This window comes from Yersinia massiliensis, from assembly GCF_003048255.1.
Taxonomy (GTDB): Bacteria; Pseudomonadota; Gammaproteobacteria; order Enterobacterales; family Enterobacteriaceae; genus Yersinia; species Yersinia massiliensis_A.
Genome location: NZ_CP028487.1, coordinates 4,264,029 through 4,321,699, shown reverse-complemented (window position 1 = coordinate 4,321,699; position 57,671 = coordinate 4,264,029). Strand labels below are relative to the sequence as shown.

Sequence of the window (57,671 nt, the reverse complement as noted above, 5' to 3'; positions counted from 1 at the left end):
TTAACGATATTCGTAAGAGTGATTTCAAAACAGGTGCCGGTGTCGGCGTGCGCTGGGCTTCTCCTGTTGGTCCGATCAAGCTGGATATCGCCAAACCTATTGGCGACAACACCGCACATGGCGTGCAATTTTACATCGGTTTGGGGCCTGAACTATGAGGTGGGTAAAGAGACTCAGTATCGCATTTTTGCTCATTATCCTACTGCTGGTGGGGACGTTGGCGGGTCTGCTTGGTACCACCAGTGGCTTGCACTTCTTGATCAACAGCGCCGTACGTTGGGTGCCTGGGTTGGATATTGCCAGTGTCACTGGTGGGTGGCGTGACCTGACTTTGAAGGGTATTCAGTACCAAATGCCGGGCGTTACCGTGAAAGCAGGCCAATTTCATCTGTCATTACAGCTTTCTTGCCTTAAGCGCAGTGAGTTATGTGTCAATGCGTTGACCGCACAAGATGTGGATGTGGTAGTGGATACCAAAGCCTTGCCGCCTGCGGCAGAAACACCCGCCAGTACCGAGCCGATGGGGGAGTTGAGTACCCCATACCCCATCACGTTACGTATGCTGACGCTGAATAATGTCAAAGTCACCATTGATGATACTGCGATTTCGTTAGACGAATTCCGTACGGGCGCACATTGGCAGCAACGTGCATTGAACTTAATGCCAACGAAAATCAATGGGTTATTAATTGCATTACCCAAAACTGTACCTGCTATTGTCCCTGATGCTGCCAAACCAGCAGTTGAAACAGCCATCGCCGTAAAAGAAGCGGTTGAGCAGCAAGCTGTGGCTCCCATCCCCATAGAGCCGGAACTCCCGCTCGGTGAGCGCTTAAAAGCGTTGTTTGCCGAACCTTTACTGCCTGAATTACCGGATTTCCGCTTACCGCTGGATTTGCAGATTAATGCGATCTCAGGGCAACAGCTTAGGCTGACAGGCGATACTGATGTGCTGATCAGTAGTCTCTTGTTGCAAGCTAGCACTCAAGATCAACGCATCACACTGGATACGCTGGAAATTAAGTCGCCACAAGGCGGGTTGTCGGCTCAGGGGGAGGCGACATTGAATGAAACATGGCCGCTGAGTCTGGTCGTCAACAGCACATTGAATGTGGAGCCGCTAAAAGGCGAGAAAGTGAAGCTCACCGTGGGTGGTGCACTACGTGAGCAGCTCAAGGTGGCACTGAACTTATCTGGCCCAGTCAGTGCGCAATTGGATGCAGAAACCTCGCTGGCACAAGCCGGTTTACCTTTAGCCTTAACCTTACAAAGTAAGCAACTACGTTGGCCACTGGCGGGTGACTCCACATACCAAATCGACAATCTTAGAATGCGCCTAAACGGGCAAGCGACCGATTATGCGCTCTCCCTTCGCTCTGATGTGAAAGGCACAGATTTACCGCCAGCGGTAGTGATGCTGGATGGTAAAGGCAATGTTGAGCAGTTCAATCTCACTCGTTTACGTCTGGCAGCGTTGCAAGGTAATACGGACTTAACTGGGGTGGTAGATTGGCGTCAGGCCATTAGTTGGAATTCGGTATTAACCCTGTCAGGGATTAACACGGCGAAGCAGTGGCCGGAGTGGCCGGCAAAACTGGATGGCAAGATTGTTACCCGAGGCAGTATCCACGGAGGGAGCTGGCAGTTACAGGTACCAGAGCTGACGCTGGATGGCAACGTTAAACAAAATCGCGTGACAGCCCGTGGTTCATTGACAGGGAATGCCGCAGGTCAGTGGCATATTCCTGGCATCAATCTGGCATTGGGGCGTAATAAGCTCGATGTAAAAGGTGACCTCAATGAGCAATGGCAGCTTGATGCCAATGTTGATGCGCCACAGCTTGATGGGGCGTTACCGGGGCTTGCCGGTGTTGTGAACGGCACACTGAGATTGCGCGGCAACCTTAAAGCACCACAACTGCTGGCTGACCTCACCGCCAACCGCCTGCAATGGCAAGAATTAAGCATTAATCGGGTCAGAATTGAGGGTGATGTTCGCTCGACGGATCAAATTCAGGGCCAGCTTGCCATTCGGGTAGAACAACTTAAGCAAGCCGATTTAGTGGTCAGTTTGCTGACGTTGGATGCCCGTGGCAGTGAAAAACAGCATCAGTTGCGCCTGAATATGCAGGGTGAACCCGTGTCTGGTCAGTTGGCGTTGGAGGGGAGTTTTGATAGGCAGCAAGAGCGTTGGCGTGGCACGCTCAATAATACCCGCTTCGACACTCCTGTTGGTGAATGGCGCTTAAGTCGTGCGATAGCGCTGGATTACCAAAATACGTTAGAACGGGTCACTATTGGGCCACATTGCTGGCTTAATCCGAATGCGGAGCTTTGTGTCCCTAGAGCCATTGAAGCGGGCCCCAGCGGGCAGGCGAGTGTCGTGCTCAATCGTTTTGATTTAGCAATGATAAAGCCGTTTCTTGGTCCAGAGACAACCTTAGATGGCGTGTTCACCGGCCGAGCCGATGTGAGTTGGAAAGCAGGGGGCAGCTTGCCAGATGTGCGGGTATCCCTTAGTGGTAATGGCGTTAAGGTGCAGCAGGTCGTGCAGGGTAATACGTTACCTATTGCATTCGAAACGCTGAATCTCAATGGTGGCCTCACCAATGGACAAGTACGTGCCGATTGGCTCATCAAACTGGTGAACAACGGCCAATTCTCAGGGCAGGTACAGGTTGCAGACCCGGAAGGGCGGCGCAATCTATCCGGTAACATCGCTATCAATAATATCTCCTTAGCGATGATTAACCCGATTCTCAGTGATGGCGAAAAAGCAGCGGGCCTATTAAATGCCAATCTACGTTTGGGTGGTAATGCCAAAAGTCCATTAGTGTTCGGTCGATTAGCGCTGGATAATGTGGATGTTGATGGCAGTTGGATGCCATTTGATATTACCGAAGGTCGGCTGGTGATGAATTTCGATGGCATGACCTCAACGCTGGATGGGTTAATTCGGACGTCTCAAGGGCAGCTCAATTTGTCTGGCGATGCTGATTGGCGTGATATCAATGCTTGGCGTGCCCGAATCGCAGCAAAAGGCAACAAGTTGCGTGTCACTGTCCCGCCGATGGTACGAATTGATGTTTCGCCAGACATAGTGTTTGAAGCTACACCGCAGTTGTTCACTCTTAACGGCTCGGTGGATATCCCTTGGGCGCGTATCACTGTGCAGGAAGTACCGGAAACTGCGGTTGGTGTGTCTTCCGACGAAGTGATGCTCAATAATGACCTAAAACCGATTTCACCACGGTCAAACAGTATTCCTATCAACAGTAATCTGGTGATCCGAGTCGGTAACGATGTTCGTCTCAATGCATTTGGCCTTAAAGCCCGTTTGCAGGGCGATTTGAAAATGGTTCAAGATCAGCGTGGGTTGGGCTTGAACGGGCAGATTAATATCCCGTCTGGTAGTTTCCGAGCTTATGGGCAGGATTTGATCGTCAATAAAGGGGTACTACTGTTCTCTGGACCACCAGATCAGCCGTTACTCAATATTGAAGCAATACGTAATCCTGATGCCACTGCTGATGGCGTGACTGCGGGTGTCCGAGTGACGGGAATGGCCGATGCACCACGGCTGGAAATATTCTCGGATCCGTCGATGTCGCAGCAAGAGGCGCTGTCGTACTTGTTACGTGGGCAGGGGTTAGGCAATTCAGGAGCAGACAGCGGCCTGATGACCTCAATGCTTGTCGGAATGGGGGTTGCACAAAGTGGCAAACTTGTGGGTAAAATTGGCGAGGCATTTGGTGTCACTAACCTAGCACTTGATACGCAAGGGGTTGGCGATAGCTCGCAAGTGGTTGTGAGTGGCTATGTCACCAAAGATCTGCAAGTAAAATACGGAGTAGGTATATTTGACTCGCTGGCAACGTTAACATTACGTTATCGGTTGATGCCAAGGTTGTATCTAGAAGCGGTGTCTGGTATTGATCAGGCATTAGATGTGCTTTATCAGTTTGAGTTCTAACAATGCGAATTATTGTCTACGGCAGTTTACGACGCAAGCAAGGTAATAGTCACTGGATGACGGACGCTCAGTTGCTGGGCGAACATGATCTGGAAGGCTATGAAATGTACAATTTAGGTCATTATCCGGCGGTCATTCCCGGAGAAGGCACTGTGCATTGTGAGGTTTATCGGATTAACTCTTCTATTATGAATGAGTTAGATGAGTTGAAAAGTAATACTAAAGATTATCGACGTGAATTAATTCAAACACCTTACGGTAGTGCGTGGATATATCTTTATCGTTTACCGATCGAAGGGGTGCCACGTATTTACAGTGGCGATTGGCTCAAACGCCATGAAGAAAATGATAAGCCGTTACCTTAGATTGCGATAAATTTGAAATTGTCATGAGTAAAAAAAAACACCGCTCAATGAGCGGTGTTTTTTTATCGGCAAAACAAAGAATTATTTCTTCGCACGCTCGAAAGAAGACAGGATCTCAGCTTTGGCCGCTGCGGCATCTTCCCAGCCGTCAACTTTCACCCATTTGCCCGTTTCCAGATCTTTATAATGCTCAAAGAAGTGTTTGATCTGTGCCTTCAGCAATTCAGGCAGGTCTTGCACGTCTTTAACGTGATCATATTCTTTGGTCAGTTTGCTGTGTGGAACAGCCACTAACTTAGCATCTTCGCCTGCTTCATCCGTCATTTTCAACACGCCAACTGGGCGGCAACGAATAACAGCACCAGGCTGTAACGGATACGGTGTTGGCACCAGCACATCAACCGGATCCCCGTCTAATGACAAGGTATTGTTGATGTAGCCGTAGTTACAAGGGTAGAACATCGCGGTAGACATGAAACGGTCTACGAACAGAGAACCAGTCTCTTTATCGATTTCATATTTGATCGGGTCAGCGTTAGCAGGGATTTCGATTACAACATAAATATCTTCTGGCAGGTCTTTACCTGCAGGTACGTCGTTCAAGCTCATGTCGGTTTCCTTTTATCAAACCAGAAATGGAGTGCTGGCTATTATAGCCAAGTCTTAGGTGAATTCCCGCCCTTTTCACTGCTTGATAGCGGTGAGATTGCCTGAATCAGGGCCATTTCATTGAGATAAAATCCCGTCATTAGATAAATGTATCTATTTTAAGCTGTTTTTCTTGCGATGGTTCAAGACGACCTATGCAGCGCCGATAACTAAATCAAATAATAAGATCGTCCGCTGTACTGCTAACACTTTGTAATCTTAACCATTTGCACACAACCGGAAAAAACCGATGTTAAAAAAGATTACCATTAAGAATGGGCTTATTGCTCAGCTAAGCCTTATGTCATTGATTTTATTAATTGTCAGTGTGATCGGAATCAATTCGATTCAGGAAAGCTCACGCTCATTACAAGTCATTAATCAGATCCAAGGGGAGGAATTGGGGTCTTTATCGAATAGTTTCAATGCGACCTTGAGTGCTCGAACAGAAGCCGCATTGGCAATCCATCAACTAGAGATCGGTCTGATTGATGAGTCGTTGCAAACAGCAAAGCAGGCTGAAGGTTCTTTGGCATTGTCACAAAAAGAGATGGCACGTTTTGTTAGTGCGGTATCTGCTCGGGGAGACGGGCAGGTATTGGCAGAAAATATTCAAAAAAGTTATAAAAATTATGTGGATAAAGGTGTAATCCCGATGCTTGCCGCTATCAAAGCGGGTTACGCAGATGAGTATTATGATGTGCTAGAAAAGAGTATCACGGAGATTAGCAAAGCCTTCAACGATGACGTTGCCACTTTTCGCAGTTATGCCTTGGATGCTGGTCAACAACAAATTGATAGGGCGAACAATGCCGCCAAAATTAAGTTAGCGATCATTGTTGCTGCGGGCGTGATCACCTTGATCTCTGCTGTGTTGGCATGGTTTGCGCTCAAATACATTATCTTGCAGCCTTTGGAGCAATCAATTCATCAATTAGAATATATCGCCTCTGGTGATTTAACCCGCAATATTAATAGTGAGGGAAATACAGAGCTGGCTCGGTTAGCAAAAGCGTTGCAAGTTATGCAGCAATCGTTAGTGGAATCGGTGAGCAACGTACGTGAAGTCGGCGGGCAAATTGGTGTCGGCTCGCGGGAGTTAGCGGCGGGTAACCATCATTTGGCCGAACGTACAGAGGAATCAGCGTCCTCACTGGAACAAACGGCCGCCAGCATGGAACAACTGACTTCAACGGTAAAAATGAATGCTGAGAACTCCGATCAAGCCAATCGCCTGGCGATGAGTGTTTCGGACATTGCCAATAAGGGCAGTGAGGCCGTCAGCCACGTTGTTGATAAAATGCAGGCTATTACCACCAGTTCGCGGCGAATCTCCGATATTATTACCGTGATTGACGGTATTGCATTCCAAACTAATATTCTGGCGCTCAATGCGGCGGTTGAAGCTGCCCGAGCGGGGGAGCAAGGGCGAGGCTTTGCTGTCGTCGCCGGTGAAGTCCGTAATCTGGCCCAGCGCAGTGCACAATCAGCTAAAGAGATTAAAGACCTGATCGTTGAATCACAGAGTCGTGTACGAGAAGGCGCAGATATGGCTGAATCTGCGGGGCAGACCATGCATGAGATCGCCAGTGAGGTGAGTCGAGTCACCGCGTTGATGCGTGAAATATCAGCTGCAACTTATGAGCAAAGCAGTGGTATTGAGCAAGTCAATGTGGCTATTGCTCAGATGGATCAGGTTGCCCAGCAGAATGCGACATTGGTTGAGCAGGCAGCGGCAGCAACGCGTTCATTAGAAGATCAAGCGAGCGCATTGTCAGCCAGTATGGCGGTTTTCAAATTGCAGGGGGATAAGCTGGCGCTAGAGGCATAAGAAAAACAGCGGCGCAATGGCCGCTGTTTTCAGTCGAAATCCGCTAATTACTTAGCTTCTTCGTCAGGGAACCTAGCAATAAAGCCTTCAGCGTCTTCAACCATAGACTTGGTACCCACGAAGAACGGTGCACGTTGATGCAGTTTCTCCGGCACGATATCCAGAATGCGGTTAACCCCATCCGTTGCTTTACCACCGGCTTGTTCTGCCAAGAAAGCCATTGGATTGCATTCATAGAGTAAACGTAGTTTTCCCTGTGGATGGCTAGCAGTACTTGGGTAGATATAAATACCACCTTTCAACAAATTACGATGGAAGTCGGCAACCAGCGAGCCAATATAGCGTGAGGTATAAGGCCGCTTAGTGGCTTCATCCTGCTCTTGGCAATACTTAATGTATTTCTTCACGCCTAATGGGAATTTAATGTAATTCCCTTCGTTGATGGAATACATGCAACCGGTTGCGGGATAGCGAACCTTTTCGTGGGACAAACAGAAAACACCCAGCGAAGGATCATAGGTAAAAGCATGCACACCGTAACCTGTGGTATAGACCAGCATGGTTGAAGAACCATAGACTACATAGCCTGCTGCAACTTGCTTGGTGCCCGGTTGCAAAAAGTCAGCTTCAGTAATAGGCACCCCAAATGGGGTAATACGACGATAAATAGAGAAAATTGTACCGACGGACACATTCACGTCGATATTTGAAGAGCCATCCAATGGATCCATCAGAACGACATATTTGGCATTTTCTGCCCGTCCACCGTCAAAGATAACAATGTCATCTTCTTCTTCTGACGCGATGCCGGCAACTTCACCACGTGCTTTCAGGGCCGCTTTCAATTTTTCATTGGCAAACAGGTCCAGTTTCATCTGGTCCTCGCCTTGAATATTGGAAACACCACTGGCACCTAAAATATCAACCAAACCAGCTTTGTTGATATCACGGTGAATAATTTTTGCGCCGAGTTTGATTGCTGAAAGTAATGCAGTTAATTCGCCGGTGGCGTGAGAGAAGTCTAGCTGTTTCTCAACGATGAATTCGCCTAACGTTTTCATGACACAATCCCTGAATCTACGGTTAAAAATCGATTTATTAACGAACAACTCATCTGATGGCAGCAGTGTAGCCCAAAGATAAGAATGATTCATAGGCAATTCCATTTCTTCTCTTTGATTCTGAGCGGTAGAATGGTGACAAATTCGAAGCTGATTAATACGGAAGATTTATGCGCATTCACATATTAGGTATCTGCGGCACTTTTATGGGCGGCTTAGCGATGCTGGCACGTTCATTAGGTCATGAAGTGACGGGAGCGGATGCTAACGTGTATCCGCCGATGAGCACACAGCTGGAAAATCAAGGGATCGACTTGATCCAAGGATATGATCCAGCTCAACTGGATCCAGCACCGGATTTGGTGATCATCGGCAATGCCATGACTCGTGGTAATCCTTGCGTCGAAGCTGTATTAGAACAAGGCATCCCTTATGTTTCAGGGCCGCAATGGCTGCACGACCATGTATTGCCGGAGCGCTGGGTATTGGCGATAGCCGGTACGCATGGCAAGACAACCACCGCGGGTATGGTCGCTTGGATATTGGAATCTTGCGGCTACGAGCCCGGTTTTGTTATTGGTGGTCTACCGGGTAATTTCGATGTCTCAGCCCGTTTAGGTAACAGCCCATTTTTTGTGATTGAAGCTGATGAATATGATTGTGCCTTCTTTGATAAACGCTCTAAATTTGTTCATTACAGCCCAAGAACGCTAGTGATGAATAATCTTGAGTTTGATCATGCGGATATCTTTGATGATCTGAAAGCCATTCAAAAGCAATTCCACCATCTGGTACGTTTAGTGCCGGGTACCGGTAAAATCATCCTGCCGGACAATGATAATCATCTGAAGCAGGTGATGGCGATGGGGTGCTGGAGCGAGCAAGAGCTTGTTGGTGAAACGGGGAGCTGGTTTGCGCGTAAAGTTTCAACTGATGCTAGCGTCTACGAAGTGCTTCTCGATAATGAATTAGTCGGTGAGGTTAACTGGTCACTGGTGGGCGAGCATAATATGCACAATGGGCTGATGGCCATCGCTGCTGCTCGCCATGTTGGGGTGCAACCTGCGGATGCTTGCCGTGCATTAGGTGGTTTTATTAATGCCCGACGTCGGCTGGAGTTACGCGGTGAAGCCCATGGTGTCACGGTTTATGATGATTTTGCGCACCACCCAACGGCCATTCTTGCGACCTTAGCGGCATTGCGCAGTAAAGTCGGTGGAACTGCACGTATTTTAGCTGTTTTAGAGCCACGTTCTAACACCATGAAATTGGGGCTATCCAAGAATGAGTTGGCACCTTCATTAGGCCGTGCAGATGAAGTATTCCTGTTCCAGCCTCAGCATATCCCTTGGCAAGTTGTTGAAGTCGCAGATGCTTGTATTCAACCTACGCATTGGAGTGCTGATATCGATACGTTAGTCGATATGGTTGTGAAAACGGCTCAACCCGGAGATCATATCTTGGTCATGAGTAATGGTGGTTTTGGCGGGATTCATGATAAGTTACTGAGTTCATTAGGTAAAAAATCAGCCTTAGAAGCGCAATCTCAAGATTAAGCCAGATAAAAAAAGCCCCCGCAGAGCGGGGGTAAAAGGGGTCGTCGGATAGACGACGAGGGATTATTCCTTTGCGGGCTCTACTGGCTTAGCTCACCACATCAATTCATACTCTATTCAATAAGCTGAAAAAGACTTTTTATGTCTATTTTCAACTGATTGAATAAACCATCAAGCTCGAAAGTATGCCCCTTATATCGGGGGCATATACTTTCATTTCTAGCAAAAAATCTTATTTATAAGCTTTCGCAGTGGCGTGCCAGTTATTCTCTTCGCGTACTTCAATGACTTTAAACGCTTTAGCGCCCATAGCATCAGCTTTATCAGACAGTGCCTGACGAATATCAGAAGGTGCGCCATTAAGACCACTCACTGTAATTGTACCTACTGCTTGCATATTGGCAGCTTGATTATCATTGATGGAATCAGCTGCAAAAACACCGAAAGACAGTGCAGATAGAACGCTCAGCGTTGCGATAGTTGTTTTAATTTTCATTTTATTGCCTCTATTTGTTCTTCTATTACTGGGGAATAAGTGTGATTTACATCACGAAAATGAGTATACATCTAGTAACGTAGGATATTAATAGCTGACTAATAATATTTAAGGTCACTTTCGCGGTGGTGACTAATTTTTAATAACGAAAAGGAATAAAAAATGATTAAAAAACAACACATCTTAGTTAAATTTTAATATTTTCAATTGGATAAGTGTTTTTGACTAAAAGTGCGAAATGGAGTGGTGATTTTGACCGATAATGTAGTTGTGGAAGAGATATATGATTGCTTTTTGTGTGAGTGGTAGTTAAATGCACTGTAAAAATAGTGCCAATACAGAGAGTGATAACAGAGAGCGAAGGAGCTAAAAGAAATAATGCGGCACAGAAAGGGCCGCATGATATACGCCGAAACTAGCGGAGGGATTAAAGCTCTTGCTCAAACAACCCGAGGATAGCTTCATGTAACTGCTTAACGGTAAATCCTCTGGCCGGCGTTGTAAATATTGTATCATCGCCAGCAATACTCCCTAGAATGCCTTCAGCCTTGCCTAATGAATCCAGCAGACGGGCAATCAGTTGGGCTGCACCAGGGCTCGTATTAATCACCACCACTGACTCATTGTAATCAACATCTAAGACCAAGTTCTTTAGCGGGCTACTGGTTGTTGGTACACCCAGTTCAGCAGGCAAGCAATAAACCATCTCCATTTTTGCATTACGCGTTCTGACGGCACCAAATTTAGTCAACATACGCGAAACTTTGGATTGGTTTATGTTTTCAAACCCTTCTTCCTGCAAGGCCAAAACGATCTCACCTTGAGAACTGAATTTCTCTTCTTTCAATAACGCTTTGAACGCCTTGATAAGATCTTCTTGTTTTGCGGGATTACGCATTTGTTATGCCCTGAGTAGTCAATAGTGAATAGGATTATTATGCATATAAATGAATTTTTATTCAACATGACTCTGTGGTATTGGCGATAAAAGCATTGATATCAAAGTATGGCGAAATTTTAACTCCATCATACTGTTACAGTTATGCTAAATCAGCATTTATGAGATTCTTCTTGAGTAACCAAAATGTTATTAAAATGATGTTGTTTTGGTGTTGCGGAAGGGTGTAATGTAACCGCGGATTAACCTGTCATGAATACGCCAGTAAATTTTAGAAGAATGTGCGCTATATCATTAACGAATAAGCGATTTAATCTAAAATACATAAGCCCTATGCGCCTTTTTAATGCGTGATATCTCAATCTGACTGTTAATAGATTGTGTTTAAAATTACAATAAATTAAGGTGCGTAACTAGATGAATTCACGGCAAATTTAAATTAAATATAATAAGGAGTATAGGATGAAAGTTGCAGTTCTCGGTGCCGCTGGTGGTATCGGCCAGGCCCTCGCTCTTCTACTCAAGACCCAGCTTCCTTCAGGTTCAGACCTTTCTTTATATGATATCGCGCCAGTGACGCCTGGTGTTGCGGTTGATCTGAGCCATATCCCGACCGCCGTTAATATTAAAGGCTTCAGCGGCGAAGATGCTACCCCAGCGCTGCAAGGGGCCGATATTGTTCTGATTTCTGCTGGTGTTGCTCGTAAACCAGGTATGGATCGCTCAGATTTGTTCAATGTTAATGCCGGTATTGTTCGTAATCTGGTTGAACAAATCGCACGTACTTGCCCTAACGCCTTAATTGGTATCATTACCAACCCAGTTAATACGACTGTTGCGATCGCGGCAGAAGTACTGAAAAAAGCGGGTGTATACGATAAGAATAAGTTATTCGGTATTACTACACTGGATACTATTCGCTCGAACACTTTCGTTGCTGAATTGAAAGGCAAACAGCCTCAGGATATCGAAGTTCCTGTTATCGGTGGCCACTCTGGCGTCACTATCCTGCCATTACTGTCACAAATTCCAGGCATTAGCTTTACAGAGCAGGAAGTTGCTTCTTTGACTAAGCGTATCCAAAATGCAGGGACTGAAGTTGTTGAAGCAAAAGCCGGTGGCGGATCCGCAACACTGTCCATGGGTCAAGCTGCGGCACGTTTTGGCCTTTCTTTAGTTCGTGCTCTGCAAGGCGAAAGCAATGTTGTTGAATGTTCTTACGTTGAGGGCGATGGCAAGTATGCCCGCTTCTTTGCTCAACCAATTTTGTTGGGTAAAAACGGTGTTGCTGAGCGTAAAGACATTGGCAAACTAAGTGCATTTGAGCAACAAGCGTTGGAAAGCATGCTTGATGTATTGCACCAAGATATTGAGTTAGGCGAGAAATTCGTTAACAACTAATTCTTTAGCAACTAAGATGTTACGACAATGGTGTTGCAGTCGCAGCTTTCTATTTGGCGGGCTTGTTTGAGTCAGTTGGTTGGGGAGCTGTAGTTTTACTACTGGCAGCAACGCCAATAGCTCTAGGTATAGTAATACGATGTAGAAATAGGGGAGTACACCCCCCCTAGAATGAGATGATCAACCGCCGAAGCTATTCATCGGCGGTTTTTTTATGCAGAAACATTGACCTGCCTTATCCTCACTTTTCGATCAAGAAGTGCGCCTGTTTTAGAATCAAAATAACGTGTTGGCCAGATTTCGGAAGGATGAATGCTCAGACATTCCGCAATTAACCATTCCCCCTTTGGCCAGGGGCGAGTCAATGCATTCGCAAGTGTGGATGAGCTTAATCCCGCTTTACGTGAAAGTGCCGCCAGAGTCGTCCCCTCCTTCCGTAGTGCAGCAATGATGTCCGCTGGGTGCCAATCCGATTTCCTTAAAATCATCTTTAATCCTTTTTTTTTCTAAGCAGCTGACGCGTTAGTGATATAAATAACGGTACATTGTTAATTGGAACGTGAACACAAAGTGAACATTTAGAAAGATCATAGCATTTATTTTCTTAAAAATTTCAAATGTTTTCTAAATATTCTTTTTTTGTGTCACAACGCATATTAGGAAGCAACGCCATGAAAAAAGAATGGTTTGCCGCTAAGGAATTGGCAGGTCTTGAGGGGTTACCGTCATCACCACAGGGAATAAACCTCATGGCTAAACGTGAGGGATGGGAACAGCGTCGCCGTCGAGGAGTACAAGGGAAGGCGGTCGAATATCATGTAGAAAGCTTACCTAGCAGTATAGTGAATTCATTGCAGCTACGGGAAGAACCAGCGCAATATATGCCGACGCGACAGGATCCCGTAAACATATGGATTGAAGCCTATTATCAACTTACTGAGGCTGAACGCGCACAAGTCATCGCATTCTTGTTGCGTGAAGGTGTGGGTACGCTGATGAAGCGTTTGGTTTGATGCCGGGAAGTGAATGAGATAGGGAAGGAGAAACTCGGGCAAGAAAGCCCGTAGTTTCTTTAAAGTTTCTTAAAATGAGCGTTGTACTGCAATGTGCGCTAATCCTTCAAGTGCCAGACGATACTCACTTTCAGGTAGAACTTGCAGTGCAGCGATAGCTTTATCCGCCTCTTCTTCAGCACGTTGACGGGTATATTCCAGTGAACCACATTGCTGCATAGCAGCCAATACGGGCTCAAGTAAATGACGGCCATTACCCTGTTCGATCGCTTGCCGAATCATTGCTTCTTGCTCTGGTGTACCGTTACGCATTGCGTGCAGCAAAGGTAACGTCGGCTTGCCCTCATTTAGGTCATCACCGGTATTTTTGCCCAGAGTGGTACCATCGGAACTGTAATCCAGTAAATCATCAATGAGCTGGAAAGCCGTCCCCAGATAGCGACCATAATTTTGTAGGGCGAGCTCTTGTTCCTCATTGGCATTCGCCAACACGGCAGCTGATTGTGAAGCGGCTTCGAACAAACGGGCTGTTTTGCTGTAAATCACCTGCATGTAGTTTTCTTCAGTGATATCAGGGTTATTGCAGTTCATTAACTGCAAGACTTCCCCTTCAGCAATGACATTTGTTGCTTCCGACATTAATGTCAGAACACGCAGCGATTCTAGGCCCGTCATCATCTGGAATGAGCGCGTATAGATATAATCGCCCACTAATACGCTGGCCGCGTTACCAAATGCTGCATTCGCCGTTGCCTTCCCACGGCGCATATCTGATTCATCAACCACATCATCATGCAACAGTGTTGCGGTATGGATGAATTCAATCAACGCTGCAACGGTGATATGCTTGTTGCCTGAGTATTGTAGCGCTCGAGCGACCAACACGGCTATCATGGGGCGGATTCGTTTCCCGCCACCACTGATGATGTAGTGGCCCAATTGATTGATGAGAACAACATCAGAGTTCAATTGCTCGAGAATTGTTGTGTTTACTGCTGCCATATCCGACGCGGTTAACGCGATAATCTTTTCTAGGTTCATTGTTATATTCAGCTGTTTTTCTCTTTAACTGCGATGAGATTACCGCCCACATTATTACATGACGTTCCCTGAGACTATGATTGTACTTGAAAAATCCAGCAAATAAACGAGATGTAAGAAACTGTGCTTTTTTTCTTCTCTTGTGCTGATTATATACTTGTCATTCACTATGTTTTTGCGTAGAATTCGCGCCCTATTGTGAATATTTATAGTGCGCTCTGGACTACAAAAGTGGAGTGCGCGGAAAGCGGAGTTTTATATGTACGCGGTTTTCCAAAGTGGTGGTAAACAACACCGAGTAAGCGAAGGTCAAACCATTCGCCTGGAAAAGCTGGACATCGCAACTGGTGAAACTGTTGAGTTTGACCAAGTTCTGATGATTGCTAACGGTGAAGAAATCAATATCGGCGCTCCTTTAGTCGATGGCGGCAAGATCAAGGCTGAAGTCGTTGCTCACGGTCGTGGCGAGAAGATTAAGATTGTTAAATTCCGTCGTCGTAAGCATTACCGTAAGCAGCAAGGTCATCGTCAGTGGTTCACTGATGTTAAAATTACCGGCATCAGCGCTTAAGATTTAGGAGAGCGGACAAATGGCACATAAAAAGGCTGGTGGCTCGACTCGTAACGGTCGTGACTCCGAAAGTAAACGTCTTGGCGTAAAACGTTTTGGCGGCGAATCAGTATTGGCAGGCAGCATCATCGTTCGTCAGCGTGGCACTAAGTTCCATGCAGGCAGCAACGTAGGTTGTGGCAAAGACCATACTCTGTTTGCTTTGTCAGACGGTAAAGTCAAGTTCGAAGTTAAAGGCCCGAATAACCGTAAGTTTATCAGCATCGAAGCTGAATAAGTTTTCGCGTCTTGTAAAAGATACAAGCCCTGCAATTTTGTTGCGGGGCTTTTTACATTTCAGGCTCCCCACTCGGTAAAAAATGGAAACAAAACAGCAGGCTGGTTTGGGTATTTTTCTGGCACTAACCACTGCCGTATTCTGGGGTGCGTTGCCAATTGCAATGAAACAAGTGCTTGAAGTTATGGAGCCTTTTACCATTGTCTGGTATCGCTTTACGATGGCGGCTGTTGGATTGGGAATTATCCTGGCCTCTCGTCGTCAATTACCTTCGCTGAAACTTTTTCGTCAACGTCGCTGGCTGTTATTACTGATTATTGCGACTTGTGGCCTTCTGGGGAACTTCATCTTCTTCAGCTCATCATTGCAGTACCTTAGTCCGACGACGTCTCAGGTCATTGGCCAACTTTCACCTGTTGGGATGATGGTGGCAAGCGTGCTGATTTTAAAAGAGCGGATGCGAGTTACCCAGGTTATTGGGGCGGTAATGTTAATTTGTGGTCTGCTGTTATTTTTTAATACCAGCCTGCATGAAATTTTTACCCGATTGACTGATTATACGCTTGGGGTGGTACTGGGTATCTGTGCCGCCGTGGTTTGGGTCAGCTATGGTGTTGCTCAGAAGGTGTTATTAAGGCGTATGGCATCACAGCAGATATTATTGTTACTGTATGTTCTATGTGCTATCACGCTATTCCCAATGGCGAAGCCAGCTGTCATTTTTCAGCTAAACGGGTGGCAGCTTGGCTGCTTACTGTTCTGCGGAGTGAATACCCTGGTCGGCTATGGCGCTTTAGCTGAAGCTATGGCGCGATGGCAGGCTGCGCAGGTGAGTGCACTTGTTACATTGACGCCTTTGTTTACCTTGTTTTTTTCTATTTTACTGTCGCTGGCATGGCCCGATTACTTTGCCGCGCCACCCCTCAATTTTGTCGGTTATGTCGGCGCATTTGTCGTCGTTGCAGGCGCTATGTTCTCAGCTATTGGGCACCGTTGGTGGCCACGTCGGGCTGAAACAAGCATAGCGGCTCCGCAAAAGTAACCGCCTAATAGCGGCGTAGTGCTTAGCCGTCATTTCATCCAAGGGACGCTTTTTTCGGATTGATTGTCTGTTTTTAATACAGATGAAATTTCTCCAAGAAGCGAGTATAATACGCGCCCTTGTTCGTGCCGGTTCTGGTGCGTTCGTGTTTTTTCGATATGCTGAATACGCTTGGTGTATCACGAGAGCTAGAAAATACGCCGAAAAGAACCGATAAAGTTAATGTAAAACAAGTAGATAAAATCTATTGGTTTTTTACGGAGAAAGTAAATGAAGTTTGTAGATGAAGCTACGATATTGGTTGTAGCCGGTGACGGCGGTAACGGTTGTGTGAGCTTCCGCCGTGAAAAATACATTCCTAACGGTGGCCCTGATGGTGGCGACGGTGGCGACGGTGGCGACATCTATTTGGTGGCGGATGAAAACCTCAACACGCTAATTGATTACCGTTTTGTGAAGTCTTTCCGCGCCGAACGTGGTGAGAATGGCCAGAGCCGTGATTGTACCGGCAAGCGTGGCAAAGATATCACTATCAAAGTTCCAGTCGGTACACGCGTGCTAGATCAAGGTACGGGCGAGGTTGTCGGTGATATGACTCGCCATGGTCAAGTTCTGATGGTGGCTAAAGGTGGTTTCCACGGATTGGGCAACACGCGCTTCAAATCTTCAGTTAACCGAGCACCACGCCAGAAAACCATGGGGACTGAAGGTGAAACCCGTGAGTTGATGCTGGAACTGCTGCTGTTAGCTGATGTTGGTATGCTGGGCTTACCAAATGCGGGTAAATCTACCTTTATCCGTGCTGTATCTGCGGCTAAACCTAAAGTTGCTGATTATCCATTTACCACTCTGATCCCAAGCTTAGGTGTCGTGAGAATGGACCATGAGCAGAGCTTTGTGGTCGCCGACATCCCAGGCTTGATTGAAGGGGCTTCAGATGGTGCTGGGCTGGGTATTCGTTTCCTAAAACATCTGGAACGCTGCCGTGTACTGCTGCATTTGGTCGATTTGGCACCCATTGATGAATCAGATCCGATTGAAAATGCCAAAATCATTATTAATGAGTTACAGCAATACAGCGAGAATCTTGCTGAGAAGCCACGCTGGCTTGTTTTCAATAAGATTGACCTAGTAGACCCTGAAGAGGCAGAAACCCGTGCTAAAGCCATTGTAGAGGCGTTAGGATGGGAAGATAAGTATTACATGATCTCCGCCGCGAATCGTGAAAACGTGAATGCGCTCTGCTGGGATGTGATGAACTTCCTTAACTCACAGCCAAAAGCGATGGCTATTGCTGAAAGTGCGCCAGAAAAAGTTGAATTCATGTGGGATGATTATCACCGTGAACAGCTGGCTGAAGTGGAAGCAGAAGCGGAAGCTGAGGACGACGACGATTGGGATGAAGAAGATGATGACGGCGTAGAGTTTATCTACGAACGTTAATCACCGTTTGGTGACTCGTTAATTTCATCAACTTAGAGCAAGGGCTACCATTTATTGGTGGCCCTTTTGTTTGAGTCAATATGGGGTTTGGTGTGAGTGGAGGTCAGTGTGATTGAGCTAAGACGGTACCGTGTGTGGTCGTGGGTATCCAGCATTGTGCTTGTAGCCCAGAACGGTCAGTACGATTCTTCAGCGTCAGTTTGCCTTGGTGCAATTGAACCGTGCGAACAACGATATTTAACCCTAAGCCACTGCCGCCATAACGTTGATCCATCCGGCGGAACGCTTGGGTGAGCTCACCTGCTTGCTCTTGCTTTATTCCCGGTCCTTCATCCACAATTTGTAATAATACACCCTGAGCTTCAACTGAAAGTTTAACCAAAATCTGGCTACCTACAGGGCTATAGCGATGCGCATTTTCAACCAAGTTACGCACCATCAAACGCAATAATGTGGCATCCCCCTGAGTTTGAGCTTCCGACGGTAACACCCACACAATAGATTGTTGACGGAGTGCGCACATTTCCTCTAACTCTTCTTGTAGGGGATGCACGACATTTTCAACCCAATCTAAGGTCTGATACTGACCGCTAGCAAAATTCTGCCCCGCTCTGGATAACATCAGCAGCTGCTCAATGGTATGCATTAGCAAGTCGATACGATTAATGAGTGACTTACTCTCTGTGATGCCCTGTTGCTCCATTAACTCAAGGTGCAGACGTATTCCGGCAAGTGGCGTGCGTAGCTCGTGGGCAGCATCCGCAGTAAATAACCGTTCTTGCTGAATCGTGTTCGAGAGTCGTGATAGCAGTTGATTGAGCGTCGATGTGACAGAGACAATCTCCTGCATATCACTGTGAACAACGACGGGGGTGAGATTATCCGCTGAACGTTCTGCTAATTTCTGCTGTAACTGATCGAGTGGACGGATAATCCAACTGATCGCCCAGAAAGAGAGTAATAGGCTAATTGCCATCATGACCAGTGAAGGGGCCAGCAGGGATGCGATCGCTTCAGCGATTTCGGTATTAACTCGCTCATTACGTACTTTGGCGCTCAGCGTTTCATCGACTAGGAAACTAATTTGCTCCTGGCTTTCATGCCAAAGCCAAAATGCGCTGATTAACTGGGTCACTAGTAATATTAACGCCAGCAGCAAGATGAGACGGCGGCGCATACTGATCATGCTTGTGCTTCCAAGCGATAACCAATGCCTCGCACGGTCCGGATACGGTCTTTCCCTAATTTACGGCGTAGATTATGAATATGAACTTCTAACGTATTAGAGCCGAGATCATCATTCCATGTGTAAAGATCCTGCTGTAACAATTCGCGATTGACAGTTTGTCCTGCTCGCATAATTAAGCGTGACAATATCGCAAATTCTTTAGGCGTGATTTCTAGAGGCTGGTCCTGCAAATACACTTGCTGAGTCGACAAATTAAGACTCAAGTCATCTTGTTGTATCAAATTGTCACTCTGGCCTTGATAGCGGCGGATCAATGCACGGACTCGAGCGAGTAATTCAGCCAGCGCAAAAGGTTTGATTAGGTAATCGTCCGCGCCTGCATCTAGCCCTTCAACTCGGTCTTCAAGGGCATCACGCGCGGTAAGTATCAGTACGGGCAGGGTAACAGTCTGACGACGCCATTGGCGTAGCAAAAGGGTACCATCTTGATCCGGTAAGCCGAGATCGAGAATGATCATGCTGTACTGACTGCTGAGTAACAAACCCTGTGCTTGTGCTGCCGTTCCGGCGCAGTCGCAGGCGTAACCTTCGTTGGTCAGTGCCATCGCGATGCCTCGTTGCAGCAGTTCATCATCTTCAACAATCAGTAGCTTCATAGTTTTCAGTTATTCTGATAAATGTCTTTATACAGGCGGCTTTCGAAACGAACTAATGGTGCCCGACGATTTTTTTGATCTTCAGGTGGAACAGCGTAGCCAGACAAAAATTGCACAAATGCCATACGTTGTCCGCTGGCCGTGGTGATAAAACCGGCCAAATTATATACGCCTTGCAGTGCACCTGTTTTCGCTGAAACCTTACCGTTAACGCCCGCTTCATGCAGCCCACCACGATAGCGTAATGTACCGTCATAGCCAGCCAGTGGTAGCATCGAAATAAAGTCAAGTTCCTGATCATGCTGAGCAATATATTGCAAAGCCTGCATCATGGTCGCCGGTGAAATCAGGTTATGACGTGATAAACCCGACCCATCTACGACAATACTGTTCCCGAGATCAACACCAGCTTTTTGGCGTAAAACCTGACGGACTGCATCAGCGCCTGCGCGCCATGTGCCCGGTACGCCAAAACGCTGATGACCAATCGTTCTAAAGACAGTATCGGCAATCATATTGTCAGATTTTTTTAACATAATTTTCAGCAAATCATGCAATGGTGCTGATTGAGTTTGCGCCAATACATTTCCTGCTGGACTCGGCGTTGATTGGCGACGTAGGTTGCCATCAATCTGAATATCGGCCTTTTTTAACTCATCTTTCAAAATGGCTCCAGCATAACTAGCCCCATTTTGTACGGCGAAGGCTAATGGCAGAGGTTCACTCCGCTGGGTAAGGCAACCAGTCAGTGTGAACCGATTTAACTCGCCAGGCACGACGTCTAATTCACAATATTGCGCATCAGGTGAACCTTTAGCTAAGGTTCGGACCTCGCTAAACATCTGCACTGGATAATAGGATGCGACTCGGATAAATGCCATGTCGCCAGGATTTGGCGCGCTATACAGCGAAACAGAAAAACAATTACGATCGACGATAGCTGCCGCTGGCGGCGCACTAAAGCATTGTGTCATATCGTTCCATGGCCAGCCTGGGGCCTTATCATGACTGGCAAATACGGAAGTATCGATGATCAAATCACCAGCCACTTGCTTGATACCTGCTTTTCTTAGCGTGGCGACCATATTGCGCAACTGCTGGCGAGTTAATGTTGGGTCACCATCAAAACGGGCGATAAGGTTACCCTGTAAAACACCATCACTCACAGTGCCGTGGCTTTCTAACGTCGTTATGAAGCGAAAGTCTGGGCCAAGTTGCAATAATGCGGCCAAGGCTGTCAGTACTTTCTGCGTACTGGCAGGTAACGCCATCTGCTGGGCGTGATAGTCTATCGTCGGCGTTGGAGCTCCGATTTTTTGTACGACTAGCGCAAGATTTGCCCCATCAGGCAGATACTGAGTGTAATTTTCGACCTGAGCCGCATTGGCGTGAGATATGCTGACATTAAGGGCAATCGCACAGGCCAATCCACTGACAATTCGTGAAAAATGCATAATTTCGGTATAACTGCTGGATAATGTGTTGCCATACTACGGTGCAACGAGGGCGAAAGTAAACGATGACCCTAAAGGAACTCTACGTTAAAATGCATATCAAAATGCAAAATTGATCCTGTCTTGGGTTTTTTGCTCCAAGGGTGGTTTTTTGTTTATTTATCACCTGGAGGCGGGAAGGATATCAAGCTAACCGTATTTTCATTCGATGACGTTAGGATGACGGTTTTTAAACAGGATAGATTTAGAGGTATTTAAAAGATGAAACAGATTCCGATGACGGTACGTGGCGCAGACAAATTGCGTGAAGAACTGGATTATTTAAAAGGCGTGCGTCGCCCTAAAATTATTTCTGATATTGCCACGGCTCGTGAACATGGTGATTTGAAAGAAAACGCAGAATATCATGCAGCCCGTGAGCAACAAGGGTTCTGTGAAGGCCGTATCCAGGAGATCGAAGCAAAGCTCTCCAATGCGCAGGTAATTGATATTACCAAAATGCCAAATAATGGGCGCGTTATCTTTGGTGCTACGGTTCGCATATTAAATGTGGATGTCGAAGAAGAGCAGCAATACCGAATTGTGGGTGATGATGAAGCAGATTTTAAGCAAAATCTTATTTCAGTTAACTCCCCCATTGCTCGTGGCCTGATTGGTAAGGAAGTCGATGATGTGGTCGTTATTCGGACTCCAGGCGGCGAAGTAGAATATGAAATTCTTAGCGTAGATTATGTGTAAAATTTGTTCATTCAAGCCGTTATTACGTATAATTTCTCAAAAATGAAGTTGTAAAGAAAAGTAAAAGGCCGCGTGCGGCCTTTTATCAGAACAAAGTGCATGGCACCTTTTCTCTAAAACTAGCGTCATTAACGCGGTAAAATTATTTTGCGCTCTTTCGCTGGACGATAAAGCACTAAAATATTACCGATGATTTGGACGTTAACGGCACCGGTTTCGCGCACGATGGCATCAGCAATTAGGGCTTTGGTTTCACGCTCTTCAGCAGTGATCTTTACCTTGATAAGCTCATGATGTTCCAGAGTTTGTTCGATTTCAGCCAGCACCCCTTCGGTTAATCCGTTATTACCCAGCATGACTACTGGTTTTAATGGATGGGCCAAACTTTTTAGGTGCTGTTTTTGTTTGTTATTCAGATTCATCGTCTTTTTTGCTTAAGTTGGGATTGAAAACGGTTCATTCTACCGCCATCTCATGTGTATCACCAAATCGGTCTACATCGATGGGGGAGTTTACGCGAGCTAAGCAACAGATGCGCGGGCTCTTAATTAAGATAGTTGGAAAAAGAGATGTCTAATAAAAAGCGTTCGGCTAGCTCAAGTCGCTGGCTACAAGAACACTTTAGCGATAAATATGTCATTCAGGCGCAGAAAAAGGGGCTACGCTCGCGCGCCTGGTTTAAACTTGATGAAATACAACAAAGCGATAAACTTTTTAAGCCCGGTATGACTGTCGTCGATTTAGGTGCAGCACCCGGTGGTTGGTCTCAATATGTTGTAACCCAAATCGGCGGGAAAGGGCGGATAATCGCATGTGATCTTCTACCAATGGATCCTATCGTTGGTGTCGATTTCCTTCAGGGCGACTTTCGTGATGAACTGGTCTTGAAAGCTTTACTTGAGCGAGTTGGGGATAAAAAAGTTCAGGTGGTCATGTCTGACATGGCCCCGAATATGAGTGGTACTCCGGCAGTCGATATACCTAAATCAATGTATCTGGTTGAATTAGCTTTAGATATGTGTCGAGATGTACTTGCACCAGGCGGAAGTTTCTTGGTGAAGGTGTTCCAGGGAGATGGCTTTGATGAATACCTACGGGAAATTCGCTCCCTGTTTACGAAAGTTAAGATTCGTAAGCCAGACGCTTCTCGTGCGCGATCGCGTGAAGTGTACATTGTAGCGACAGGGCGGAAACTGTAGTACCCTAACGCTGTTTGTTAACACAGTTGTAATATGAGGTTAATCCCTTGAGTGACATGGCGAAAAACCTAATTCTCTGGTTAGTTATTGCAGTCGTACTGATGTCTGTATTCCAGAGCTTTGGACCCAGCGAATCGAATGGCCGTAAAGTGGATTACTCTACTTTCATGTCCGACGTAACCCAAGAGCAGGTTCGTGAAGCACGTATCAATGGACGCGAAATTAACGTCAGTAAAAAAGATAACAGCAAATACACGACTTTTATTCCGGTCAACGATCCAAAGCTGTTAGATACCTTATTGACTAAAAATGTGAAAGTTGTTGGTGAGCCACCAGAAGAGCCGAGCTTGCTGGCCTCTATCTTTATATCTTGGTTCCCAATGCTGTTGTTGATTGGGGTCTGGATCTTCTTTATGCGTCAAATGCAGGGCGGCGGCGGCAAAGGGGCAATGTCCTTTGGTAAGAGCAAAGCCCGAATGCTGACAGAAGATCAGATAAAAACCTCTTTTGCCGATGTTGCGGGTTGTGACGAAGCAAAAGAAGAAGTCAGTGAATTGGTCGAATACCTGCGTGAGCCAAGCCGTTTCCAGAAGTTGGGCGGTAAGATTCCGAAGGGCGTGTTGATGGTCGGTCCTCCAGGGACAGGTAAAACCTTGCTGGCGAAAGCCATTGCAGGTGAAGCTAAAGTGCCATTCTTCACTATTTCCGGTTCTGACTTCGTTGAAATGTTCGTTGGTGTGGGCGCATCTCGTGTCCGTGACATGTTTGAACAGGCTAAAAAAGCCGCACCTTGTATCATCTTTATCGATGAAATCGATGCGGTCGGCCGTCAGCGTGGCGCAGGTCTTGGTGGTGGTCATGATGAACGTGAACAGACTCTAAACCAAATGCTGGTTGAGATGGATGGCTTTGAAGGTAACGAAGGCATCATCGTCATCGCGGCAACAAACCGTCCAGACGTTCTTGACCCTGCATTGTTGCGTCCAGGTCGTTTCGACCGTCAGGTTGTCGTTGGTTTACCGGATGTTCGTGGCCGTGAACAGATTCTGAAAGTTCATATGCGTCGTGTGCCACTAGATATCGATATTGATGCATCTGTTATCGCTCGTGGTACACCAGGCTTCTCTGGTGCTGACTTGGCGAACTTGGTCAATGAAGCTGCACTGTTTGCCGCTCGTGGTAATAAGCGTGTTGTTTCGATGGTTGAGTTTGAGAAAGCGAAAGACAAAATTATGATGGGTGCGGAACGTCGCTCCATGGTAATGACTGAAGCTCAAAAAGAATCGACGGCATATCATGAAGCAGGGCACGCGATCATTGGTCGTCTTGTACCTGAACATGACCCAGTCCACAAAGTGACTATCATTCCTCGTGGCCGTGCATTGGGTGTGACGTTCTTCTTACCAGAAGGCGATGCTATTAGTGCGAGTCGTCAGAAACTAGAAAGCCAGATTTCTACCTTATACGGTGGCCGTCTTGCTGAAGAAATCATTTATGGTCCGGAAAAAGTCTCTACCGGTGCATCGAATGATATCAAAGTTGCTACGTCAATCGCGCGTAACATGGTGACGCAGTGGGGCTTCTCTGAGAAATTAGGGCCGTTACTGTATGCTGAAGAAGAGGGCGAGGTATTCCTTGGTCGTTCAGTTGCTAAAGCCAAGCATATGTCCGATGAAACAGCACGTATTATCGATCAAGAAGTTAAGTTACTCATCGAACGTAACTATCAGCGTGCACGTAAGCTGCTGTTAGAAAATATGGATGTTCTGCATTCCATGAAAGATGCGTTGATGAAGTATGAAACGATTGATGCACCACAGATTGATGACTTGATGAATCGCAAAGATGTTCGCCCACCAGCCGGTTGGGATAATGCGACTAAAACTAAATCATCTGATAGTGACAATACGCCGAAAGCTCCGACTGCGACTGATGAACCGCATACGCCAACATCGGGTAATACGACGTCGGGCAACACCAATAGCATGCCAGAGCAGTTGAGCGATAAGTAAGTCAACAGTTGGCATCTAAAAGCATTGTGATTAATATAAACCCTGGGCTTGCTCGGGGTTTTTCTTTTCCTGACAATCCGAGCGACTTCTTTCCTTTCGATATAGCATCAAAATATCGATATAGCATCAAAGTGAATTGCCACTTTTAAGGCGTGATTGCATGCGTTTAACTGCCAGAGATCGAGTTTTGGATCTCTCTCACCCACAAGTTATGGGTATCTTGAATGTCACACCGGACTCGTTTTCCGATGGCGGACACCACAATAATCTCGACAAAGCATTGCAACATGCGCAACTGATGTTATCAGCAGGTGCTACGCTGATTGATATTGGCGGTGAGTCTACTCGCCCCGGTGCGGCGGAAGTCAGTGAGCAAGAAGAACTTGACCGAGTTGTCCCTGTTGTTGAAGCATTGGCAAGCCGCTTTGATATTTGGCTTTCTGTTGATACTTCTAAAGCTAGCGTCATAGCGGAGTCTGCTCGCGCCGGCGCTCATTTGATCAATGATATTCGCTCATTACAAGAGCCTGGCGCACTTGATGCTGCGGCAAAGACTGGGTTACCGGTGTGCCTTATGCATATGCAAGGGCAACCACAAAGCATGCAGCAATCGCCGCATTACGATGACTTACTGGCCGATGTTAATCAGTTCTTTGAGCATCACATCGAACGTTGTGTTGCGGCTGGTATCGCAAAAAACAAATTGTTACTCGACCCGGGCTTCGGTTTCGGTAAAAATCTGGCGCATAATTACCAGCTCTTGGCTCGTTTGGCCGAACTTCATTATTTTGAGTTGCCACTGTTGGTGGGGATGTCACGGAAATCAATGGTGGGACAGCTATTAAATGTTCCGCCGCAACAGCGTGTCATCGGGAGCGTCGCCTGCGCCGTCATTGCCGCCATGCAAGGCGCGCAGATTATCAGAGTGCATGATGTCAAAGAAACCGTCGAGGCGATGCGAATCGTCGAGGCAACACTTTCAGCGAAGGAATAGAGATAAATTATGAGCGACCGTAAATACTTTGGTACAGATGGCATTCGCGGCAAAGTGGGTGAGAGCCCGATTACGCCTGATTTTGTATTAAAGCTAGGTTGGGCCGCTGGTAAGGTTCTGGCTCGACATGGTTCTCGTAAGATTATTATCGGTAAAGATACCCGTATTTCAGGCTATATGTTGGAGTCTGCACTTGAAGCTGGCTTGGCTGCTGCAGGGCTTTCTGCATCTTTTACCGGCCCAATGCCGACGCCAGCCGTTGCCTATCTGACGCGTACCTTCCGTGCAGAGGCCGGGATCGTCATTTCCGCATCCCATAATCCTTTCTATGACAATGGCATCAAGTTCTTTTCAATCGATGGCACTAAGCTGCCTGATGATGTTGAGGAAGCCATTGAAGCAGAAATGGAGAAACCACTGACCTGCGTAGAGTCTGCTGAACTGGGTAAAGCAAACCGCATCGTCGATGCTGCGGGTCGCTATATTGAGTTTTGTAAGGGGACTTTCCCAAGCGAACTTAGCTTGAATGAACTGAAAATAGTGGTCGATTGTGCGAACGGCGCAACTTACCATATTGCACCAAGTGTATTACGTGAACTTGGCGCAACGGTGATTACCATCGGCTGTGAACCCGATGGTATGAACATCAATGAAGAATGTGGCGCTACAGATGTTCGCTTGTTACAAGAACGAGTGCTTGCTGAAGGTGCAGATGTTGGTCTGGCATTTGACGGTGACGGTGACCGGTTAATGATGGTCGATCACTTGGGTAACAAAGTCGATGGTGACCAAATCCTTTATATCATCGCGCGTGAAGGGCTACGTCAAGGCCAACTCAAAGGCGGGGCTGTTGGTACCCTGATGAGCAATATGGGCTTGCAACTGGCATTGAAAGAGTTGGGTATTCCTTTTGTTCGAGCCAAAGTGGGCGACCGTTATGTATTGGAAGCAATGCAGGAAAAAGGCTGGCGCATTGGGGCTGAAAACTCAGGGCATGTGATTCTGCTGGATAAAACCACGACCGGTGACGGTATTGTGGCTGGTTTGCAGGTGCTAACTGCGATGGTAAGAAATCACATGAGCTTGCATGATTTGTGCAGTGGCATGAAGCTATTGCCGCAAATTTTAGTGAATGTTCGCTTCTCTGGTGACCACAACCCACTAAAATCAGACAGCGTTGAAGAGGTAACCCGCCAAGTTGAAAAAGAACTGGGTGATCGAGGTCGGGTTCTTTTGCGTAAATCAGGTACTGAGCCGCTTATTCGAGTGATGGTTGAGGGTGATGCTGAAGAGTCACTTATTGTAGAAATGGCGAACCGAATTGCAGATGCGGTGAAAGCAGCAGGCTAGCCAATTTTCTAGGGGGGAAGGATGGCTTCCCCTCGATAAATGACATCAAGATAGAAAGATTGACGATTTTTTCTGCAAATAGAACGGTGTAATGAAATTGCCCTTGCGTGTATTAGACGCTTTGGTTAGTATTCACACCCGCTTAAGTGGGTGAATAAGTCCCCCGCTGATGGGTGAGAAGCATTTAGCATGCGGTGAACCCGCAAGGATACAGGTACAACTTATGTACGAAGCTCTTCTGGTATTATTCTTGCTGATTTCGATTGGGCTGGTAGCTCTGATCATGTTGCAGCAAGGTAAAGGCGCGGATATGGGAGCCTCATTCGGAGCAGGTGCATCTGCAACTCTGTTCGGTTCGAATGGTTCCGGTAACTTTATGACTCGCATGACGGCTGTATTGGCGGCGTTGTTCTTCGTCATCAGCTTGATTTTGGGCAATATGAGCACCAACCAGGGCCATCAAGGCAGCGAGTGGGAAAACCTGGGTCAGCCAGCAAAAACTGAGCAGACTACAACGCCGGTAGCACCAACTACGCCGAGCAGCGATATCCCGAAATAAAGTTTTAAAAGTAGTTAGCAGTAAAAGACAAAAAGAAAGTTTTAAAATGGTTGTGATGCCTTAAACAGTAAAAACAATCATTTGAATCAGTGCCGGGGTGGTGGAATTGGTAGACACGCTACCTTGAGGTGGTAGTGCCCGATTGGGCTTACGGGTTCAAGTCCCGTCCTCGGTACCAAATAAGTCAGATAACTTGCTTTTTTGTCATGACCAACGTAATATTTGCCACGTTTTCGGACGCGGGGTGGAGCAGCCTGGTAGCTCGTCGGGCTCATAACCCGAAGGTCGTCGGTTCAAATCCGGCCCCCGCAACCACTTTCCTAAAGTGTTTTTTTTCAAATGTTGTATTCGGTAGACCTCAAATACTTTCGATTTCAATTTGAAAAAAATACTTGTCAGAAAGTTGTACCGAAGCCGCTTTGCGGCAAACAGGGTCCAGTTGCTTAAAGCCCCGAATTTCGGGGTTTTTTGTTATTTGACAGCAGAATCACTGGGCTATTAGGCCCTTTTTTTATGTCTTGGGGGTGGGCTTGTCCACATTAGAACAAAAGTTAACAGAGATAATTTCAGCACCGGTAGAAGCCTTAGGCTACGAATTAGTCGGCATCGAATTCATCCGGGGGCGCCAATCGACGCTACGAATCTATATTGATAGTGACGACGGAATCACTGTTGATGCTTGTGCTGATGTCAGCCACCAGGTCAGTGCTGTATTGGACGTAGAAGATCCCATTACAGTAGCTTACAACTTAGAAGTTTCCTCTCCTGGCCTTGATCGCCCAATGTTCACCGCTGAACACTATACTCGTTACCTCGGTGAAGAAGTCACTCTGGTTTTGCGTATGGCGATGCAGAACCGCCGTAAATGGCAGGGCATTATCAAAGCCGTTGATGGTGAAATGATCACGGTTACTGTGGATGGAAAAGATGAAGTGTTCGCGCTGAGCAACATCCAGAAAGCGAACCTGGTACCCCACTTTTAAAGTTTGGATGAGGCAACTAGGATGAACAAAGAGATTCTGGCTGTTGTAGAAGCAGTTTCCAATGAGAAATCCCTTCCGCGCGAGAAGATTTTTGAAGCGTTGGAAACCGCTCTAGCGACAGCGACCAAGAAAAAATACGAACAAGAAATTGAAGTTCGCGTCAGCATTGACCGTAAAACGGGTGACTTCGACACTTTCCGTCGTTGGGCTATCGTTAACGAAGTCACAATGCCAACACGCGAAATTACGTTAGAAGCAGCTCAGTACGAAGATCCTGCCCTCGATTTGGGCGATTATGTTGAAGATCAGATTGAATCTGTCACTTTTGACCGTATTACGACGCAAACGGCCAAGCAAGTCATCGTACAAAAAGTACGTGAAGCTGAACGCGCTATGGTTGTTGAGCAATTCCGTCAATACCTGGGCGAGATTGTCACGGGTATCGTGAAAAAGGTTAACCGTGACAGTATTGCGCTGGATCTTGGCAACAACGCTGAAGCTGTCATTGGCCGTGAAGACATGTTGCCACGTGAAAACTTCCGTCCAGGCGACCGTATTCGTGGTGTTCTGTATGATGTGCGTCCAGAAGCGCGTGGTGCTCAGCTGTTCGTCAGCCGTTCACGCCCTGAGATGTTGGTTGAATTGTTCCGTATTGAAGTGCCAGAAATTGGCGAAGAATTAATCGAAATTAAGGCGGCTGCCCGTGATCCGGGTTCTCGTGCTAAGATTGCGGTTAAAACCAACGACAAACGTATCGACCCGGTCGGTGCTTGTGTTGGGATGCGTGGTGCCCGTGTTCAGGCTGTATCCAGCGAACTGGGTGGCGAGCGCATTGATATTATATTGTGGGATGATAATCCTGCCCAGTTTGTTATTAACGCTATGGCGCCAGCTGATGTTGCGTCTATTGTCGTTGATGAAGACAAACACACGATGGATGTTGCCGTTGAAGCCAGTAACTTGGCACAGGCAATTGGCCGTAATGGTCAGAACGTACGTTTAGCAGCGCAACTAAGTGGCTGGGAACTGAACGTAATGACGGCGGACGATCTTCAGGCGAAGCATCAGGCCGAAGCTCATGCCGCTATTGATACCTTCACCAAATATCTTGATATCGATGAGGACTTTGCCACTGTATTGGTAGAGGAAGGTTTCTCTTCTCTGGAAGAATTGGCTTATGTGCCAATGAAAGAACTTCTGGAAATCGATGGTCTCGACGAAGATACGGTTGAAGCGCTGCGTGATCGCGCCAAAGCTGCATTGACCACGCTGGCCCTGGCACAAGAAGAAAGTCTTGGCGACCAAAAACCCGCTGACGATCTGCTGAATTTAGCGGGTCTGGAACGTAGCATGGCATTCAAATTAGCTGCGCGCGGTGTGTGTACGCTGGAAGATCTTGCCGAGCAGGGTATCGATGATCTGGCAGATATTGAAGGGCTTAGCGATGAGCAAGCCGGTGAGCTGATTATGGCCGCACGTAATATCTGTTGGTTTGGCGATAACGCGTAATAAACTGTAGCAGGAAGGAACAGCATGACAGATGTAACCGTAAAATCACTGGCCGCTGAGATTCAGACACCAGTTGATCGCCTGGTACAGCAATTTGCTGATGCAGGGATCAACAAATCTGAAGTAGACTCAGTTACCCAGCAAGAAAAAGAAACATTACTGGCGCATTTAAACCGTGAGCACGGTAGTGCGCCTAATAAACTCACGCTGCAACGCAAAACGCGTAGCACCTTGAATATTCCGAGCACCGGCGGAAAAAGTAAATCGGTGCAAATCGAGGTCCGCAAGAAACGCACTTATGTAAATACGCCGGAAGCTGAACAAGCGAAAGCGGAAGAGCAGGCACAGCGTGAAGCGGAAGAGCAGGCACAACGTGAAGCGGAAGCAGCAGCGCAGAAAATCGCTGAAGAAAAAGCTAAACGTGCGGCCGAAGAACAAGCCAAACGTGAGGCCGCTGAAAAAGCTAAACGCCAAGCAGCGGAAAAAGAAAAAGTGACGAATCAACAAACCGACGAAAAAACCAAGCCAGCTCAGACTGATAAAGCACGCCGTGAAGCGGAAGCTGCCGAGCTGAAACGCTCAGTAGAAGAAGAGACACGCCGTAAGGTCGAGGAAGACGCGAAGCGCGTTGCTGAGGAAGCCCGTAAAATGGCAGCCGAAAACGAAGGTAAATGGCCAGAACCTGTGACCGAACAAACCGAATCTGCTGACTACCATGTCACCACCTCACAACATGCGCGCGCCGCGGAAGATGAAAACGACGCCAAAGTTGAAGGTGATCGCCGTAGCCGCACTCGTGGTGGAAAAGCAACCAAGCAGAAGAAAGGCAATAAGCTTTCTGAGTCTAAAGCTGATCGCGAAGAAGCGCGTGCTGTTGGCCGTAAAGGCAAACGTAAACCAAGCACATTGCAACAGAGCTTCAACAAGCCTGTTGTTGCGGTTAACCGTGATGTAGTAATTGGCGAGACTGTCACTGTCGCTGAATTGGCAAATAAAATGGCTGTTAAAGGCTCTCAGGTCATCAAAGCGATGATGAAACTGGGCGCAATGGCAACCATTAACCAAGTTATCGACCAAGAAACAGCACAGCTAGTGGCTGAAGAAATGGGCCACAAAGTTATCCTGCGTCGTGAAAACGAGCTGGAAGAAGCGCTGATGAGTGACCGTGATACCGGCACTGAAGCTGCTGCTGAACACCGTGCACCAGTTGTGACCATCATGGGCCACGTTGACCACGGTAAAACCTCTCTGCTGGACTACATCCGTTCCACAAAAGTAGCGTCAGGTGAAGCAGGTGGTATTACACAGCATATCGGTGCTTATCACGTTGAAACTGAAAATGGCATGATCACCTTCCTGGATACCCCAGGACACGCCGCATTTACATCAATGCGTGCTCGTGGTGCTCAGGCGACAGACATCGTGGTACTGGTTGTTGCAGCAGATGATGGCGTAATGCCTCAGACAATCGAAGCTATTCAGCATGCTAAAGCGGCAAATGTGCCGGTTGTCGTTGCAGTGAACAAAATCGATAAGCCAGAAGCTGATCCAGACCGTGTTAAAACCGAACTGTCTCAGTACGGTATTCAACCAGAAGAGTGGGGCGGTGAATCTCAGTTCATCAACGTCTCTGCGAAAGCCGGTATCGGTATTGATGAATTGCTGAATGCAATCTTGCTGCAAGCTGAAGTATTGGAACTGAAAGCGGTTCGTACTGGCATGGCAAGTGGCGTTGTTATCGAATCCTTCTTGGATAAAGGCCGTGGCCCTGTAGCAACAGTGCTGGTTCAACAAGGTACGTTGAACAAAGGCGATATCGTGCTGTGTGGCTTTGAGTATGGCCGTGTGCGTGCGATGCGTGATGAGCTAGGCCGTGATATCACGTCTGCTGGTCCGTCAATCCCAGTTGAGATTTTGGGCCTGTCCAGTGTTCCGGCTGCCGGTGATGAAGTCACTGTTGTTCGTGACGAGAAAAAAGCCCGTGAAGTTGCACTGTATCGCCAGGGCAAATTCCGTGAAGTTAAGCTGGCTCGTCAGCAGAAATCTAAGCTGGAAAACATGTTTGCTAACATGACCGAAGGCGAAGTTTCTGAACTGAATATTGTTATCAAGTCTGACGTTCAGGGTTCTTGTGAAGCAATTTGTGATTCACTGGAAAAACTGTCTACCGATGAAGTGAAAGTACGTATTGTTGGTTCAGGCGTAGGTGGTATCACCGAAACTGACGCAACATTGGCGGCAGCTTCTGGCGCAATCATCCTTGGCTTTAACGTCCGTGCTGATGCTTCTGCACGCCGTGTCGTTGAAACCGAAGGTCTGGATCTGCGTTACTACTCAGTCATCTATAGCTTGATCGATGAAGTTAAGCAGGCGATGAGTGGTATGTTGGCACCTGAGTACAAACAGCAAATCATCGGCTTGGCTGAAGTTCGTGACGTGTTTAAATCACCGAAATTCGGCGCCATCGCTGGTTGTATGGTGACTGAAGGTGTGATTAAGCGTAACAACCCAATCCGTGTTCTACGTGACAACGTGGTTATCTATGAAGGCGAGCTGGAATCCTTGCGCCGCTTCAAAGATGACGTTAACGAAGTTCGTAACGGCATGGAATGTGGTATCGGCGTTAAGAACTACAATGACGTCCGTGCAGGTGATGTGATCGAAGTCTTTGAAATTATCGAGATCAAACGTACCATTGCTTAAGCACTTCTAGATTTGCTTATATCCATTTGGGGGGCCTTGGCCCCCCAAACTGTCTGGAGAATCCAAATGGCAAAAGAATTCAGCCGTTCTCAGCGTGTTTCGCAGGAAATGCAAAAAGAGATCGCACTCATCTTACAACGTGAAATCAAAGATCCCCGTGTAGGCATGGCAACGGTATCCGGTATCGAACTGTCCCGTGATTTGGCTTACGCGAAAGTTTTCGTCACCTTCTTGAATGTATTAACGGATGACGCCGATCCGGATACGGTAAAAAATGGCATTAAAGCTTTGCAAGATGCTTCTGGATACATCCGTACTTTGCTGGGTAAAGCGATGCGTTTGCGTATCGTGCCAGAGTTGACCTTCGCTTATGATAACTCTCTGATTGAAGGGATGCGGATGTCTAACCTCGTGACGAACGTCATCAAAAATGATGTGGAGCGCCAAGTCAATCCAGGTAGTGACGAGGAGAAGTAATGGGTCGTCCACGTCGTCGCGGCCGTGACATTAACGGCGTTCTGTTATTGGATAAGCCGCTGGGCCTCTCCTCTAATGACGTTTTACAGAAAGTAAAACGTCTCTTTAGTGCTAACCGAGCTGGGCATACCGGTGCGCTTGATCCACTGGCGACCGGTATGTTACCTATCTGCTTAGGTGAAGCCACCAAGTTCTCTCAATTTTTGCTGGATTCAGATAAGCGTTATCGTGTGGTGGCTCGTTTAGGGCAACGTACTGATACTTCTGACGCTGAAGGCGCATTAATCAGTGAGCGGGAAGTCAACGTGACTCAGGCTCAAATGGATGCTGCACTGGATCGTTTTCGTGGCGATAGCCAGCAAATACCGTCAATGTATTCTGCATTGAAGCATCAGGGCAAACCGCTGTATGAATATGCCCGTCAGGGGATTGAAGTCGAGCGTGAGGCACGTAGCATCACCGTGTACGAGTTGCTTTTTATTCGCTGGGAAGGCAACGATCTCGAGTTAGAAATCCACTGTTCCAAGGGCACCTACATTCGCACCATTATCGATGATTTGGGTGAGTTGTTAGGTTGCGGTGCGCATGTGAGTTATTTGCGCCGCTTACAAGTGGCGACTTATCCTAGTGAGCGCATGGTGACGTTAGAACAGCTGTCAGCCATGGTTGAAGCGGCACAGGCAGAAGAACGTTCGCCAAATCCTGAACTGGATCTGTTGTTGCTTCCAATGGACAGTGCAGTAGTCAATTTCCCTGAAGTCAACCTGTTACCGGCAGTGGCGGCCTATGTTAAACAAGGTCAACCTGTACATGTCGCTGGTGCACCGAATGAAGGGATGGTCCGAATCACCGAAGGTGAAGAACGTAACTTCATCGGAATTGGTACCATCGCAGAAGATGGTCGAGTTGCACCGAAACGCTTGGTTGTAGAATACGCCGAGTAGGTCTAGCGGCCTACCTTGCGATCCCACGGCTCAAAGAGTAGAATAGTGCGGCTTACATATTGGGTTGCTGAATTAGAGATCGGCGCCTGTCTTAATTTATCTATATATTTGGAGTTGTATCATGTCTCTAAGTGTTGAAGCGAAAGCTAAAATTGTTGCTGACTTCGGTCGCGGTGAAAATGACACCGGTTCAAGCGAAGTTCAGGTTGCCCTGTTGACTGCTCAAATTAACCATTTGCAAGGTCACTTCTCAGAGCACAAAAAAGATCACCACAGCCGTCGTGGTCTGCTGCGTATGGTATCCACGCGTCGTAAGCTGCTGGACTACCTGAAGCGTGAAGATGTAGCACGTTATGCTTCCCTGATCGAGCGTCTGGGTCTGCGTCGCTAAGTCTGCGAGTTTCGGGAAAAAGGGGCCAATTGGCCCCTTTTTTCTAAGAAGCAATGATAAAATACGCTAGTATATTGTTGTTGTTCATTACGTAAATTTTAAAAACAGGATCTTCCGGTGCAGAGGTTCGCGCGGCTAATGAGAGACTTTAACTCAATAAGGGTTAAGGATTGTCATTAGTCGCGAGGATGCAGTGTGAAGGTAATAGTGACAGGTGGATGAGGTCGTCAATACGATCTGGCACCGCATAGTATAAGGATACTATTTTGCTGACTCCGATTATTCGTAAATTCCAGTACGGTCAACATACCGTGACCATCGAAACAGGCATGATGGCTCGCCAAGCAACTGCTGCTGTAATGGTAAGCATGGACGACACCGCAGTATTCGTCACTGTTGTTGGCCAAAAGAAAGCCAAGCCAGGTCAGAGCTTCTTCCCACTGACTGTTAACTATCAGGAGCGTACCTACGCTGCTGGCCGTATCCCAGGTAGCTTCTTCCGTCGCGAAGGCCGCCCAAGTGAAGGCGAAACACTGACTTCACGTCTGATTGACCGCCCAATTCGCCCACTGTTCCCAGACAGCTTCCTGAATGAAGTTCAGGTTATTGCGACTGTTGTTTCTGTTAATCCACAAATTAACCCAGACATCGTGGCAATGATTGGTGCTTCAGCGGCATTGAGCCTGTCAGGTATTCCATTCAACGGTCCAATCGGTGCTGCGCGTGTTGGTTTCATCAACGACCAGTATGTCCTGAACCCGACCACTGACGAGCTGAAAGAAAGCCGTCTGGACTTGGTTGTTGCAGGTACTGCTGGCGCAGTATTGATGGTTGAATCTGAAGCAGACATCTTGTCTGAAGATCAAATGTTGGGCGCGGTTGTCTTTGGCCACGAACAACAGCAAGTTGTGATTGAAAATATTAATGCCTTGGTTGCCGAAGCGGGTAAACCGAAGTGGGATTGGCATCCAGAGCCAGTGAACGAAGCACTGAATGCGCGTGTGGCTGAACTCGCTGAAGCTCGTTTGGGCGATGCATACCGTATCACTGAGAAACAAGAGCGTTACACTCAGGTTGATGCTATTAAAGCTGACGTGACTGAAGCGTTGTTGGCACAAGACGAAACCTTGAATCCTGCTGAAATTCAGGACATCTTGGGTGATGTTGAGAAGAACGTTGTTCGTAGCCGTGTATTACGTGGCGAACCGCGTATCGATGGCCGTGAAAAAGACATGATCCGTGGCTTGGATGTGCGTACTGGCGTATTGCCACGTACTCATGGCTCTGCGTTGTTCACCCGTGGTGAAACTCAGGCACTGGTCACTGCAACTCTGGGTACTGCCCGTGATGCACAAAATATTGATGAGTTGATGGGTGAGCGTACTGACTCATTCCTGCTACACTATAATTTCCCTCCATATTGTGTTGGTGAAACCGGTATGGTTGGCTCACCGAAGCGTCGTGAGATTGGTCATGGCCGTCTGGCGAAACGCGGTGTGTTGGCAGTGATGCCAAGCCCGAGCGAGTTCCCGTACACTGTTCGTGTGGTTTCTGAAATCACCGAATCTAACGGTTCTTCCTCAATGGCTTCTGTTTGTGGTGCTTCTTTGGCGCTGATGGATGCAGGTGTGCCGATTAAAGCCGCTGTTGCTGGTATCGCGATGGGTCTGGTTAAAGAAGACGAAAACTTTGTGGTTCTGTCTGACATTCTGGGTGACGAAGATCACTTGGGCGACATGGACTTTAAAGTAGCGGGTAGCCGTGACGGTATCAGCGCATTGCAAATGGACATTAAAATTGAAGGTATCACCCGCGAAATCATGCAGGTGGCTCTGAACCAAGCTAAGGGTGCGCGTCTGCACATTCTGGGTGTTATGGAACAGGCTATCAGCACACCTCGTGGTGATATCTCTGAGTTCGCTCCACGTATCTACACCATGAAAATCAATCCTGAGAAAATTAAGGATGTGATCGGTAAAGGTGGTTCTGTGATTCGTGCGCTGACTGATGAAACAGGCACTACAATTGAAATCGAAGATGATGGCACCATCAAGATTGCAGCAACTGACGGCGATAAAGCAAAACACGCAATTCGTCGCATTGAAGAAATTACAGCTGAAATCGAAGTGGGCCGTATCTATGCGGGTAAAGTGACTCGTATCGTTGATTTCGGTGCATTTGTAGCCATCGGCGGCGGTAAAGAAGGTCTGGTTCATATTTCTCAAATCGCTGACAAGCGTGTAGAGAAAGTGACAGACTACCTGCAGATGGGCCAAGAAGTGCCAGTTAAAGTAATGGAAGTTGACCGCCAAGGCCGTATCCGCCTGAGCATCAAAGAAGCCACTACTCCTGACGCAGAAGCTCCGGCACCAGAAGCAGCAGAGTAATACGGTATTCCATAGCCCCTGACTGATAATAGTAAGGGGCTATGTTATCTCGAGGACAGGATGCCCTCGTGTTAAACAAATGGATGAAAGGATGTTTGTCCAATGTTTGTCTTCGGGAGTAGGAAATGAAGCCTTTCTTGCGCTGGTGTTACGTTGCGACAGCACTCATGCTGGCTGGATGCAGCAACCATGATTGGCGTAAAGACGAGGTGTTGGCTATCCCGTTGCAACCAACATTGCAGCAGGAAGTGATTCTGGCGCGCATGGAACAAATCCTTGCAAGTCGGGCACTTACGGATGATGAGCGCGCACAGCTTTTATATGAGCGCGGAGTGCTGTATGATAGCCTCGGGCTGCGAGCACTAGCGCGAAATGATTTTTCGCAAGCGTTAGCTATTCGTCCTGATATGCCAGAAGTTTTTAACTATCTGGGTATTTATTTAACGCAGGCAGGCAATTTTGATGCTGCCTATGAAGCGTTTGATTCTGTACTAGAGCTTGATCCAACTTACAATTACGCGCGTTTAAACCGGGGTATCGCTCTGTATTATGGCGGTCGACTCCCGTTGGCGCAGGATGATCTGCAGGCGTTTTATCAAGACGATCCAAATGATCCCTTCCGTTCGTTGTGGCTGTATCTGGTGGAAAGAGAAATCGATCCCAAGGCAGCGGCAGTAGCGTTACAACAACGCTATGAGAAATCGGACAGAGGGCAATGGGGATGGAATATTGTCGAATTCTACCTGGGCACGATCAGCGAAAAAACGCTGATGGAAAGGCTCAAGGCAGATGCAACGGATAACACTTCGCTCGCTGAGCATCTCAGTGAAACTGACTTCTATTTAGGTAAGCATTACCTAAGTCTGGGGGACAAGAACACCGCTTCGGCGCTGTTCAAACTGACGGTAGCTAACAACGTTCATAACTTTGTTGAGCACCGCTATGCATTGTTGGAATTGGCACTTTTGGGCCAAGAACAAGACGACCTATCGGAATCGGACCAGCAATAGCTGACGGACACTTATCAGCCTGATTTAACTTGGTTTTTACCAATGTTATCACCTTAACCGGTGATGGCTTTTTTGTTCGTTTTATAATCTAATTTGAGCCGGTTCACACTTTTCAATGAAAATGACTGAAAATTTTCTCGACGAGTTATGTAGACTGGCTGCCATTATTAATGAGGCACGTGTACATGACTACTGAGTTTGAAACCTCTTTTGCTGATCTGGGGCTGTCCGCTCCTATTCTTTCCGCTCTGGCTGGCCTGGGTTATGAAAAACCCTCTCCTATCCAGCTGGAATGTATCCCACATCTGTTAAACGGCCGTGATGTATTGGGCATGGCACAGACAGGTAGTGGCAAAACAGCCGCGTTTGGTCTGCCGCTGTTACACAATATTAAAGCTGAGCTGAAAGCACCACAGGTTCTGGTATTAGCACCAACCCGTGAGTTGGCTATTCAGGTCGCTGAAGCACTGTCTAGCTTCTCTAAAGATATGAATGGCGTCAACGTTGTGGCCCTGTACGGCGGCCAACGTTATGACGTTCAATTACGCGCTTTGCGCCAAGGTCCACAAATTGTTGTGGGTACCCCAGGTCGTCTGTTAGACCACCTGAAACGTGGCACCCTGAACTTGTCCAACCTGAGCGGTTTGGTGTTGGATGAAGCAGATGAAATGCTGCGTATGGGCTTTATCGAAGACGTTGAAACTATCATGGCGCAGATCCCGGCTGAACATCAGACCGCGTTGTTCTCTGCAACCATGCCAGAAGCGATTCGTCGTATTACTCGTCGTTTCATGAAAGATCCGCAGGAAGTGCGCATTCAGTCTAGCGTGACGACCCGTCCAGATATCAGCCAGAGCTTCTGGAGAGTGGGTGGCGGCTATAACAAGAAAGAAGCGTTGGTGCGTTTCTTGGAATCTGAAGATTTCGACGCTGCCATCATCTTCGTGCGTACTAAAAACGCGACACTGGAAGTGGCTGAAGCCTTGGAGCGTAGTGGTTATAGCAGCGCTGCACTGAACGGCGATATGAACCAGTCTTTACGTGAGCAGACACTTGACCGCCTGAAAGATGGCCGTTTGGATATTCTGATCGCGACCGACGTTGCTGCTCGTGGTTTGGACGTTGAACGTATCAGCTTGGTTGTAAACTATGATATCCCTATGGATTCAGAGTCTTACGTTCACCGTATCGGCCGTACCGGTCGTGCTGGCCGTGCTGGTCGCGCATTACTGTTCGTTGAGAACCGTGAACGTCGCCTGTTGCAGAACATCGAACGCACGATGAAACTGACTATTCCTGAAGTTCAGTTGCCAAACGCAGAATTGCTGGGCGAGCGCCGCTTAGCGCAGTTCGCTGCTAAAGTTGGCCAACAGCTGGAAAGCAGTGATTTGGACTTGTACCGTGCATTGCTGGCTAAACTGCAACCAGAAGAAGAGTTTGATCTCGAAACATTGGCTGCAGCATTGCTGAAAATGGCGCAAGGCGAACGTCCTCTGATTCTGCCACCAGAAGCGCCACGTCGTCCGCAGCGTGAGTTCAGCCGTGATGATCGCAGTAATGACCGTGGTCGTGATCGTGGTGATAGCCGTCGTGACAGCCGTGACGGTGGTGATCGTCCAGCGCGTCGTGAACGTCGTGATGTTGGTGAGATGGAACTGTATCGCATTGAAGTGGGCCGCGATGATGGTGTTGAAGTTCGTCATATCGTTGGCGCTATCGCTAACGAAGGTGATATCAGCAGCCGTTATATCGGTAACATCAAGTTGTTTGCTTCTCACTCAACGATCGAATTACCAAAAGGTATGCCGGGCGAAATGTTATCTCACTTCACCCGCACTCGTATCCTGAACAAGCCGCTGAACATGCAGTTGTTGGGCGATGCACAACCACACGAGCGTCGTGAGCGTCCAGCTGGCGGTAATGGTGGTGAGCGTCGTGGTGGTGGTCGTTCAGAACGTCGTGATGGTGCAGGTGCTCCTCCTCGTCGTTCATTCGGTAGCGATCGTGCTCCAGCCGGTAATGGTGGCGAGCGCCGTGGTAACCGTGATGGCCAGCGTTCATCTGCTCCACGTCGTGATGATGCCGCAGCACCCGCAGCAGCACCAACTCGCCGTCGCTTCGGTGATGCATAAGTCTTAATCATCAGTGATGATTAAACGTAAAAAACCAGCCTACGGGCTGGTTTTTTTATGTCTGCTATTTATCGCTAGATGCGATTAGTCACTCGATGCCCTTTACAGGCGCTCAACGGCTTGGAGATCTTGCTGCAAACTGGCCACGATCTCGAAGGAATTCAAACGGGCTTGATGATCAAAAATCTGCCCATTAATCATCAATTCATCTGCTTGAGTTTCTCGTAGCAGCGATTGAAGCCCATGACGAACTTTGCTTTTGTCGCCAATGATGGATAAACGCAACGCTTGATCGACGCCAAATAGCTCCGCTGGCGAGCAAATCTTCTCCATATCTTCCACTGGTGGTGGAAGCTGGCCAGGTGTGCCACGGCGCAGACTAACAAACTGTTGCTGCATCGAGGTAAACAGGAATCGTGCATCGCGTTCACTCTCGGCGGCGACCACGTTCACGCAGACGATGGCATAAGGTTTTGGCCATTGTGCCGATGGCTTATAGTTTTCCCGATATAGGGAGAGTGCTTGGAGCAGCATATCTGGTGCAAAATGCGAGGCGAAGCCAAATGGCAGGCCCATAGCAGCAGCGAGCTGCGCACTGTAGAGGCTTGAACCCAGTAGCCACAACGGAACATGTAAACCTTGCCCCGGTACCGCTTGTACGGCTTGCCCTGGCTGTACTTGCGCAAAATAATTTTGCAGTTCACGTACATCAGCAGGGAAGTTATCAACTTCGCCGGATAAATGACGGCGTAGTGCCATCATGGTGCGTTGATCACTGCCCGGTGCACGGCCAAGGCCAAGATCGATACGATCAGGGTAAAGAGAGGCGAGGGTACCAAATTGCTCGGCAATCACCAGTGGCGAATGGTTTGGGAGCATCACTCCACCCGATCCCACTCGAATGGTATTCGTGCCGCCCGCAATATAGCCAATCAGTACCGAGGTCGCTGCACTGGCAATCCCCGTCATATTATGGTGTTCAGCGAGCCAGTAACGGTGATATCCCCACTTTTCGGCATGTTGTGCCAGATCTAACGAGGCATGGAAGGCATCCCGCGGGGTCTTGCCCTGCACGATAGGTGATAAATCAAGCACCGACAGGGGGATCGTATTTTTATCAGTATTATCAGTCATAGAATCGTCCATCTTAACCTTGTATTAAGTCGCTTGAAGGGCGAGTGCGTTTCGGTGGAAACGCGTTGGTTTTAAAAATAAAAAAGTGAAGAGAGGCATTCATGACACCTGATAAGGTGCAGGAATACCATTCATACACGTTAAGAGCATAAACGAAATGGCGTCTTTAAGGAGGGGAATAAGTGCGGCCTCGTCATCGCTAACATCTTAGGGTGTAGAGGGCATGTCACGGGCGATAATTGAGATACAACTCTCCTTTTTCATTCGTTTTCCTAAATGGGCAATTTCAGTCAGCTGATGCTAGTTAATTACTCTGAATATAATGATTATTAATCGAGTATAAAATATTTTATGCTGTTACAAGCTGGTATCGATACGGAATGTGTGATTGCCTTGGCAAATCCATCAATAACCTTATTTATAATGTGGTTTTTGGATGTTGACGTGTGTCACGCATTTTCTGTGGGAAATCGTTGGGGTAGGTGCGCTTAAATAAGGGGATGTTTTATATATTTGTTATCTATCAATATGTTAGTGTTTTATTGGTGATTGGTTGAAATAATATACTGCAAAATGATCAGAATGGTAGATTAAAATTCAGAATAAGACTCTTTTTGTGGAATAAATTTCCAATCGAAGGCCTCTAAAGCAGCGAAGTGAAAAAAACATTCTCTATTACCAAGCGTAATATAGCCAAAAAATAATAACACCTGCCCTCTGTTATGCATTGGCAATGAAATAAATAACAGATAACTCGCTCTGTACATTTTTATAACAATAAAACCTACTTATCATAGATTAAAGCGAGACCTATTATGGAAACGGCAAGAACAAATGAGAGTGTCATTTTAATCGACTCTCCGGCGGCAAAAAATGCCAATATGACTGAAAGAGAATGGCGCGAAGCGATTAAATTCGACAGTACAGATTTTGGCTGGGTAATAATGAGTATTGGTATGGCGATTGGTGCCGGTATTGTTTTCTTACCGGTACAGGTCGGCCTAATGGGATTGTGGGTGTTTTTACTCTCATCTATTATCGGTTATCCCGCCATGTACTTATTCCAACGTTTATTTATTAATACATTGGCAGAGTCACCAGAGTGCAAAGATTATCCGAGTGTCATCAGTGGTTATTTAGGGAAAAACTGGGGTATTGTTTTAGGGGCGCTCTACTTTATTATGTTGGTTATCTGGATGTTTGTTTATTCCACCGCCATCACTAATGATAGCGCCTCTTACTTGCAGACTTTTGGGGTAACGGAAGGCTTATTATCAGATAACCCGTTCTACGGTTTAGTCTTGATTTGTGTGTTAGTGGCTATCTCTTCTCGCGGTGAAAAACTGTTGTTCAAACTGTCGAGTTTTATGGTGATAACCAAGCTTTTGGTGGTCGCTGCGTTGGGCGTGTCGATGGTTGGAATGTGGCACTTGTACAATGTCGGCATGCTCCCTCCCATGGGTTTGCTGATAAAAAATGCCATCATTACATTGCCATTCACCCTAACATCCATTCTGTTTATTCAAACACTTAGCCCTATGGTGATTTCATACCGTGCTAAAGAGAAATCACTGGAAGTTGCTCGCCATAAAGCCTTACGGGCGATGAACATTGCTTTTGGTATTCTATTTTGTACGGTATTTTTCTATGCTGTTTCCTTTACGCTGGCAATGGGCCACGATGAAGCGGTTAAAGCTTATGAGCAGAATATTTCTGCGCTAGCCATTGCGGCTAAATTCTTCCCTGGCGGATGGGCGACCGTTGTCAGTGTTATTTTAAATATCTTTGCTGTCATGACCGCATTCTTTGGTGTGTATTTAGGTTTTCGTGAAGCGACACAGGGTATCGTGCTAAATATACTGCGCCGTATCATGCCAGCTGAGAACATAAATGAACGTTGGGTGCAAAACGGTATTATGGTTTTTGCTGTATTACTGGCTTGGGGGGCGATTATTTTAAATGCACCGGTATTAAGTTTTACCTCTATTTGTAGCCCAATATTCGGCATGGTAGGTTGCTTAATTCCGGCATATTTAGTCTACAAAGTACCTGCATTGCATAAATATAAAGGTCTGTCACTGACAGTGATTATTATTACCGGTGTTTTATTGTGTATCTCTCCATTCTTGGCATTCTCTTGAAATAACGGCATCTGACATAACCTGCTGTATATGTTTGAAGGTATTATTATGAATAACACAAATAATTCTGCTTTATGGGATGCGTTTATCCGCGTCATTAAACGCGATGTGCAACCGGCCGTAGGTTGTACTGAACCCATCGCACTCGCATTGGCGTCAGCAATGGCAGCGACTTATTTACCCGGAAAAGTTGAGCGTATTGAAGCGCGAGTTTCACCAAACTTAATGAAAAATGGGATGGGGGTAACTGTCCCTGGCACCGGTATGGTGGGGTTGCCTATTGCTGCTGCGGTGGGTGCACTGGGGGGTGATCCTGAGGGGGGATTAGCGGTGTTGAAAAACCTGTCTCAACAGCAGGTTACAGATGCCAAGTCGATGTTGGCTCGTGGGGATGTCCGGGTAGATATGCACTCTGGCGATGATGTTTTATTCGCTGAAGCTCGGGTCTATCAGGGCGCGCAATGGGCGAGTGTTACCATTGCTGGGGGTCATACCCAAGTGGTGAAGATTGTTATCAATGGCAATGTCTTGTTCGAGGTTGCGGAGCATAGCCAGCAGGCGCAGGCAGTTTGTGATCCTCACGATTGCCTGAAGCAAGCTAGTGCTCAGCAGGTTTACCAGTTTGCCACCGAAGTCCCTTTCGAGCAGATTAGCTTCATTTTACAGGCGGCCGAACTGAATGGGGCGCTGTCCCAAGAGGGGCTTACCGGCAACTATGGCTTACATATTGGTGCTTCACTGATGCGCCAGCGTGGGCGAGGTTTGCTGGTTAAGGATTTACTGTCGGATATTATGATCCGCTCAGCGGCAGCCTCGGATGCACGTATGGGGGGAGCACTAATGCCCGCGATGAGTAACTCTGGCTCAGGGAATCAAGGCATTGCCGCCACGATGCCTGTACTTGTAGTTGCCGAGCATCTGGGGGCTGATGAAGAAGCGTTAGCGCGAGCGCTGATCTTGTCTCATTTGATGGCGATTTATATTCATAGCCAGTTACCAGCACTTTCTGCTTTATGTGCTGCGACCACAGCCGCAATGGGCGCGGCTGCTGGGATGGCTTGGCTATTTGAACCACGTTATGAACCCGTCGCACTGGCGATCGGTAGTATGATTGGTGACATCAGTGGGATTATTTGTGATGGTGCAGCCAACAGTTGCGCCATGAAAGTCTCTACCAGCGTCAGTGCGGCCTACAAAGCGGTACTCATGGCATTAGACAGCAGCGGTGTGACCGGTAATGAGGGGATCGTGGCTCATGATGTTGATCAGTCGATTGCCAATCTGTGCGCGCTGGCTTGCGGTGCGATGCGGCAAACTGACCGTCAGATCATTGAGATCATGGCCCAAAAATGCCGCTGTGATTGACCACCATTAATCGATTAACAAAATAGCTTAAAAAATAGTGTAAATAGCAGGGGGAGCAAATATGTTCCCCCTGATTTTTGGCGCTATGACACCAGTTCCAGTCCGGCAAGACGCCGCCAATAGCCATTACAGTCGGCTTTATCTGCCAGCATCAACGGTGCTAGACCTTGCTCATTAGCGCGGAATTGCTCGATAACTTCCAGTGTTTCGATGCCTTGTGGCGAAAGACGGACAATATCCACCAACCCCTGCATTGAGATCAGATCATTACCGAGGTTATAGCAGTAGCCGCTTTGTGTCTGGATGCCATTGAGGACAAAGACTTGCTGATCTTCCTGCGATAACACCTTGCGCCCTTGCGGATACTTAATGCAGCACGTTTCACATTCATCTTTGGCGCGATCCTCAGAACGAGCAGTGAAGCAGCGGGCAGAATAAGCCAGCGGCAGGTGGCCGTAACTGAGGACTTCAACCTCAAATTGATCACGAAAACCCAGTTCGTCGCACTGCTCTAGGACGTTGCTCAGCCAATCACGGGAAAGCTCGACTGGCATGCACCAGCGCATCATGCCCTGACGGTGCAAGATCCGCAGGGTATACGCGTTGTAGCAGTTCAAGGCGTGACCGGCGACGAAAGGCAAGCCACGTTCAGCCGCCATATTCACTGCACCTAAATCATTCGCTTCCAGTAAAAACTCGCCGTTCTCAACATAGCGCTTCAATTCATTCAATTCGGACGGGGCTTGCAGGAGTGCTAAGGTAGAAATCACCACCTGTTTACCACTGGCTGCGACTTCTTTCGCTAAGCCCAGCCAATCGCTAACCTTCATCTCGCGGCGTTTGGTACAAACATTCTCGCCCAAATAAATAATATCGGCGCTGCTATTGGCTGCTGCGTGATAGAAAGTCTCAATATCCGATTTTGGCCAGTAATAGAGTACTGCGCCTAAGGCGTACTTCATATTTCCTCCGGCTACTGCCACTTGCGATGATAAGCGCCCAGCGTGGTCTGGGTCCCTTCGGACATTGCGCCCAGTTGTTCCATCCATTCCGCTTTAGCCACAAATTGCGACGGGTTAGCTTGATAGCGGTCAATCGCTTGTCGCCAAACTTTGGCCACCTGGCTCACATAAGCGGGGCTACGTTGGCGGCCCTCAATTTTTACCGAGGCAATATTTGCGGCAAATAATTCAGGCAATAGCTCCAGCGTGTTCAAACTGGTCGGTTCTTCGAGCGCGTGGTAGCGCTGACCATCGACTAAGTAGCGGCCTTTGCACAATGTAGGGTAACCGGCGTTTTCGTTATCCTCATAACGGTCAATCAACACCTCATTGAGGCGAGATTCCATCCCTTGCGGGGTTTGCTGCCAACGCACAAAACGTGCGGGTGAACAGGCTCCCACGGTATTTGGTGATTCGCCTGTCAAGTAGGAGGATAGATAACAGCGGCCTTCCGCCATGATGCATAAACTGCCAAAGGCAAAAACTTCCAACGGCACTGGGCTGGTACGCGATAACTGTTTCACCTGATGCATCGACAACACGCGGGGTAACACCACTCGCGCCACATCAAAATGGCGCTGATAGAAGCGAATGGCTTCATCATTCGTTGCCGAAGCTTGTACGGAAACGTGGCGTTCCACATTCGGATAACGCTCGGCGGCATATTCCAGCATAGCGAGGTCGGCTAAAATAAGGGCATCGGCTCCAAGCTGCGCGGCCATATCTACGGCTCGCTGCCAACGAGCATAACCATCGGGATGAGCGAACGTATTGATGGCAATATGTAATTTTCGCTTACGGCTATGAACGTAATTAACGGCTTCTTGCAGCTTTTTATCGGTGAAATTAAGGCCGGCAAAATGGCGGGCGTTGGTATCATCTTTCAAGCCGATATACACCGCGTCAGCCCCATTATCGATGGCGGCTTTTAAAGCGGGTAAATTGCCGGCAGGACAAAGCAACTCCATAGAATTTTCCTGAATGAGTCAGCAGCCCCGTTGTTGGCAGCATGGCTGGCAATGATTATTCCCCATCCGAAGATGATATTCGTATTTTATCGAGAGGCGATTTTAGTTAACCTGCTTTGCACTGACCTTGATTTAAGGCAGTTTCTTTTGCATTGGTGGCATTCTTCTGAGGATTAGCCAAAAATTGATGTCAGTTTTATTGATTTAGGATGCTTTGCAATTTTCCTCCTGTGGCAAAATACCCTTTGTACTTGAAGCCGCAGGGGTGTTAGCTACGCGTACTTACCCGAATCACTTACTTGAGTAAGCTCATCGGGATGCGTCCACTTGCTGCCTACCTGCAACTCCAATTACGTTGGGTATAGGTTTATGGTTGATCAGAGTCAAAAGGAGATAGAGCCAGTGCTTGGAAAACTACGAACACAACTTGTACGTCAAGGGCCAGCGCTGCTGCGGGGGCCGCTAAAATTGACTCCTTTCGCTTTACAGCGCCAAGTATTAGAGCAAATGCTTGGCTGGCAATTTCGTCAGGCACTGCTGGACGGTGATTTGGCATTTCTAGAATCCCGTTGGTTAAAAATTGAAGTCCGTGACCTCGGGCTACAATGGTTTATGACGGTAGAAAACGATAGGCTTATAGTGAGCCAACAAGCTGAAGCCGATGTCAGCTTTAGCGGTGATGCCAACGATCTGATTCTGATCGCTGCCCGTAAAGAAGATCCGGATACGCTGTTTTTCCAACGCCGGTTACGCATTGAAGGAGATACCGAATTGGGCCTTTATGTGAAAAACCTGATGGATGCCATTGAATTGGAAGCCATGCCGACACTCCTGCGAGTCGGTCTACTGCAACTGGCCGAATTTATTGAAGCCGGTCAACAAGAGGGTGCGGTGAGTTCTTCCCGTACATTAGCATCGTGTTAATTCGAGTAGAAATTCCGGTCGATGCACCGGGGATCGACGCTTTATTACGTCAGGCATTTAAGCGAGACGATGAAGCTGAACTGGTGCAGCAACTGCGCGAAGACGGTTTATTGACGCTGGGTATTGTGGCAACGGATGACGAAGGTGGTGTTGTCGGTTATGCCGCATTTAGTCCGGTTGAAATTGGTGGTGAAGACCGTCAATGGGTGGCATTGGCACCATTAGCCGTGGAAGAGGGGTTGCGTCGCCAAGGTTTGGCCGAAAAGCTGGTTTATGAGGGGCTCGATTCGCTCAATGAGTTCGGTTATGCCGCTGTCGTGGTATTAGGCGAGCCTGCCTATTATCAACGTTTTGGTTTTGTACCAGCAGCTCACCATCAATTAGCGTGCCGCTGGCCAGATACTGAAAATGCTTTTCAGGTTTATGCGTTGGCGGAAGATGCACTGGCTGACGTGGATGGCGAGGTGGTCTTTTCAGCCCCATTCAATCGATTTTAACGGCGAATGATTTATCGACTGCTTTTTGCTCGATGAGCATCGCGTTCAGTGAAGAAGGCTGGTTAATCACCAGCTTTTCTTTTTGCTGCTTAGTGAGTTGTTTCACCCGATATTCCAGTTTCAATGCCGTCGAACGATCCCCTGCGCCACAATGAAAGACCAAAGTTAACGTCCCCTTGCCCCGCAGTGCTTTTGCGCCTTTTCCACTTTGATGCTGCGCCATTCGCCGTGCAACATCGGTAGTAATACCGGTGTACAACATGCCAGAGGCGGTGCGCAGCAGATAGAGATACCAAGGGCTATCCGTCATAATCTTCTTCCAGTCCGGGGGTAGCGGTTTGGAGCCATTATTACCGGAATTACGGGCCGTATCCTGACTTTTTTATCTGCTGGCACCTGATCTTACTCAATTAACCTAATTGATTACTTTGTTTTTGCTGCAAATTCGAAACGTGGTGAAACCAAACCGTACAGTGTCCAACCAAGGAAGGTCACAATCGCCCCCCAAGTCATCGCTTCCTGACCTGAGCTGTAAAGCGCATAGAAGCTGTACATCGCACCGATAAAGGCAATGATGTTGGCTTTGCGGGCCTTAGCAGGATCGACATTCGCTGCTTTCTGAATAATCACCAGTGCCGCCATCGACAGAATATAAGGGATGATATTGGTCACTACCGCCAAATTCACCAGCACGTTAAATTGCTTATTCAGTGACGGGCTGATGGTCATCAGAGACAACACGCTCTGGATGATAACGATGGTCAACATCCCTTTGATAGGAGCATCGGCTTTACTGACTTTAGAGAAGATTTTCGGGAAGAAACCTTCATCAGCAGAAGATTTAAACACCTGAGCGATGGTGAACTGCCAACCCAGTAATGATCCTACGCAGGACATAATCATCAATGCCATGATGATTTTACCGACGGCTGGGGTGAACATATAAGCAAAGGCCAAACCAAACGGCGCGGTAGAGTTAGCCAAATCCATGTTTGGCACAATACCGGCAATCACGTTGGTTGAAATGATATAGATAACCGCTGCACCTAAAGTCCCACCCAACACGGCGATCGGAACGTTACGTTCAGGGTTTTCTACCGCGTCAGTATTGGCGCATGCAGATTCCAAACCAAGGAAAGCCCACAATGTCATCGAGATAGAAGAACCGATCGCTTCAAAGACGGGCACGTTATGTGGATTCCACGCGGCAACATAGGCAGTGCCACTAAACCAGAACCAGCCAATCAGCGAGATACCGACGACGGGAATAATCACCCCCCAGATGGTGACGCTACTGATTTGCCCAGTAATGCGTGCGCCGCCAAAGTTAGCGACTGTAGCCAGCCACAGTACACCGATGGTGGCGATACAAATGCCTAATGGCGTGAGTGTGGCACCCAATAATTCGGTGCCATACCCTACGGCTGAAATCGCGATCGCGATATTAGCAATCAGCAATGACGCACCATAGGTATAGTTCGCCATAAAGTTGCCAGATTTACCAAACGCGTACTCGGCATAACCGCCCATCCCGCCAGACTTACGACTAAACATCCCACACTGGGCGAAAGCATAGGCCAACGCCATTGAACCGACTGCTGTGACTAACCATGAAACGATTGAAATCGTCCCAACTTCGGCGAGTTTGGTTGGCAGCATAATTATGCCTGACCCCATCATATTGACGGCGGTCAGAATAGTCAGCTGTACGACTCCCATCTTATTATTTGTTTTACTCATTTTTATTATCTCTTTTTTAATTTCAGAGACTGCGGGAATAAGTTATCCCCGCAGATTGAGCGAATAGTGATGTTGGTGTTGTAAAAATTAAAAAATAGCTATTATTGTTTCATCATATAGCCGTACGCACGGTTCCATCCGTCTTCATCAACTTGTAAATAAACACCTTGTAATTCAGGTGCGAAGCCAGGTAATAGATTGATACTTTCTTCTAATGCCAAGAAATAACGTTGAGCTGCGCCGCCCCAAACTTCACCAGGGACAACACACAATACTCCCGGTGGGTAAGGAAGTGCACCTTCAGCGGCAATTCGACCTTCGGCTTTACATAATGGGACTAATTCAGCATGCCCACGGACGAATTCAATATTGGCATCTTGTGGATTCATCATCACTTTAGGGAAATACTGTTTACGGAACATTTCTTTTTGTAGCTGTTTAACATCATAGCTGACATAAAGATCATGCATTTCTTGGCATAATTTACCGATAGTATAACCTTGGTAGCGCGCTTCATTATTACGATATACCGTCGGTAATACATCAACTAACAAAGCATCTTCTTCAATGAAACGTTCGAATCGAGCAATTTGCGCGACCAAATGTTGCATTTTCGCCAAGTCTTCTGCTGGCGTTAATAAGAACAAAATAGAATTCAAATCGCATTTTTCTGGCACGATACCATTTTCACGCAAGAAATTAGCCAGAATAGTTGCTGGAATACCAGAGGCAGTATATTCGCCCGTATTGGTATCAATCCCTGGGGTGGTTAATAGTAGCTTGCAAGGGTCGACAAAATATTGAGAGGCTTCATAGCCTTCAAAGGCATGCCATTTTTCGCCTGGAATGAAATTAAAGAAGCGTAAATCTTGTGCCATGGCATTCGTGTCATATTCCTGCCATGGTTTTCCGTCAACCTCTACCGGAACAAAAGGCTTAATCATATTACAGGTATTTAAAATCATTTTACGCGCTTCAATACCGGTCTTAACACAATCAAGCCACATACGTTGGCCGCTTTTGCCTTCATGCATTTTGGCGTTGACGTCTAATGCGGCAAATAATGGATAGAATGGGCTGGTGGACGCGTGCAACATAAAGGCGTTATTAAAGCGTTTATGGTTGCAATAGCGATCTTGACCTTTAATATGTTTATCTTTTTTATGAATCTGCGACGTTTGTGAGAAGCCCGCTTGTTGTTTATGGACTGATTGCGTCACGATAATACCGGGATCGTTTTCATTCAATTCAAGTAATAATGGTGAACAATCCTTCATCATTGGAATAAATTGTTCGTAGCCAACCCAAGCGGAGTCAAACAAAATATAGTCACAAAGATGACCAATCTTATCGACGACTTGGCGGGCGTTATAAATCGTACCGTCATAGGTGCCTAATTGGATAATCGCCAAACGGAATGGGCGAGCTTCGTTAGCGCGGTCTGGTGCAACGCTACGGATCTGTTCACGCAGGTATTTTTCTTCGAAACAGTGAGCATCAATCCCACCGATAAAGCCAAACGGGTTGCGGGCTGTCTCCAGATAAACAGGGGTTGCACCAGCCTGAATCAGCGCACCATGATGGTTAGACTTGTGGTTGTTACGGTCAAATAGCACCAGATCGCCACGGGCTAACAAGGCATTCGTGGCCACTTTATTTGAGGCTGATGTTCCGTTCAGAACGAAGTAAGTTTTATCGGCATTAAATACTTTTGCTGCATGTTTTTGTGCATCACAAGGTGCACCTTCGTGAATCAGTAAATCACCTAATTTCACGTCAGCATTACACATATCTGAACGGAAAATAGTTTCGCCGTAGAAGTCAAAGAATTGACGGCCTGCAGGGTGTTTACGGAAGAATTGTCCACCTTGATGCCCAGGGCAAGCAAAAGTTGAATTCCCCATTTCGACATATTTTTTTAAAGTATTAAAGAATGGAGGCAGCAATTCTTTTTCATATTTTTCAGCAGCCGATTCCAATTGTTTACCATAAAAATCAGTATTATCACCACAAAGTTCAAAGACCCCATTGAGCGATGGTAATACGTCGGTATTGAGTTCTTCTTCACAGCAAACGGCAGCAAAGATTGGAATCTCCAACCCTAATTCATGAATACTATTAATGACACCATTATTAATATCTTGAACGGAAAGTACGACGGCAGCAATATCCGTAAAATCCGTGTGTAAAACATCCACCACTTCACGCTGTGATTCAAAACAGGGTATAGCTGACTGGCTTGCCGCAATATTTAACTTTTTCATTATGGATTCTCTTTTATATTATTTATTGGACTATCAAAAAAATACTGACACTAAATTCTGTGTATAGCTGTCCTTATCAATGAATTAAAATTCATTAATAAATAGTTTGCTTGTCTGCACATCACTGCATCTGAATTTTAGGCGCAGTGATCCTCATGTCATTTAGCATGAATGACAAAGGTGACATTCGATTTTTACAGGATAGCTATGTTTCTGCTGGAAGATAATTAACACAAGGCTGATATCGGCTGAGCAATAGTATGACACGTACCGATAGTGATAATAAAACCAAGTATGAGTATCTTCGGAGAACGCAGACAATAGTTAACATCACGCCAATGCTGAAAAGCAATTTTCGTTATTGTTAAAAATTGTGCATAGACAATGACTACCCAATAAAAATGGATGTCATTGCAGAGGGGGTATTATCTAAAGTGGAAATAAGAAAAACTAAAATAGCTACGGTGTGCCGGCATCATGAGATGCGTTGTCCGCCTTATATGCGCCATTTTCTTGTTGTTATTTTCCATTTGCGTAAGGTCTCTGTTTTTTTAAACAAATTTTGGTTTTAAACAAGTTGCCGTTTTTAAACAAATGCTCATTTTAAGTAAGGATGAATAAAACGAGCTGATGGCGGCTATTCTAGTCATAACACTTATTCATTCTGTGACTCACGTCATGTTTTTAGCCGATTTTAAAATGCACTTTGACTAAATAATGAATAATTAAGCGTTTTTATTCGTTTAAAACGGTTTTTATTCAAAACTGTACTGGATATTATGCAAAACAGTAGGGTTATATTTAACAAGGAAGATACATCAGGCGACTTATTATTATCCAATAGAGGCAATGAGAGCGAGTTCTTAATATATTTTGTATTTTATTTGTTAACGCATAATCATTTGTTACATCTTCACTTATACGTAATAGATGCATATGTATTCATAAAAATCTTATGTGGTAAATGTTAGCTAAATCACGTTATCAGGGACTTTCTCGCCATAGACCCTATTAATGGGGAGGATATGCTAGCAATCCAGTCCGCATTAGCGATAAGTGCGGAAAAAACGGGGCAAAGGCTGCCCCGAGCTGCATAAACTCAAATGAATAACGGGATACCGCAATCAACCAAGGGGATTTTTACCTGCATAACCTGCTGTTGACGGGTTAATTTGATCGACAATATTTCGCCATCATTGTCCACTTGCACGTTCGTTAGCGGTTGAGGGTTGTTCATATCAAACACACTGGTAATCAGTGATTCAGGTTGATGAGAACGTAAGATCAGATAACTGATATCTCGCACTGATGGGTTCGCGGGTGCTAACCCTTGGAATAGCGTGGCATCTGCGGCGAGCCAGATTGGCAGCGGGTTTGCCGCTGTTTGATAATCGCATTGGAGCACACCATTAAGTGGCTTAGTGGTGACTTGATGCAAATACTGCATTGGCCCATTTTCGCTAAAAGAGATGCTTTCACCTGCTGCATCCATCGCCATCCCATCGATATGCAGTGTCCAGTCGCACGCTTGTTGATGTGGATTGACGATGCTACTGATATCGATGATCGCATCTTCTAACCACAATATGCGGCGGCGGAATTTTATATCGCGATAAGCATCGCAATCCCATTGGACACGAGTATGGCTGTCTAACTCAGGGGCTTTTTTCCCCCAATCGGCCTCCGTATCTAACCAACTGAATTTTGCTGACTGATACCAGTTATGGATAACCGGTACGGCAGGTGGCTGATTGGCTTGGTTAACACTGAGCGTGTTATGAGTTGCGCTGTTTTTGTAGTAACCATAATGCAGCTGCGCGCCATAACCGGTGGTGCCTAAATCCGGCAAGATCTCTTGCCCTTGCTCGAACAGAATTAAATTCAGCCGATCATAATGATCATGCTCTCCCCCATAGGGGCTGTGTTTTATCAACAAAGCACGGCCTGATTGCGGTTGGCGTAAAATGGTCAAGCCGCAATCGGGTGCATGCAATGTATCCGTTGGGATGATATTAACCCGCGGAGAGGGCAATTCTTCAACACCATAGAGCAAAGCATCTAGATTGAAGCGAGGCTGTTGGCGATAAATATGATGTAAGGCGGCAGCATACTCATCATTGCCATAGATTTTAAATGCAAACTCATACAAGTGGGCGTGAGTCAGTTGCTCTTGTCCGGCAGTACAATCGTTAATACGTGGGAAAGTGCCATCGGGCATCAGCAGTTTTAGCGGGAAACTGAGCATATCGCGATAATAAGGCAGTGCTAGCAAGCTGTAGCGGCTACCCGCAGCAAGCTTTTCAAATGACCAGAAGCCTTGCAGGGCATAAAAGTGATAATGCACTGACCCTTCAAACCATAATCCCTCGCTGAACAGCCCATGTTCTAGCTGATAACGCAGGCCATACTCAGCATTGACCGCAAACTCAACATAGTGCTCTTCTTCAAGGATCAACCCGATCACGGCGATAGCGCTGCTGATTTTAACTTCATGGTTATGCAACTGGCGGGTACGGTGTTGCATCAGAAAATCAGCCCCCTCGCGCAATAACCGGCCAGCAATACAATCACGTTGTTCCTGACTTAGCGACTCGGCAATGAAGTCATAACCCAAAGCAAAATCGAGCAGACAATTCGCCTCGCACAACGTTTGCGCGTTGGCCTTACCTGGCCCGTTGTAGGGAATTCCGCCGTGGACTTCATAGTCAGGATAGTAGCGGGCATAGTTGATCAAGATATCCCGCACTTTATTGAAGTAACGTATTTCCCCCGTGAGCTGCCACAGCAAACCAAGCTGATTACAGGCTTTGGCATTTAAGCCGTTAAGCGCCCGCCACCAAGCGCCATCATAGGGTTCTCCGCTAAACAACTGATCGTCAATGGGGCAACGATGCTGAGTGGGCGAATGGCGATCCCAAACTAACTTTACCCCATGGTCAGGGCAATAATAGTAGTGGTTCCAAGTGGCGATACCGGTGGTGGGGACCCGTGTTTCTGAGTCCAACACCACCTGATTCTCCGCAATCAGCGTGGCAATAATCCCTGACGGCTGTACTGTATTTCCGTATTGCTGTGTGATGTCGCCTTGCCGTTGAACGGTATTTTCCGCTCGCTGAACAACCCGCTGGCGGATTTCTGCCATCTGCTGATCCGTAAACTGCTTCATATCTGGTGTGTCCTCGACAGTGCTTATTTTTTGACGATCACGGGCTGTGTTATCGGATAGAGCAGGATTTCAACGGCATCCGGATACTTAGCCATCAGGTATTGCGCCTTTTGTTGGAAATCAGGGTCAGACGGGTAGGCACGGGCGGCAGTGATCATATTGGTCAGCGCTTTTTTATCTTGTAGACCATCCAAGTCTTTATACGGCCATGCTTGGTCGGTATTGATAAAGCCGGCCACGTATTGATAGCCTTTTTTCAGGCTGTGCTCGTCGAGGCTAAAGTTCCAGATATCTTTGTCGGCGACTTCCCCTAGGCGGCCCAGCTTGTTGTAGGCTTCTAAATGGAAATTGCTGTAGTGCCACGGACGAGTGCGCTCCAGTTCCGCATTTTGCCGACCTTGCATATCAAAGTGGGAGGGAATACGGCGCAGCTGTGTGATTTCCAAACGTTTTTGTGCGGCGGCTTTCTGGTCACTGAACAAGGCAAAAGCGGCGGCTTGCATATCAAAATAGGTGCCGTGGTTATTGTGCCAATTATCTTCCTCAAAACCGTTTTGGCTGGTGGTCATCCACTGGTAGAAATCTTTGTACCAAAGTTTGATAGCTTGATAGTCGGCTTCGTTAAGGACATTGGCCGGTCTTATCAGTTCGACGGCATCAATCACGTCTACCAGTGCTCTGCTGTCGATTAAACCGATACCTCGTCCTTCATTGATACCTGGAATGGCTTGAGCATATTGTAGATTCGGGTTCATGCGGGTATTCGGGTTAACGAACCAATTGACCAATTGATCCCGTGCTTTTTCCGCGTATTCAGGCTTACCCGTAAAGCGATAGGCGAGCGCCAGATAATAGACATCGTCACTGAAACTGTTCATGCGTTTTTTATCTGTCGCATCACTATTGGCATCAGGATTAGTTTCGCCGTCTTTGCGCAAATAAGGCATACCATCTTTCTTGCTAGGGTCTGGCCACCAATAGGGCGGGAAGCTGTAATAATCATGTTTGTCGCCACTGGCAGCCAGCAAGCTTTTATCCATGACGGAATAGAGTGGTTTTTGCAGGGCTTTATCAGCCTTAGTGATCAGATTTTTATAGGATTTTTCGTATAGCGGGTTGTTTTGCTTAACTTGGTCAATGCTATAGTTTATATCATCAACTTTTAATATTAATGGATGGCTTTCCGCTGCGTAAATAAAGGGAGATGACCCCAGTAGAATAGCCAGTAATAGGTTTTTTTTACCCAAGTTCTTCATCATTAATTTCCTTAATTTTTATTGTTTACATGAATAAAAATAAAGCATTCTCGATTTTATTTAACTTTCTTATCTCTGTTAAAAGAATGAAATCATTATTTTAAAAATAAGATTACGTAATGAAATATTGTCATTTCAATAAAAAGAACAGCGTTCCATTTCGAATGAATTTGAATTCTAGGGCAAAGTTTATACACTTTTGTGATCTGGATCTTCTTTATAAATTCTCTTTGAATAAATGATTTGTTCTGTGACTGATATCAAATTAAATCTCTGTTTTAGACGTTTTTTAGGCGATTTAAATAATTGCATCTATTTTTTACTTCTTAAAATGAAGATTTTATCTTTTTGATTATTATCGATAATATTGTTTTTTGTCTTTTTTCGGTGATTTTTCAAGTGTGATCTCAAGCAGAAAATTCAAAATGGAATTAAGTTTTATTTTTTGTGGTGTAGTTTTTTGTTTTCCTCTGAGTTCTAATGTTATCGAGTGTTTGGTGATTTTATTCTGTTATTTAACCATCTGGGTAAATTCATAAAAAATTAGATTTCAACGAGGACGCTGAGATGAAGAAAAAAATGATAATGTCAAAAGTAAAAATAAAATCTTTGCTGTTGTTAACTTATTTAGCCATGGGGATCCCTTCCCTCCACGCAGCAGAAACATTGCAGGTATGGATCCGCGCCAGTAATGATTCAAAAAATATTTATAAGACCGAAGCGGAAACTTTTGAGAAGAAAACAGGCATTAAAATTGAATATTTCAATGCTACAACCGACTTTGAACAACGCCTAGCGCGAGCCGCAGCAGGCAACGCGTTACCCGACCTGATTTTTAACGATGCCGTTGCCATAGGGCAGTTTGTCCAGCTTGGCATTGTTGAGCCGATTGAGCCAAAAAATATCATTGGT

At 46.8% G+C, this 57,671-nt stretch carries 51 protein-coding genes and 2 tRNA genes (2 of these 53 cut by a window edge); 34 read left to right on the top strand and 19 right to left on the bottom strand.

The genetic code is table 11. From position 1 onward, the window contains the following. The 3 genes in view from tamA to DA391_RS19970 are tightly spaced (at most 2 nt apart) and all read left to right on the top strand, a layout consistent with a single transcriptional unit that may run on beyond the window. A protein-coding gene (gene tamA, locus DA391_RS19980; RefSeq protein WP_050080912.1) for an autotransporter assembly complex protein TamA crosses the window boundary here: on the top strand, positions 1–158 show its 3' portion. Its footprint begins 1,579 nt before the window's first position; 158 of the gene's 1,737 nt are visible here — the last part of the coding sequence; its start codon lies beyond the left edge, outside the window; its stop codon occupies positions 156–158. Then, on the top strand, positions 155–3,973 hold the full coding sequence (gene tamB / locus DA391_RS19975; RefSeq protein WP_108088103.1) for an autotransporter assembly complex protein TamB: 3,819 nt from the start codon (positions 155–157) through the stop codon (positions 3,971–3,973). Before tamA ends, tamB begins: the two co-directional genes overlap by 4 nt. Before the next feature lie 2 nt (positions 3,974–3,975). Further along, entirely contained in the window at positions 3,976–4,338 is a 363-nt protein-coding gene (locus tag DA391_RS19970) for a gamma-glutamylcyclotransferase family protein (RefSeq protein ID WP_050080910.1), read from the top strand. Positions 4,339–4,419: 81 nt separating this feature from the next. Here DA391_RS19970 and ppa read toward each other — a convergent pair whose 3' ends face one another. Next, entirely contained in the window at positions 4,420–4,947 is a 528-nt protein-coding gene (gene ppa / locus DA391_RS19965; protein WP_004875436.1) for an inorganic diphosphatase, read from the bottom strand. 289 nt (positions 4,948–5,236) lie between these two features. Between ppa and DA391_RS19960 the strand changes: the two genes are divergently transcribed. Then, complete coding sequence (locus DA391_RS19960; RefSeq protein WP_050080898.1) at positions 5,237–6,817, top strand: methyl-accepting chemotaxis protein; 1,581 nt, start codon at positions 5,237–5,239, stop codon at positions 6,815–6,817. Between the two features lie 47 nt (positions 6,818–6,864). Here the strand turns inward: DA391_RS19960 and fbp are convergent, their stop codons facing one another. Next, entirely contained in the window at positions 6,865–7,878 is a 1,014-nt protein-coding gene (gene fbp, locus DA391_RS19955; RefSeq protein ID WP_042806716.1) for a class 1 fructose-bisphosphatase, read from the bottom strand. Positions 7,879–8,048: 170 nt separating this feature from the next. Between fbp and mpl the strand changes: the two genes are divergently transcribed. After that, positions 8,049–9,434, top strand: a complete 1,386-nt coding sequence (gene mpl, locus DA391_RS19950) for a UDP-N-acetylmuramate:L-alanyl-gamma-D-glutamyl-meso-diaminopimelate ligase (RefSeq protein WP_108088102.1) — start codon at positions 8,049–8,051, stop codon at positions 9,432–9,434. Between the two features lie 232 nt (positions 9,435–9,666). Here mpl and yhcN read toward each other — a convergent pair whose 3' ends face one another. Both yhcN and argR read right to left on the bottom strand, forming a co-directional pair. Next, positions 9,667–9,930 carry a peroxide/acid stress response protein YhcN gene (yhcN, locus tag DA391_RS19945; RefSeq protein WP_019211317.1) on the bottom strand — a complete coding sequence of 88 codons (264 nt, stop codon included), beginning with the start codon at positions 9,928–9,930 and terminating at the stop codon, positions 9,667–9,669. Between the two features lie 427 nt (positions 9,931–10,357). Further along, positions 10,358–10,828 (bottom strand): transcriptional regulator ArgR, encoded by a 471-nt coding sequence (argR, locus tag DA391_RS19940; protein WP_004699884.1) that lies wholly within the window; start codon positions 10,826–10,828, stop codon positions 10,358–10,360. Between the two features lie 462 nt (positions 10,829–11,290). On the opposite strand from argR, the gene mdh reads away from it, so the two are divergent. Next, a complete protein-coding gene (mdh, locus tag DA391_RS19935) occupies positions 11,291–12,229 on the top strand; it encodes a malate dehydrogenase (RefSeq protein WP_049604970.1) in 939 nt (312 codons plus the stop codon). Positions 12,230–12,441: 212 nt separating this feature from the next. Here the strand turns inward: mdh and DA391_RS19930 are convergent, their stop codons facing one another. Next, positions 12,442–12,717, bottom strand: coding sequence for a helix-turn-helix domain-containing protein (locus DA391_RS19930; protein ID WP_019211314.1), 276 nt, complete (start codon positions 12,715–12,717; stop codon positions 12,442–12,444). Positions 12,718–12,900: 183 nt separating this feature from the next. On the opposite strand from DA391_RS19930, the gene DA391_RS19925 reads away from it, so the two are divergent. Continuing rightward, entirely contained in the window at positions 12,901–13,242 is a 342-nt protein-coding gene (locus DA391_RS19925; RefSeq protein WP_050080896.1) for a DNA-binding protein, read from the top strand. Between the two features lie 69 nt (positions 13,243–13,311). On the opposite strand, the gene ispB is transcribed toward DA391_RS19925, so the two are convergent. Then, positions 13,312–14,283, bottom strand: coding sequence for an octaprenyl diphosphate synthase (ispB, locus tag DA391_RS19920; RefSeq protein ID WP_050080895.1), 972 nt, complete (start codon positions 14,281–14,283; stop codon positions 13,312–13,314). 259 nt (positions 14,284–14,542) lie between these two features. Here ispB and rplU point away from each other — a divergent pair, with 259 nt between their 5' ends. The 4 genes from rplU (at position 14,543) to cgtA (ending at position 17,616) form a co-directional block, all read left to right on the top strand. Then, positions 14,543–14,854: a 50S ribosomal protein L21 gene (gene rplU / locus DA391_RS19915; protein WP_004707048.1), complete on the top strand. Its 312-nt coding sequence runs from the start codon at positions 14,543–14,545 to the stop codon at positions 14,852–14,854. 19 nt (positions 14,855–14,873) lie between these two features. Then, positions 14,874–15,131 (top strand): 50S ribosomal protein L27, encoded by a 258-nt coding sequence (gene rpmA, locus DA391_RS19910; protein WP_019211311.1) that lies wholly within the window; start codon positions 14,874–14,876, stop codon positions 15,129–15,131. A gap of 82 nt (positions 15,132–15,213) precedes the next feature. Next, positions 15,214–16,173, top strand: a complete 960-nt coding sequence (locus DA391_RS19905) for a DMT family transporter (protein ID WP_057650472.1) — start codon at positions 15,214–15,216, stop codon at positions 16,171–16,173. 270 nt (positions 16,174–16,443) lie between these two features. Continuing rightward, a complete protein-coding gene (cgtA, locus tag DA391_RS19900) occupies positions 16,444–17,616 on the top strand; it encodes an Obg family GTPase CgtA (protein WP_019211309.1) in 1,173 nt (390 codons plus the stop codon). A 103-nt stretch (positions 17,617–17,719) separates the two neighbouring features. Here cgtA and pmrB read toward each other — a convergent pair whose 3' ends face one another. From pmrB to dacB, 3 genes are read right to left on the bottom strand one after another with little or no spacing between them, the layout of a single operon-like run. Beyond that, entirely contained in the window at positions 17,720–18,802 is a 1,083-nt protein-coding gene (pmrB, locus tag DA391_RS19895; protein WP_050286621.1) for a two-component system sensor histidine kinase PmrB, read from the bottom strand. Then, positions 18,799–19,461, bottom strand: a complete 663-nt coding sequence (gene pmrA / locus DA391_RS19890; RefSeq protein WP_050080892.1) for a two-component system response regulator PmrA — start codon at positions 19,459–19,461, stop codon at positions 18,799–18,801. Before pmrA ends, pmrB begins: the two co-directional genes overlap by 4 nt. Before the next feature lie 5 nt (positions 19,462–19,466). Next, positions 19,467–20,915: a serine-type D-Ala-D-Ala carboxypeptidase gene (gene dacB / locus DA391_RS19885; RefSeq protein ID WP_057642638.1), complete on the bottom strand. Its 1,449-nt coding sequence runs from the start codon at positions 20,913–20,915 to the stop codon at positions 19,467–19,469. 261 nt (positions 20,916–21,176) lie between these two features. On the opposite strand from dacB, the gene greA reads away from it, so the two are divergent. Further along, positions 21,177–21,653, top strand: coding sequence for a transcription elongation factor GreA (gene greA, locus DA391_RS19880; protein ID WP_019211305.1), 477 nt, complete (start codon positions 21,177–21,179; stop codon positions 21,651–21,653). Between the two features lie 128 nt (positions 21,654–21,781). On the opposite strand, the gene yhbY is transcribed toward greA, so the two are convergent. Further along, on the bottom strand, positions 21,782–22,075 hold the full coding sequence (yhbY, locus tag DA391_RS19875; protein WP_004389225.1) for a ribosome assembly RNA-binding protein YhbY: 294 nt from the start codon (positions 22,073–22,075) through the stop codon (positions 21,782–21,784). Positions 22,076–22,222: 147 nt separating this feature from the next. Here yhbY and rlmE point away from each other — a divergent pair, with 147 nt between their 5' ends. From rlmE to DA391_RS19790, 17 genes are all read left to right on the top strand, one after another. Then, positions 22,223–22,852, top strand: coding sequence for a 23S rRNA (uridine(2552)-2'-O)-methyltransferase RlmE (gene rlmE / locus DA391_RS19870; RefSeq protein ID WP_019211304.1), 630 nt, complete (start codon positions 22,223–22,225; stop codon positions 22,850–22,852). 56 nt (positions 22,853–22,908) lie between these two features. Then, positions 22,909–24,864, top strand: coding sequence for an ATP-dependent zinc metalloprotease FtsH (gene ftsH, locus DA391_RS19865; RefSeq protein WP_050080890.1), 1,956 nt, complete (start codon positions 22,909–22,911; stop codon positions 24,862–24,864). A 160-nt stretch (positions 24,865–25,024) separates the two neighbouring features. Beyond that, positions 25,025–25,858, top strand: a complete 834-nt coding sequence (folP, locus tag DA391_RS19860) for a dihydropteroate synthase (RefSeq protein WP_050286624.1) — start codon at positions 25,025–25,027, stop codon at positions 25,856–25,858. 9 nt (positions 25,859–25,867) lie between these two features. Next, complete coding sequence (gene glmM, locus DA391_RS19855; RefSeq protein WP_108088101.1) at positions 25,868–27,208, top strand: phosphoglucosamine mutase; 1,341 nt, start codon at positions 25,868–25,870, stop codon at positions 27,206–27,208. Between the two features lie 223 nt (positions 27,209–27,431). Next, positions 27,432–27,767: a preprotein translocase subunit SecG gene (gene secG, locus DA391_RS19850; protein ID WP_050080888.1), complete on the top strand. Its 336-nt coding sequence runs from the start codon at positions 27,432–27,434 to the stop codon at positions 27,765–27,767. A gap of 91 nt (positions 27,768–27,858) precedes the next feature. Beyond that, positions 27,859–27,945: transfer RNA gene (locus tag DA391_RS19845), tRNA-Leu, on the top strand. Between the two features lie 60 nt (positions 27,946–28,005). After that, positions 28,006–28,082: transfer RNA gene (locus DA391_RS19840), tRNA-Met, on the top strand. A gap of 215 nt (positions 28,083–28,297) precedes the next feature. Continuing rightward, a complete protein-coding gene (gene rimP, locus DA391_RS19835) occupies positions 28,298–28,750 on the top strand; it encodes a ribosome maturation factor RimP (RefSeq protein ID WP_002222054.1) in 453 nt (150 codons plus the stop codon). Between the two features lie 21 nt (positions 28,751–28,771). Then, a complete protein-coding gene (gene nusA, locus DA391_RS19830; protein ID WP_019211300.1) occupies positions 28,772–30,259 on the top strand; it encodes a transcription termination factor NusA in 1,488 nt (495 codons plus the stop codon). A gap of 24 nt (positions 30,260–30,283) precedes the next feature. Then, positions 30,284–32,962: a translation initiation factor IF-2 gene (gene infB / locus DA391_RS19825; protein ID WP_050080887.1), complete on the top strand. Its 2,679-nt coding sequence runs from the start codon at positions 30,284–30,286 to the stop codon at positions 32,960–32,962. A 66-nt stretch (positions 32,963–33,028) separates the two neighbouring features. Next, positions 33,029–33,439 carry a 30S ribosome-binding factor RbfA gene (rbfA, locus tag DA391_RS19820; RefSeq protein WP_019211298.1) on the top strand — a complete coding sequence of 137 codons (411 nt, stop codon included), beginning with the start codon at positions 33,029–33,031 and terminating at the stop codon, positions 33,437–33,439. Continuing rightward, on the top strand, positions 33,439–34,383 hold the full coding sequence (gene truB / locus DA391_RS19815; RefSeq protein ID WP_050080886.1) for a tRNA pseudouridine(55) synthase TruB: 945 nt from the start codon (positions 33,439–33,441) through the stop codon (positions 34,381–34,383). Before rbfA ends, truB begins: the two co-directional genes overlap by 1 nt. 121 nt (positions 34,384–34,504) lie before the next feature. Then, positions 34,505–34,774, top strand: coding sequence for a 30S ribosomal protein S15 (gene rpsO / locus DA391_RS19810; protein WP_004875409.1), 270 nt, complete (start codon positions 34,505–34,507; stop codon positions 34,772–34,774). A 266-nt stretch (positions 34,775–35,040) separates the two neighbouring features. Beyond that, complete coding sequence (gene pnp / locus DA391_RS19805) at positions 35,041–37,161, top strand: polyribonucleotide nucleotidyltransferase (RefSeq protein WP_108088100.1); 2,121 nt, start codon at positions 35,041–35,043, stop codon at positions 37,159–37,161. A gap of 125 nt (positions 37,162–37,286) precedes the next feature. Further along, positions 37,287–38,171: a lipoprotein NlpI gene (gene nlpI, locus DA391_RS19800; RefSeq protein ID WP_050080885.1), complete on the top strand. Its 885-nt coding sequence runs from the start codon at positions 37,287–37,289 to the stop codon at positions 38,169–38,171. A gap of 115 nt (positions 38,172–38,286) precedes the next feature. Next, on the top strand, positions 38,287–38,367 hold the full coding sequence (yrbN, locus tag DA391_RS24755; protein ID WP_096335046.1) for a protein YrbN: 81 nt from the start codon (positions 38,287–38,289) through the stop codon (positions 38,365–38,367). Then, entirely contained in the window at positions 38,357–40,303 is a 1,947-nt protein-coding gene (locus tag DA391_RS19790) for a DEAD/DEAH family ATP-dependent RNA helicase (protein WP_050080884.1), read from the top strand. Before yrbN ends, DA391_RS19790 begins: the two co-directional genes overlap by 11 nt. A gap of 102 nt (positions 40,304–40,405) precedes the next feature. Here the strand turns inward: DA391_RS19790 and DA391_RS19785 are convergent, their stop codons facing one another. Further along, entirely contained in the window at positions 40,406–41,449 is a 1,044-nt protein-coding gene (locus DA391_RS19785) for a luciferase-like monooxygenase (protein WP_057642631.1), read from the bottom strand. 803 nt (positions 41,450–42,252) lie between these two features. Here DA391_RS19785 and DA391_RS19780 point away from each other — a divergent pair. Beyond that, complete coding sequence (locus tag DA391_RS19780; RefSeq protein WP_019211291.1) at positions 42,253–43,578, top strand: amino acid permease; 1,326 nt, start codon at positions 42,253–42,255, stop codon at positions 43,576–43,578. Positions 43,579–43,626: 48 nt separating this feature from the next. After that, the gene (locus DA391_RS19775; RefSeq protein ID WP_057642697.1) at positions 43,627–44,943 is read left to right on the top strand and encodes a serine dehydratase subunit alpha family protein; all 1,317 of its coding nucleotides are present in this window, start codon (positions 43,627–43,629) and stop codon (positions 44,941–44,943) included. An 83-nt stretch (positions 44,944–45,026) separates the two neighbouring features. Here the strand turns inward: DA391_RS19775 and DA391_RS19770 are convergent, their stop codons facing one another. Next, positions 45,027–45,905 (bottom strand): U32 family peptidase, encoded by an 879-nt coding sequence (locus DA391_RS19770; protein WP_050878864.1) that lies wholly within the window; start codon positions 45,903–45,905, stop codon positions 45,027–45,029. Between the two features lie 11 nt (positions 45,906–45,916). Continuing rightward, positions 45,917–46,912 (bottom strand): ubiquinone anaerobic biosynthesis protein UbiU, encoded by a 996-nt coding sequence (ubiU, locus tag DA391_RS19765; protein WP_050080881.1) that lies wholly within the window; start codon positions 46,910–46,912, stop codon positions 45,917–45,919. A 402-nt stretch (positions 46,913–47,314) separates the two neighbouring features. Between ubiU and ubiT the strand changes: the two genes are divergently transcribed. Both ubiT and DA391_RS19755 read left to right on the top strand, forming a co-directional pair. Continuing rightward, positions 47,315–47,836 carry a ubiquinone anaerobic biosynthesis accessory factor UbiT gene (gene ubiT / locus DA391_RS19760; RefSeq protein ID WP_050080880.1) on the top strand — a complete coding sequence of 174 codons (522 nt, stop codon included), beginning with the start codon at positions 47,315–47,317 and terminating at the stop codon, positions 47,834–47,836. Then, the gene (locus tag DA391_RS19755; RefSeq protein ID WP_050080879.1) at positions 47,830–48,333 is read left to right on the top strand and encodes a GNAT family N-acetyltransferase; all 504 of its coding nucleotides are present in this window, start codon (positions 47,830–47,832) and stop codon (positions 48,331–48,333) included. The genes ubiT and DA391_RS19755 overlap by 7 nt, the downstream gene beginning before the upstream one ends. On the opposite strand, the gene DA391_RS19750 is transcribed toward DA391_RS19755, so the two are convergent. From DA391_RS19750 to DA391_RS19725, 6 genes are all read right to left on the bottom strand, one after another. Further along, on the bottom strand, positions 48,320–48,643 hold the full coding sequence (locus DA391_RS19750) for a GIY-YIG nuclease family protein (RefSeq protein WP_050080878.1): 324 nt from the start codon (positions 48,641–48,643) through the stop codon (positions 48,320–48,322). The genes DA391_RS19755 and DA391_RS19750 overlap by 14 nt on opposite strands. A 113-nt stretch (positions 48,644–48,756) precedes the next feature. Then, positions 48,757–50,073, bottom strand: a complete 1,317-nt coding sequence (potE, locus tag DA391_RS19745) for a putrescine-ornithine antiporter (RefSeq protein ID WP_050080877.1) — start codon at positions 50,071–50,073, stop codon at positions 48,757–48,759. A 101-nt stretch (positions 50,074–50,174) separates the two neighbouring features. Beyond that, entirely contained in the window at positions 50,175–52,337 is a 2,163-nt protein-coding gene (gene speF / locus DA391_RS19740; protein WP_049604946.1) for an ornithine decarboxylase SpeF, read from the bottom strand. A gap of 425 nt (positions 52,338–52,762) precedes the next feature. Then, positions 52,763–52,813, bottom strand: coding sequence for a hypothetical protein (locus DA391_RS24750; protein WP_409994342.1), 51 nt, complete (start codon positions 52,811–52,813; stop codon positions 52,763–52,765). Positions 52,814–53,436: 623 nt separating this feature from the next. Beyond that, a complete protein-coding gene (locus DA391_RS19730) occupies positions 53,437–55,503 on the bottom strand; it encodes a heparinase II/III domain-containing protein (RefSeq protein ID WP_108088098.1) in 2,067 nt (688 codons plus the stop codon). Positions 55,504–55,526: 23 nt separating this feature from the next. Beyond that, positions 55,527–56,762 (bottom strand): alginate lyase family protein, encoded by a 1,236-nt coding sequence (locus tag DA391_RS19725; RefSeq protein ID WP_072084661.1) that lies wholly within the window; start codon positions 56,760–56,762, stop codon positions 55,527–55,529. A 564-nt stretch (positions 56,763–57,326) separates the two neighbouring features. Here DA391_RS19725 and DA391_RS19720 point away from each other — a divergent pair. Beyond that, positions 57,327–57,671 carry the 5' end (the start) of an ABC transporter substrate-binding protein gene (locus DA391_RS19720; protein WP_050286634.1) on the top strand. 969 nt of this gene lie beyond the right edge of the window, so only the first 345 of its 1,314 coding nucleotides appear in the window; its start codon is at positions 57,327–57,329; its stop codon lies off the right edge, out of view.

What these genes read in the sequence shown, in the direction of transcription:
- tamB (WP_108088103.1), top strand. Translation starts at nt 155, where the DNA reads ATGAGGTGGGTAAAGAGACTCAGTATCGCATTTTTGCTCATTATCCTA.
- DA391_RS19970 (WP_050080910.1), top strand. Translation starts at nt 3,976, where the DNA reads ATGCGAATTATTGTCTACGGCAGTTTACGACGCAAGCAAGGTAATAGT.
- ppa (WP_004875436.1), bottom strand. Translation starts at nt 4,947, where the DNA reads ATGAGCTTGAACGACGTACCTGCAGGTAAAGACCTGCCAGAAGATATT.
- DA391_RS19960 (WP_050080898.1), top strand. Translation starts at nt 5,237, where the DNA reads ATGTTAAAAAAGATTACCATTAAGAATGGGCTTATTGCTCAGCTAAGC.
- fbp (WP_042806716.1), bottom strand. Translation starts at nt 7,878, where the DNA reads ATGAAAACGTTAGGCGAATTCATCGTTGAGAAACAGCTAGACTTCTCT.
- mpl (WP_108088102.1), top strand. Translation starts at nt 8,049, where the DNA reads ATGCGCATTCACATATTAGGTATCTGCGGCACTTTTATGGGCGGCTTA.
- yhcN (WP_019211317.1), bottom strand. Translation starts at nt 9,930, where the DNA reads ATGAAAATTAAAACAACTATCGCAACGCTGAGCGTTCTATCTGCACTG.
- argR (WP_004699884.1), bottom strand. Translation starts at nt 10,828, where the DNA reads ATGCGTAATCCCGCAAAACAAGAAGATCTTATCAAGGCGTTCAAAGCG.
- mdh (WP_049604970.1), top strand. Translation starts at nt 11,291, where the DNA reads ATGAAAGTTGCAGTTCTCGGTGCCGCTGGTGGTATCGGCCAGGCCCTC.
- DA391_RS19930 (WP_019211314.1), bottom strand. Translation starts at nt 12,717, where the DNA reads ATGATTTTAAGGAAATCGGATTGGCACCCAGCGGACATCATTGCTGCA.
- DA391_RS19925 (WP_050080896.1), top strand. Translation starts at nt 12,901, where the DNA reads ATGAAAAAAGAATGGTTTGCCGCTAAGGAATTGGCAGGTCTTGAGGGG.
- ispB (WP_050080895.1), bottom strand. Translation starts at nt 14,283, where the DNA reads ATGAACCTAGAAAAGATTATCGCGTTAACCGCGTCGGATATGGCAGCA.
- rplU (WP_004707048.1), top strand. Translation starts at nt 14,543, where the DNA reads ATGTACGCGGTTTTCCAAAGTGGTGGTAAACAACACCGAGTAAGCGAA.
- rpmA (WP_019211311.1), top strand. Translation starts at nt 14,874, where the DNA reads ATGGCACATAAAAAGGCTGGTGGCTCGACTCGTAACGGTCGTGACTCC.
- DA391_RS19905 (WP_057650472.1), top strand. Translation starts at nt 15,214, where the DNA reads ATGGAAACAAAACAGCAGGCTGGTTTGGGTATTTTTCTGGCACTAACC.
- cgtA (WP_019211309.1), top strand. Translation starts at nt 16,444, where the DNA reads ATGAAGTTTGTAGATGAAGCTACGATATTGGTTGTAGCCGGTGACGGC.
- pmrB (WP_050286621.1), bottom strand. Translation starts at nt 18,802, where the DNA reads ATGATCAGTATGCGCCGCCGTCTCATCTTGCTGCTGGCGTTAATATTA.
- pmrA (WP_050080892.1), bottom strand. Translation starts at nt 19,461, where the DNA reads ATGAAGCTACTGATTGTTGAAGATGATGAACTGCTGCAACGAGGCATC.
- dacB (WP_057642638.1), bottom strand. Translation starts at nt 20,915, where the DNA reads ATGCATTTTTCACGAATTGTCAGTGGATTGGCCTGTGCGATTGCCCTT.
- greA (WP_019211305.1), top strand. Translation starts at nt 21,177, where the DNA reads ATGAAACAGATTCCGATGACGGTACGTGGCGCAGACAAATTGCGTGAA.
- yhbY (WP_004389225.1), bottom strand. Translation starts at nt 22,075, where the DNA reads ATGAATCTGAATAACAAACAAAAACAGCACCTAAAAAGTTTGGCCCAT.
- rlmE (WP_019211304.1), top strand. Translation starts at nt 22,223, where the DNA reads ATGTCTAATAAAAAGCGTTCGGCTAGCTCAAGTCGCTGGCTACAAGAA.
- ftsH (WP_050080890.1), top strand. Translation starts at nt 22,909, where the DNA reads ATGGCGAAAAACCTAATTCTCTGGTTAGTTATTGCAGTCGTACTGATG.
- folP (WP_050286624.1), top strand. Translation starts at nt 25,025, where the DNA reads ATGCGTTTAACTGCCAGAGATCGAGTTTTGGATCTCTCTCACCCACAA.
- glmM (WP_108088101.1), top strand. Translation starts at nt 25,868, where the DNA reads ATGAGCGACCGTAAATACTTTGGTACAGATGGCATTCGCGGCAAAGTG.
- secG (WP_050080888.1), top strand. Translation starts at nt 27,432, where the DNA reads ATGTACGAAGCTCTTCTGGTATTATTCTTGCTGATTTCGATTGGGCTG.
- nusA (WP_019211300.1), top strand. Translation starts at nt 28,772, where the DNA reads ATGAACAAAGAGATTCTGGCTGTTGTAGAAGCAGTTTCCAATGAGAAA.
- infB (WP_050080887.1), top strand. Translation starts at nt 30,284, where the DNA reads ATGACAGATGTAACCGTAAAATCACTGGCCGCTGAGATTCAGACACCA.
- rbfA (WP_019211298.1), top strand. Translation starts at nt 33,029, where the DNA reads ATGGCAAAAGAATTCAGCCGTTCTCAGCGTGTTTCGCAGGAAATGCAA.
- truB (WP_050080886.1), top strand. Translation starts at nt 33,439, where the DNA reads ATGGGTCGTCCACGTCGTCGCGGCCGTGACATTAACGGCGTTCTGTTA.
- rpsO (WP_004875409.1), top strand. Translation starts at nt 34,505, where the DNA reads ATGTCTCTAAGTGTTGAAGCGAAAGCTAAAATTGTTGCTGACTTCGGT.
- nlpI (WP_050080885.1), top strand. Translation starts at nt 37,287, where the DNA reads ATGAAGCCTTTCTTGCGCTGGTGTTACGTTGCGACAGCACTCATGCTG.
- yrbN (WP_096335046.1), top strand. Translation starts at nt 38,287, where the DNA reads ATGAAAATGACTGAAAATTTTCTCGACGAGTTATGTAGACTGGCTGCC.
- DA391_RS19790 (WP_050080884.1), top strand. Translation starts at nt 38,357, where the DNA reads ATGACTACTGAGTTTGAAACCTCTTTTGCTGATCTGGGGCTGTCCGCT.
- DA391_RS19785 (WP_057642631.1), bottom strand. Translation starts at nt 41,449, where the DNA reads ATGGACGATTCTATGACTGATAATACTGATAAAAATACGATCCCCCTG.
- DA391_RS19780 (WP_019211291.1), top strand. Translation starts at nt 42,253, where the DNA reads ATGGAAACGGCAAGAACAAATGAGAGTGTCATTTTAATCGACTCTCCG.
- DA391_RS19775 (WP_057642697.1), top strand. Translation starts at nt 43,627, where the DNA reads ATGAATAACACAAATAATTCTGCTTTATGGGATGCGTTTATCCGCGTC.
- DA391_RS19770 (WP_050878864.1), bottom strand. Translation starts at nt 45,905, where the DNA reads ATGAAGTACGCCTTAGGCGCAGTACTCTATTACTGGCCAAAATCGGAT.
- ubiU (WP_050080881.1), bottom strand. Translation starts at nt 46,912, where the DNA reads ATGGAGTTGCTTTGTCCTGCCGGCAATTTACCCGCTTTAAAAGCCGCC.
- DA391_RS19750 (WP_050080878.1), bottom strand. Translation starts at nt 48,643, where the DNA reads ATGACGGATAGCCCTTGGTATCTCTATCTGCTGCGCACCGCCTCTGGC.
- potE (WP_050080877.1), bottom strand. Translation starts at nt 50,073, where the DNA reads ATGAGTAAAACAAATAATAAGATGGGAGTCGTACAGCTGACTATTCTG.
- speF (WP_049604946.1), bottom strand. Translation starts at nt 52,337, where the DNA reads ATGAAAAAGTTAAATATTGCGGCAAGCCAGTCAGCTATACCCTGTTTT.
- DA391_RS19730 (WP_108088098.1), bottom strand. Translation starts at nt 55,503, where the DNA reads ATGAAGCAGTTTACGGATCAGCAGATGGCAGAAATCCGCCAGCGGGTT.
- DA391_RS19725 (WP_072084661.1), bottom strand. Translation starts at nt 56,762, where the DNA reads ATGATGAAGAACTTGGGTAAAAAAAACCTATTACTGGCTATTCTACTG.